Here is a 56,280-nt window from a genome sequence, read left to right as displayed (position 1 = left end):
GGTTGTTATCTTCCTTCAAGATCCCGAAGCCTTCGCTCACTGGGAGTGGGATAAGATTGCCGTGACTTATTTGTCCGTGCCAATCTTTGTCATCCCTTACTTGGGCTACAAGTGGTCAAAGAAGACCAAGGTTATCCCACTACAAGAAGTGGATTTGACTGGTAAAAAATAAGTAAATGAAAAAGTCGTTCGCATTCGCGAACGACTTTTTATGTGTCTTAATTCAACTCCGTGACCTGTTTGAAGTAGGTGCGGGAAGTGATCTTGTAAATGATGTAGTAGATGATGACCATTAAGAGGATGGTTGACACCATGACGACGTAGACGGCCGATGTGAGTGGTACTGAGAAGGCTAGCAAGAGCTTGTTAATCATTGGCATGGCAAAGCTCAAGTGAATGAGCGAAACGGCAATTGGAAGGCCAAAGAGCCAGATGATTTGCGAGCGAATGGTCTTCTTGATTTCGCCCTCTGACATTCCAACCTTCTGCAGGATTTCGAACTGGGCCTGGTCGGCCTTTCCTTCAGAAATCTGCTTGTAGTAGATCATCAGGCCGGTGGCCAGGATGAAGGAGATGGAGAAGAGAATGCCGATGAAGAAGAATCCACCGTAGATACCGTTCATGACTTTTTCAGTCATCGACTTCACTTGGAAGGTCATGTAGTTGCCTTGGTAGTTGTCCAAGGCCTTGTAGAAGTCTTCCTCATGCTTAGCTGAACCGCTGAGGTTGAAGTAGTAGTTGGTCTGCATGAGAGTGTCTGGTAGGGACGCTGGGAAGAAGTTCTTCGCAACGGACTTCAAGCTGTCTTCCGTTGGCAAAACGAAGACGAAGGAAGCTGTCATATCCGGCATGGCCGATGGCATACCCTTAATGTTCTTGAGGTTCTGCTTGACCGTGTAGTGGTCCTTGCCAAAGTAAACAGAAGACTTGGTTAACTTGGCACCGTTCAGGCCGTAAGCCAGAACTTCGTTTGCGTTAAGGGTCTGCTTGCTGCCAGTAATGGCTTGATACTCGTCCAAGGTCATAAATTGCACGTTACGTTCGTTGGGCTTGTTTTCAAAATCCGTGCTAGTGAAGTGCTGGTCCTTTGACATGGAGGTACGGGCGACTTCGGTTGTCGTTTGGGTATAGCTATCCGTTGCCTTGAGGTCGTACTTGGCTAGCATGTCATTAATCTGTTCTTTTGAGATGCCGTCTTTGTTATCGAGGTTAGTTGATATCTGGACATCCCGTGGAAAAGTCTTTTGAATCAAGTCCGCTTTTCCAAAGTACATCGAAGCAGTCGTTACCGTCACAACCAAAGTCATCGTAGTCAGCAAGGCGATGGACGCCAGCCCAACGGCATTCTGCTTCATTCGGAAGAGCATGTTGGAAACGGTGATGAAGTGCTTGCTTTGGTAGTAGTAGCTTTCTTTCTTTTGGAGGGTTTTTAAAATCAAAGTCGAAGCCGCAATAAAGAGCAGGTAGGTGGCTACAGCCACGAGTAGAACCGCCACGAAGAATTGGTTGACCGCCTTGATTGGGGATGGCACGGTCAATGACAGACCGTAACCCCAAACAAGGGCGATGGTACCAAGTAAGAAGAAAATCCAACGGTTCTTAGGAGCCGAAGCCCCTTTCTTTTCGGACTTCATTAAGTCCAAGGTGTTGGTGCGAGCCACTGCAATGGCATCAATGATGGTTAGTACCGCATAGATGCCAAAGAAGAAGGCAATGGTGCAGACCAAAGCGGGGAGGGAAAGTTCCATCCCGAAGGTCTTACCACCCACCATGCGAACGAGTAAAAGAATCATCAGCTTGGCAAAAACGAAGCCGGTGATGAGTCCGGTTACGATGGTGATGGCAAAGGACATGGCCTGCTGAATCAAAGAAATCTTGACCAAGTCCGACTTTTTCATCCCGAGGATGCTATAAAGGCCGAACTCCTTTTCCTTGCCCTTCTTTAGGAAGGAGTAGGTGTAGATCATGATGACCAGGGAAAGTAGGCCGATAATAACTTGTCCGAGTACTAGTAGCAGGCGGACGATGTCGGAGGCGAACTGCAGGTTTTTAACCCCCGATGAGTAAATGAGTAGCTGAACTAAGAAGTTCAAGGCGACCGCTGCCGTTCCGGCTAGAAGGAAGGGGAGGTAGCTTTCCTTATTCTTGCGGAGCGAGTCGAAGGCGAGTTTCACGTAAAACATGTTAAGATTGCCCTCCTAGCAAGTTCGTCATGGCATCGTTGATGGCCACGAGCATTTCCTGTTCGGTCTTTTCACCGCGGTAGAGCTGGTGGAAGACGGTTCCGTCCTTAATGAAGAGTACGCGCCCGGCGTGGGAGGCTGAAAAAGAGGAGTGGGTGACCATCAAGATGGTCTGTCCGTTCTCGTGGCATTCGTCAAAGAGGTTCAAAATGTCAGCGGCGTTCTTGGAATCCAAAGCACCGGTTGGTTCGTCACAGAGCAACAATTCTGGCTTGGTAATCAAAGCACGGCCGATGGCCACACGCTGTTGCTGCCCACCAGACAATTCGTAGGGGTATTTATTCAACAAATCCTCGATGCCGAGTTGCTTGGCCAATGTGGCTAACTTTTCTTCCTTGCCCTTGGTCTTCTTAGCAAGAACCAATGGTAGGTAGATGTTGTCCTTCACTGATAGGGTGTCCAGCAAATTGAAGTCTTGGAAAACGAATCCGAGGTGGTCACGGCGGTAGGCGGCCAAGTCCTTGTCCTTCAAGGATGCTAATTCTTCATCTTTCAAAAAGATGTGGCCAGCCGTTGGCTTGTCCAAGGTGGCGATACAGTTTAGCAGGGTCGACTTTCCAGAACCGGACTCACCCATGATGGCAATGAACTCGCCTTCGTCAACCTTGAAGTCGACGTCTTTTAAGGCTTGAACCTTCTGCGTTGAGCGCTTTGATTTGTATTCTTTCTTGAGGTGGTTAACCGATAAAATTGTCATGATTTGCTCCTTGTTTTTTAATATGCACTTAGCTTAACGCAAAAAGGATGACCGCCGTGCTTACAGGCAGGGCTGCCATCCTTACAGTCTTGTAAGATTAGGATAAAGTCTGCTGTGAGCAGTCAATTGTCACCGTTGTACCAACCCCAATGCTTGATTCAATCGATACCTGATGGCCCAGTTTGTCTAAGATTTCTTTGACAAGGTAGAGACCCAGACCTGACGCGTTATCGGATACCCGACCGTTAAAGCCGGTATAGCCCTGGTTGAAAACCTGGGGAAGGTCGGCTGCATCAATGCCGATACCAGAATCTTGGATGATAATCTTTTGATCATCGGTACAAGCAATCCGAATGCCACCATCCCGGGTGTACTTAATCGCGTTATAGATAATTTGTTCGAGAGCAAAGCGCAGCCACTTACTATCGGTAATCAGGGTAAAGTCGCCCTCATCAACCGTCAGTGATAGGTCCTTTTGAATAAAGAAGAATTTGTACTGCTTTAATACCTGCATGACCAGCGAACGAGCCGAGCTTTTCTTCAAGTTCAAATCCCCGTTAAAGTTTTGAAGACGGATGAAGGAAAGGAGCATTTCGAGATACTGATTAATCAAGAAAAGCTGTTCTTTGGTTTGCGCCTGGTCAACCGTTCCCGTTTGGTTCATTAAATCCAAAACAGACAGGGGGACTTTAATCTGGTGGGCCCAGAGGGCGTAGTAGTCCTTGAGCTTTTGACTCTCCAAATTCTTCTCTTCGACCAGCGCCGCCTTTTGGCTTAGCACTTTTTCAAGCAGTTCTTGCAGCGACTTTTCCTGACTAGTCGCACCTAAGTCCTCATCAATTGTGGATAAGTCCTGTTCTTCCAGTAAATTACGAACAGCTCGCCGCTTCTTGTACCAGTGAATAGATAAAAAGACGGTGATAATTACCAACAAGTAGGTTAGTGGCCAGAAGACATCAGAAAAAATTGCTGAATTGCTGGAACGGAGAACCGTCGACCAAGCTAAGAAAAGAATCGTGCAGGCATAGAGGAGGTAGAGCAGCCAATAATCTTTTAGAAAGGTCAGCCAACTTTTAAGCATGAAGGGTCAACCCCTTTCCCTTAACCGTTTGCAGTACTGTATCAAAACCAATCTTCTTCGTCTTCGTCCGAATTCGGTTGACCATCACCGACAAAGTATTCCGGTCGATAAAGAGCTCGTCATCCCAAAGGGCTTCCATAATCTCTTCCTTTGATACCACCTGACCGGTCTTTTCAAAGAGGGGATAAAGCAGCTTGGTTTCGTTCTTGCTCAAGGAAACGACCTGTCCATCCTTGCTCAAGCTATTATCCAGGATGTTCAGCTCAAATCCGGCAAAGTCCTTCACGGCCGTTGACGTTGACTCAGCCACACTTTCCGTCCGGCGCAAAAGCGCCTGAATCTTAACAATCAACAAATCCAAGTTAAAGGGTTTGGTCATGTAATCATCAGCACCCAGATTCATGGCCATAATCTGATCCGCGTCTTCTGCACGAGAAGAGAGGAAGATAATAGGTAGTTGCGACTGCTTGCGAATCGCCTGCGTCCAGTAAAAACCATTAAAGAAGGGCAAGTTCACATCCATCAAGACCAGGTTGGGCTTGGCTGCCAGCACCTCTTGATCAACTGCGTGAAAGTCCTGGCAGGAAGAGACAGTAAAGCCCCAGCCAGCAAGGCCCTTTTCCAAAAGGTCCACGATTTCTTGATTGTCTTCCACGATAAAGATGTGTGCGGTCATGGGGATGTCTGTCTTTCTATCTATTAGTAATTGAATAAGCTGACTTTATATTAACATAGCTTAGAACTGACGCGTTCGGTAGCTTCCAGCAGTGCTATACTTTAGTTGTTAATTAGAATTATTCTTTTCTGTTAGGAGGAGAGCTAATGACTTCCGTTTTATATTTGATTGTAATGTCTTTGATTGCCGGTGTTTTGAACGGCATTGTGGGGATGGCTGCGCTGACCCTTTATCCGGTATTGCTGTCGCTTGGCGTTCCGCCGGTTTCCGCCAACGCCACGATTACAATTTCACAGATGGCTTCGGGGGCAGGAACGCTCCTTTCTTCCTTAAAAGAGCTGAAGAACCACTGGAAGCAAACGTTACTGATTACAATCATTAACGCAACTGCGGGTGTGGTAGGGGCCTTGTTGCTCATTCATAGTTCCGATTCAAACTTCAAAAAAGTCGTGCCTTTCTTCATATTACTAGCGGCCATTTTAATTTTGATGCCAAAGAAGCAAGCAACAAACCAACCTGCTAAGAAGTGGGTCAAGGTTGTTTCCTGGATTAGTATCTTTTTGGTTGGGGGCTACATTGGCTACTTTGGTGCTGGATCGGGCTTGCTGATGATTGCCGTCCTTTCCCGTGCGCTAAACGAGAAATATGCCACCTATAACGCCGTTCGAAACTTTGCCACCTTCATTAACAACCTGATTGCGGCGGGGATGTTCTGCTTCTCGCTGCCAGTGAAGTGGACGGTTGTGCCAGTCTTGATGATTGGCCTCTTTGCCGGCGGTTTCCTCGGACCCATCGTGGTTCGCCACGTACCGGAGGATAAAATTAAGACCTATGTTGGTATCTTTGCCCTGATTTTGTCAGTTGTACTCTTTTATCAGGCATACTGCTAATTTTAAATTAATAAATTACATCTGGAAAAGTCGCGCAAGTGCGCGACTTTTTAAATTGAATTAGCTAAAGCAGTTTTCTGAATTTTTGTCAAGTACCGCCCTTGTTTTTCCTATTAAAAACCCGTATAATAGTCTTCAGTAACACTGTAAATAAATATGGCGACTGGTGATCTATTGTCCATCAGAGCCCTTATAGCAGGCAAGGTCCGCGACTTTTTAAGGCGCGAGACTTGCTTTTTTTGTGCCTTACGGCGCTAAAATAAGGACTTTTTTGCTAAATTTTTATGAAATTGTAATATTTATTTTGCATGAACAGTGAATTTTAGATGAGGTGATAAGTGTGGCAGGACATTTAGTAAAATATGGTAAATACCGTACTCGTCGTTCATATTCAAAGATCAAAGAAGTTCTTGATCTTCCGAACTTGATCGAAGTGCAAACGGCATCTTACCAATGGTTCCTTGATGAAGGAATCAAGGAGATGTTTAACGACATCATGCCAATCGAGGACTTCCAGGGTAACTTGTCTTTGGAGTACGTTGACTACCAGTTGATGGAGCCAAAGTACACCATGGACGAAGCTCGCGAGCACGATGCGAACTACTCAGCACCTTTGCACGTGACTCTTCGCTTGACTAACAAGGAAACTGGCGAAATTAAGTCACAAGATGTCTTCTTTGGTGATTTCCCATTGATGACGAAGCAAGGTACTTTCATTATTAACGGTGCCGAACGAGTTATCGTTTCTCAGCTTGTCCGCTCACCTGGTATTTACTACAACCAGGAAGCTGATAAGAACGGTCGTCCACACTTTGGTACAACGGTTATCCCTAACCGTGGTGCATGGTTGGAATACGAAACGGATGCCAAGGGTATCGCTAACGTTCGTATCGATCGTACACGTAAGTTGTTGATGACGGAATTGGTACGTGCCCTTGGGTTCGGATCAGATTCTGACATCATCGACATCTTCTCTGATGGCTACGATGCTTTGAACATGACTTTGGAAAAGGACGTTCACAAGAACATGTCCGATTCACGTGTTGAAGAATCATTGAAGGACATCTACGAACGTTTGCGTCCAGGCGAACCTAAGACGGCCGACTCATCTCGTGCCCTTTTGGTTGCTCGTTTCTTCGATCCAAAGCGTTACGATTTGGCTCCTGTTGGTCGTTACAAGATCAACAAGAAGTTGTCATTGAAGAACCGTTTGTTGAACCAGACTTTGGCCGAAACTTTGGCTGACCCTGAATCTGGTGAAATCATTGCGGAAAAGGGAACGGTTGTGGACAAGGCTGTGATGGCTAAGTTGGCACCATTCTTGGACAACCCAGACTTCAAGACGGTTACTTATACACCATCTGGTGATGCTGTCTTGCAAGACCCTGTTGTATTGCAAAAGATTAAGATTGAATCACCTGAAAACCCAGACAAGACCCTACTATTGATTGGTAACGGTCACTTGCCTGAAAACGAACACAACGTTCGCCCAGCTGATATCATCGCCGGTATGAACTACTTCTTGAACTTGCAAGAAGGCGTTGGTCAAGTTGATGACATCGATCACTTGGGTAACCGTCGTATCCGTTCTGTTGGTGAATTGTTGCAAAACCAGTTCCGTATTGGTTTGACTCGTATGGAACGTGTCGTTCGCGAACGTATGTCCATCCAAGACGCCGCAACGGTTACACCACAACAATTGATCAACATCCGTCCGGTTGTTGCTTCAATTAAGGAATTCTTCGGTTCATCACAGTTGTCACAGTTCATGGATCAGACCAACCCACTTGGCGAAATGAACCACAAGCGTCGTTTGTCAGCCTTGGGTCCTGGTGGTTTGACTCGTGACCGTGCCGGTGTTGAAGTTCGAGATGTTCACTACACCCACTATGGCCGTATTGACCCTATCGAAACGCCCGAAGGTCCTAACATCGGTTTGATTAACTCCTTGGCCACTTATGGTCGTATCAACAAGTATGGTTTCATCGAAACTCCATACCGTCGTGTTGATTGGGGTACTCACAAGGTTACCGACAAGATCGATTACCTAACTGCCGATGAAGAAGATAACTACATCGTTGCCCAGGCCAACACGGAGTTGGAAGATGACGGTTCATTCGTTCATCAAACAGCCATGGCCCGTTACGGTGAAGAAAACATCGAAACGCCAATCGAAAAGATTGACTATGTCGATGTTTCCCCAAAGCAGGTTGTTTCAATTGGAACATCAGCTATTCCTTTCTTGGAAAACGATGATTCTAACCGTGCTTTGATGGGTGCCAACATGCAGAAGCAGGCCGTGCCTTTGCTCGACCCACACGCACCACTTGTTGGTACTGGTGTTGAATACAAGGCTGCCCACGATTCAGGTGCTGCTTTGATTTCAACGGCCGCCGGTGAAGTTGAATACGTTGATGCTAAGCAGATTCGTGTTCGTCGCGAAGACGGTCAATTAGATACTTACGAATTGATGAAGTTCCGCCGTTCAAACGGTGGTAAGAACTACAACCAAAAGCCAATCGTCAAAGTCGGTGAAAAGATCGATGATGACCAAGTGTTGGCCGATGGACCATCAATGGAAAAGGGTGAATTAGCCCTTGGACAAAACCCTGTCATTGCCTTCATGACTTGGCACGGTTACAACTTCGAAGATGCCATCGTTTTGAACGAACGTTTGGTCCGTGAAGATGTTTATACATCAATTCACATCGAAGAATACGATTCAGAGGCTCGTGATACAAAACTTGGCCCTGAAGAAATTACACGCGAAATTCCTAACACTGGTGAAGAACAGTTGCGTGATTTGGACGAAAACGGAATCATCCGTGTCGGTGCCGAAGTTAAGGATGGCGACATCCTAGTTGGTAAGGTTACGCCTAAGGGTGTTACTGATTTGTCAGCTGAAGAACGACTTTTGCACGCGATCTTCGGTGAAAAGGCTCGCGAAGTTCGCGATACTTCATTGAAGGTGCCACACGGTGGTGGTGGAGTTGTTCAATCTGTTCGCGTCTTCACTCCTGAAAACGGTGACGAATTGGCTCCTGGTGTTAACCAGATGGTTCGTGTTTACATCGCTCAGAAGCGTAAGATTCAAGTCGGTGACAAGATGGCCGGTCGTCACGGAAACAAGGGTACTGTTTCAGTCGTTGTTCCTGAAGAAGACATGCCATACTTGCCAGATGGAACACCAATTGACATCTGTTTGTCACCCATGGGTGTGCCATCTCGTATGAACATCGGACAGGTTTTGGAATTGCACTTGGGATACGCTGCTAAGAAGCTTGGTATCCACGTTGCTTCCCCTGTTTTCGATGGTGCAACCGATGATGAAATCGAAGAGACTTTGGCCGAAGCTGGTTTGCCAGCCGATGGTAAGACAGTTGTCTATGATGGACAAACTGGTGAAGCCTTCGATAAGCGTGTTGCCGTTGGTGTTATGCACTACTTGAAGTTGGCCCACATGGTCGATGACAAGATTCACGCCCGTTCAATCGGTCCTTACTCTCTTGTTACGCAACAGCCACTTGGTGGAAAAGCCCAGTTCGGTGGACAGCGTTTCGGAGAAATGGAAGTTTGGGCTTTGGAAGCCTATGGTGCTGCCTACACCTTGCAAGAAATCTTGACTTACAAGTCAGATGACGTTGCTGGTCGTGTTAAGGTTTACGAATCAATCATCAAGGGTGAAGCTATTCCTAAGCCAGGTGTGCCTGAATCATTCCGAGTTTTGGTCAAGGAATTGCAAGCCCTCGGTTTGGACATGCGTGTCTTGAACCAAGAAGGTGAAGCAGTTCAATTGAAGCAAATGGACGAAGACGACTCAGTCTTGCCTGTTGATGCTTTGGAAAAGTTGGCTCGTACCAACCCTGACTTGTTGAACCGTGATGATGAAGAAGTTAAGGTTGCCTTTGATAAGGTAGATGGTCAAAAAGAGACCCAAGAACAAAGCACCTTTACTGACGAAGAACAATAATTTAAGAAAGGTGACCGAATAGATGGCAATCGATGTTAACAAGTTCGAATCTATGCAAATCGGTCTTGCTTCTCCTGATCAAATCCATGACTGGTCTCATGGTGAGGTTAAGAAGCCAGAAACGATTAACTATCGAACACTCAAGCCAGAAAAAGACGGCTTGTTTGATGAACGTATCTTTGGTCCTACCAAGGATTACGAGTGTGCCTGTGGAAAGTACAAGCGAATCCGTTATAAGGGAATCGTTTGTGACCGCTGTGGTGTTGAAGTAACTTCAGCTAAGGTCCGCCGTGAACGGATGGGTCACATTGAGTTGGCCGCACCCGTTACCCACATCTGGTACTTCAAGGGAATTCCATCACGTATGGGATTGGTCTTGGACATGTCACCACGTTCATTGGAAGAAGTAATTTACTTTGCTTCTTACGTTGTGGTTGACCCAGGTGATGCCCCTGTTGAAAAGAAGCGCCTTTTGACAGAACGCGAATACCGCGACTTGAAGAAGGAGTACGGGGCAAACTTTAAGGCAGGAATGGGAGCCGAAGCCATCAAGGAATTGTTGGCCGACGTTGATTTGGCTGGTGAAGCCGCTGCCTTGAAGGCTGAATTGCAAGAAGCAACTGGTCAAAAGCGTGTCCGTGCGGTTCGCCGTTTGGATATCATTGAGGCCTTCTTGCAATCAGACAACAAGCCAGAATGGATGGTAATGGATGTTATTCCTGTTATCCCACCTGACTTGCGTCCAATGGTCCAATTGGAAGGTGGCCGTTTTGCCACTTCTGATTTGAACGACTTGTACCGTCGTGTGATTAACCGTAACAACCGTTTGAAGCGTTTGTTCGATTTGCACGCTCCTGGTATCATCGTTCAAAACGAAAAGCGAATGCTCCAAGAAGCTGTCGATGCTTTGATGGATAACGGTCGTCGTGGCCGTCCTGTTGCCGGTCCTGGTAACCGCCCATTGAAGTCCCTTTCACACATGTTGAAGGGTAAGCAAGGACGTTTCCGTCAAAACTTGCTTGGTAAGCGTGTCGACTACTCTGGTCGTTCCGTTATCGATGTTGGTCCATTCTTGAAGATGAACCAAATGGGATTGCCACGTCCAATGGCAATCGAATTGTTCCGTCCATTCATCATGAAGGAATTGACGGCCCGTGGTCTTGCCGGCAACATTAAGTCTGCTAAGCGTAAGATTGATAAGGCTGACGAAGACGTTATGGATGTTTTGGAAGACGTTATCAAGGAACACCCAGTTCTTTTGAACCGAGCACCTACCTTGCACCGTCTAGGAATTCAGGCCTTCGAACCAATCTTGGTTTCAGGTAAGGCCATGCGTCTGCACCCATTGATCTGTGAAGCTTATAACGCCGATTTCGATGGTGACCAGATGGCCATTCACGTTCCTTTGTCAGATGAAGCACAGGCGGAAGCCCGTTTGCTTATGTTGGCCGCCGGCCACATCTTGGCTCCTAAGGATGGAAAGCCAATCGTTACGCCTTCTCAGGATATGGTTATCGGTAACTACTACCTAACTACTGAAGAAGCCGGACGTGAAGGCGAAGGCATGATCTTCTCATCAGTTGATGAAGCTCGTTTGGCCTTTGAAAACAAGTTGGTTCACTACCACACTCGTGTGGGTATCCAAACTTCTTCATTCCCAGAAGGTAAGCCATTCACTGATGAACAACGTTCAAAGATTATGGTAACGTCAGTTGGTAAGCTCTTCTTTAACGAAATCTTGCCAGTTGAATTCCCATACATCAACGAACCTTCAGATGAAAACTTTGAAGCAATCTCTGATGACTTCTTCCTTGAACCAGGACAAGACATCAAGGATTACCTTGATGGTAAAGACATCATCAAACCTTTCAAGAAGGGCTTCTTGGCCGACATTATCGCCGCTGTTTACAAGCGTTATAAGGTTACAGAAACTTCTTTGCTTTTGGACCGTATGAAGGACCTTGGTTACGATATTTCAACCAAGTCTGGATTGACGGTTGCCATGACCGATGTTACGGAATTGGACAACAAGCAAGAAATCTTGGAAAACGCGCATAAGGATGTTGCCACGGTTACAAAGCAGTTCCGTCGTGGTTTGATTACTGATGCCGAACGTTACCAACGTGTTATCGAAATCTGGTCAAAGGCCAAGGATGTTATCCAAGACGAATTGATTCAGACTTTCGACCTCCGAAACCCAATCTTTATGATGCAGGATTCTGGAGCTCGTGGTAACATTTCGAACTTCGTTCAGCTTGCTGGAATGCGTGGTTTGATGGCCGGACCTGGTGGAAAGATCATCGAATTGCCTGTTACATCAAACTTCCGTGACGGTTTGACTGTTATGGAAATGTTTATCTCAACCCACGGTGCCCGTAAGGGAATGTCTGATACGGCCTTGAAGACGGCCAACTCAGGTTACTTGACTCGTCGTTTGGTTGATGTTGCCCAGGATGTTATCGTTCGTGAATACGACAACGGCTCAGACCGTGGTGTGAAGGTTGCGGCCATCACCGACGGAAAGTCAGTTGTTGAACCACTTTACGACCGAATCCTCGGACGTTACGCGATGAAGACTGTCTTTGATCCTGAAACTGGTGAAAAGATTGTTCCTCGTAACGAAATGATTGATGAAATCGCAGCCAAGAAGATTGTTGCTGCCGGTATCGAAGAAGTGACTATCCGTTCTGTCTTTACTTCAACGACTGAACACGGTGTTTCTGTTCTCGATTACGGACGTAACTTGGCTACTGGTGAAGAGGTTGAAGTTGGGGAAGCCGTTGGTACGGTTGCCGCACAGTCAATCGGTGAACCAGGTACTCAGTTGACCATGCGTAACTTCCACACGGGTGGAGTTGCCGGTGGAAACGATATCACGCAAGGTTTGCCTCGTGTGCAGGAAATTGTTGAAGCACGTATCCCTAAGGGACGCGCTGAAATTTCTGAAGTTACGGGTAAGATTACTTCAATCGAAGAAAACCCTGCCGAACGTACAAAGGATGTCACAATCGAAGGTGAGACGGATACTCGTACTTACACTTTGCCATTGACAGCCCGCATGCGTTTCGGTGAAGGTGATGCCATCAAGCGTGGTGAAGCGATTAACCAAGGACCTATCGATCCTAAGGAATTGCTTGCCGTTACGGATACTTTGACGACTGAATCATACATGTTGTCAGAAATCCAAAAGGTTTACCGTTTGCAGGGTATCGAAGTTTCCGACAAGCACATCGAAGTTATGATTCGTCAGATGCTTCGTAAGGTGCGCGTCATGGATCCAGGTCAGACTGACTTGCTTCCAGGAACTTTGTTGGACATCGCTGACTTCAAGCGAGCTAACGAACCAGCACTCTTTGCTGGTAAGGTACCTGCCACAGCACGTCCTGTCTTGCTTGGAATTACGAAGGCTGCCTTGGAGACAAACTCATTCTTGTCAGCCGCCTCATTCCAGGAGACGACTCGTGTCTTGACGGATGCAGCTATCCGCGGAAAGAACGACCCATTGGTCGGACTTAAGGAAAATGTTATCATTGGTAAGATTATTCCTGCCGGAACGGGTATGTCTGAATACCGTAAGATTAAGCCAGAAGTTGTTGGAGAAGTGGTTGCAAAGCCAGAAGATTCAGCAGAAGACATCCAATCATTGGATGACGTGGCCCAAAAGATGGACCAAGAAGACTAATGACTTAAATAAAAGCCAGTTGGCTAAGCGAAAGAAGCTTAGTCAGCTGGCTTTTTTAATTGAGTGAGCCCGCAAAATGGGGTAGACTAGAGTTAGTGAACGAATGGAGGCTACTATGGCAAAAGTAACAATCGAATGGGTAGGATGGGTAAAGAAGCTGTCTAAGAAGCAACTCTGGCTCATCGCGATTGTGCCAGTTATTGTTATCTTGGCATTGTTAGTTTGGCGCGTGAAGTCTGGTAATTCAGAATACGAAGTGAATTGGTTTGCCTACGGACTGTGCGCTTACTATGCCTTAGCCTTTAGCCCCGCCGGAGAACAAATTCAATACATTCTCTTTCCAAAGTCCGTTCCGCACAATCAATACCAGGTAACGAACTGGACACAGTGGACGCAGGCTTTGATGGCAACCGCCGTTTTGTTGATTGCGGCCTTACTATTTTGGCCACCCCAAAACCAGGGCGAGATTGCCGTACATGTTATTGCATCTGTTGTGCTTGGTTTCATGGTGATGTGGACTTGGCGTTGGTACAATGGTATTCGCGCACAGCACCAATCGAAATAATATAAAAGAAGGCCCTGACTGGTGTACTTTTCCAGGAATGGGTTCTTTTTATCGGATTGAAACAGATAGAATACTTCGAACTGTATAAAAAAGGCCTTTTTGGCCAAATTGAAGGAGTTTGCGGGCGACTTTTGACGAATTGTTCCAATATGGAATTAAGATAGGGTTGCTCGGGGGATTCTTTTATTAGTAAGGAAAATATGGAAAAACTCGACTACGAACAAATGAATGGGTTGTCTCTTGCTTATATTGGCGATGCAATTTATGAGATTAAGGTGCGGACACATTTGGTTGCTACGGGCCTGACAAAGGTTAACGACCTTCAGAAGAAGTCAAGGCACTACGTATCGGCCAAGGCACACGCTGCCTTGTTTGATATCATGCGGGATGAGGACTACTTGACCGAAACGGAGATGCACTACTTCAAGCGGGGCCGTAACGCTAAGTCCTACACGAAGGCGAAGAACACCAACGTAGTGGCATACCGAATTTCAACGGGTGTTGAAGCGATGGTGGGCTATCTTTACCTATCCGGTCAAGAAGAACGTTTGGACCAGATGATGAATTGGATCTATGAACAGGTTGAACAGGGGAGAACAGACGATGCCAAAACAAGATAATCAAGCCTTTATTTATGGGCACCATGCCGTTATTGAGACATTGAAGGGTGACCAGTCCTTGAACAAGTTGTGGATTCAAACCGGTTTGAACCCACGTGTTGCCCAAGAAGCTAGCAAGTTGGCAAAGGACCGTGGCCTAGTTGTGACGCAGGGGCCAAAGGGAAAGTTGGACGAACTAGCTGACCGTGGTAACCACCAGGGATTGGTTCTTTCAGTGGCAGCCTATGATTATGCTGACCTCGATCAACTTTTTGAAAAGGCTGAGCAGGCTGGTGAAGAACCCTTCTTCTTGATTCTGGATGAAATTGAAGATCCTCATAATCTGGGTTCTATCATGCGTACCGCCGACGCTGCTGGTGTGCACGGGATCATTATTCCTAAGCGCCGTTCGGTTCAATTGACGGGAACGGTGGCGAAGGCGTCGACTGGCGCAATCGAACACGTTCCTGTTTGCCGAGTGACAAACTTGGTCCAAACTGTCAAGACTTTGAAGGACCGTGGCCTCTGGGTCTTTGGCACCGATATGAATGGTCAAGACTATCGGACATGGGATGCCAAGGGTGCAACGGCCTTAATCATTGGAAACGAAGGAAAGGGTATTTCACCTTTGCTTAAAAAGCAGGTCGATGCCATGTTAACCATTCCGATGATTGGTCACGTTCAATCTTTGAATGCTTCCGTCGCCGCATCACTCTTAATTTACCAAGCCTTTGGCACGAGACACCCAAAGAACTAGGTGGGTGTTAGAGCCTGCCAGAATTTGGGAGGCTTGGATGAAGAAGGATATCCTGTTGCCAGTAGTGATTGCCGCACAACGCGGTCACGAACGGGCTTATTATGTATTAAGGAGTAGAACGAGGGGCTTGGTTTACAAAGTTTATGAGGACCATTTGTCTGGCTATTATCGAATCGATGATTGGGAAGCAGACGCCTTGGAAGTTTTACTTAATTCCGTGCGTTGCTTCAGCTCATCCGATTCCAAAGCGCGTTTCTCGACCTATTACATGCAGTCCTTAATCAATAAGTCGGTTGACCTAAAACGGATTTATAAGAGTCATAAGGGATACTTTCAAAAGAATATGCTTTCCTTGGATGAGACGCCTGGCGTCGGGCACTTTGTTGCGACAAATACTTTTAATCCGGAACAAATCATCATACTGAGAGAATCGCTGGCTCAAACGCATTTGCGAAATGGTGCTGTTTACAGGCGGAGTTTACTTGCTTTGATTGGTGTGGAACCCTTATTGAAAAAGATATCTGCTCGCGAAAAGCGGCAGGTGCAGCAGGTTCAGTATCAACTGAAGCTGTCGATAGAACGAGCACTAGGTTAAGGGGCGTCAACTTGTTCTCGGCCTAAAATCGTGCTATTATAACAGGAAGTGAGGATTAATATGCCTAGTCAAAAAGCATCGTTAGCCTGTGACGTTTGTGGTTCAAGAAACTACACGGTAACCCTTTCAAAGGGCCGTACAGAACGTCTGGGTGTTAAAAAGTTTTGTCCACATTGTGGCAAGCACACCTTCCATCGAGAAACTAAGTGAGGTTTTTTCATGATTACTTATTTTAAGAATGTAGCTTCAGAAATGAAGAAAGTGACCTGGTTGTCATGGAAGCAAACAAATCGTGAAACGATTGCGGTTATTGCTATGTCAATTATCTTTGGTGTCCTGATTGGGGCCTTTGATTGGGTCTTGAAGCAAGGTGTTAATTTCTTGGTAGCGCACTAAGAAAAGCTGTAGTATACTAGATGCAGCGAGAAAAAGAGTCGATTGACTCTTTTTTATTTACAAAAAAACAAAGGAGGGCGAGCCTAGCTCGCAGGAATATGACCGATTCAATCGAAAAAGCATGGTTTGTTGTGCACACTTACTCAGGATACGAACACAAGGTGAAGACTAACCTTGAATCACGTACGCAAACAATGGGGATGGCTGACCAAATCTTCCGTGTTTTGGTGCCTGAACAAGAAGTTTCAACAGTGCAAGACGGTGAAGTAAAGACATCGATTGAAAACGACTTTCCTGGTTATGTTTTGGTCGAAATGGCGACGCCACAAGATGGCAACATGACGGATGAAGCTTGGTACGTCGTTCGTAACACGCCAGGTGTTACTGGATTCCTTGGCTCTCACGGTGCCGGGTCAAAGCCTAACTCACTTTTGCCAGAAGAAGTTGATTTGTTGATGAAGCGAATGGGCATGACTGGTGAAAAGGTTGTGGACTTGGATGTTGAAGTTGGTCAAACAATCAAGATTGTTGCCGGACCATTTAATGGGATGGAAGGAATCATCCGTTCGATCGATCCAGAAAAGCAAGAAGTTGAAGCAACTGTTGAAGTCTTCGGACGTGAAACACCAACTGAACTTGGATTCAACGATATCGATACAAACATTTAATGAGAAGCTCCCTTTACGAAGGGGGCTTTTTTTGTTATGATAATAGGGCATGTCAAAGACATGTGTGGAAGCAGCACTTAAGCTGCGCTCTACCACAACACGAGGAGGAAAATATCGTGGCTAAAAAAGTCGTAAATGTAGTTAAGCTACAGATCGCTGCCGCTAAGGCAACACCAGCCCCTCCAGTAGGTCCTGCATTGGGACAAGCTGGAATTAACATTGCACAGTTTACTAAGGAATTCAACGCCCGGACTGCTGACCAAGCTGGTTCAACTATCCCTGTTGAAATCTCAGTTTTCGATGATCGTTCATTCGAATTCGTAACTAAGACTCCACCAGCAGCTGACCAATTGCGTAAGATTGTTGGTAAGGGTTCTGGTGAACCTAACCGCACTAAGTGTGGAAACGTTACCCTTGACCAAATCCGTGCCATTGCGGAAAACAAGATGGCCGATTTGAACGCCAATGACATCACAGCTGCCATGAAGATGATCGAAGGTACTGCCCGTTCAATGGGTGTTACTGTCGACGGTGTGGACTTGACTGTTGATGGAACAGCAATCAAGGAGGACGCAGAATAATGACTCAAAAGCATGGAAAGAAGTATTTAGAAGCCGCAGCCAAGGTTGAAGCCGAAAAGGCCTACAACTTGACTGAAGGTGTTTCATTGTTGAAGGAAGTTTCATACGCAAACTTCGACGCTTCTGTTGAATTGACTTTCAAGTTGAACGTTGATACTCGTCAAGCTGACCAACAACTCCGTGGTGCCGTAGTTTTGCCTAACGGTTCTGGTAAGGACAAGAAGGTTGTTGTCTTCGCGCAAGGTGACAAGGCTAAGGAAGCCGAAGCTGCTGGTGCTGACGTTGTCGGCGCTGCTGACTTGGTTCAAAAGATCCAAGGCGGATGGCTTGACTTTGACGTTGCTATCGCAACGCCTGACATGATGGCACAAGTTGGTCGTGTGGGTCGTGCATTGGGTCCTAAGGGATTGATGCCTAACCCTAAGACTGGTACTGTTACCATGGACGTTAAGAAGGCCGTTTCTGACGCCAAGGGTGGTCAAGTTACCTACCGTACTGACCGTGACGGAAACGTTGCTGTTACTGTTGGCCGTGTATCATTTGATGATGCTAAGTTGGCAGAAAACATCAAGGCAATTGCTGCTGTTATCTTGAAGGCTCGTCCAGCCGCTGTTAAGGGAACTTACGTTTCTAACGTGGCTTTGGCTTCAACGATGTCACCAGCCGTTACTTTGGATGTAACGTCTCTTTAATTGACAGTCGTCAATTAAGCTGTTAGAATTACTAAGTAAATTAAATCAATTTTGCCTAAGACTCAGGTGGTGCTTGCACCTTAATCTCCTGCCGAGGAAGTTATGAAAACTAACTGACCCGTCTGTCTTCTGGCAGGCGGGTTTCTTTTGCAAAAAAATCTTTAGGAAGGAGAATTTCACATGAGTGAACAAGCTATTGCTTTGAAAGCGCAAAAGGTTGCTGAAGTGACTGAACAATTCAAGAACGCTTCATCTGCTGTTCTTGTTAATCCTATTGGTTTGACAGTTGCAGAATCAACTGATTTGCGTCACCAATTACGTCAAGAAGGTGTCGTTTTGGAAGTCATCAAGAACAAGGTTCTTGTACGTGCTGCCAAGGATGCTGGCTTTGAAGAATTGAACGATTTGTTTGCTGGACCTACTGCCGTTGCCTTCTCAGAAGATGACGCTGTTGCCCCAGCCCGCATTTTGAAGAAGTACTCTGATGCCAACGAAAAGTTGACTATCAAGGGTGGTGTTATTGATGGTTCTGTCGTTGATATCGACGAAATCAACAAGTACGCTTCATTGCCTTCTCGCGAAGGTTTGCTTGGTCAGTTGATGGCCGAGTTCCAGTTCCCAATCCGGAGCTTTGCTTATGCTGTTAAGGCATTGCAAGAAAAGAAGGAAGCTGAAGGCGAAACTGCCGAAGCTGCCGAATAAGTTTGACTTATACTTATTACTAAACATTTATAAATTGGAGGAAATTAATCATGGCTTTTGATAAAGACGCGATTATCGCATCATTGAAGGATGCAACGATTTTGGACTTGGCTGACTTGGTTTCAGCTATCGAAGAAGAATTTGACGTTTCAGCTGCTGCCCCTGTTGCCGCTGCTGGTGCTGCTGGCGAAGGTGCCGCTGCAAAGTCAGAATTCGATGTCGAATTGACTTCTGCAGGTACTGCAAAGGTTAAGGTTATCAAGGCAGTTCGCGAAGCAACTGGTCTTGGTTTGAAGGATGCTAAGGACTTGGTTGACAACGCACCTTCAATCATCAAGGAAGGCGTTGCTGAAGCTGATGCCAACGCAATGAAGGAAGCTTTGGAAGAAACTGGTGCCTCAGTTACTTTGAAGTAATTCTTAAAAGAAGAGAGCACTTCGTGCTCTTTTTTTGTACATAAATTTGATAAAGAGAACATAGGAGAAAATCGATGGCAGAAAAAGTGAGTGGACAACAGTATTTCACGGCTGATCCAACGGCAGAACACGATTATCAGAACTTCGACTTTGAATTACTAGGCCATAACTTACACTTTAAGACCGATGCTGGTGTTTTTTCCAAGAAGACGATTGATTTCGGTACGCGGGTGATGTTAGACGCTGCTGCAGAAGAGAACTTTGTTCCCGGAAAAGTCTTGGATTTGGGCTGTGGATACGGCCCCGTTGGGAATGCGGTAGCGAAGGCCTGGGACCGTGAGGTCGACATGGTGGACGTGAACGATCGCGCTTTGGACTTGGCCAAGGTTAACTGCCAAAAGAACGGGGTGGATAATTTGACCCACGTCTTCCAATCCTCAATTTACGATAACGTGCAGGATCAGTATGCAGCTATTTTGGTGAACCCACCAATCCGTGCCGGAAAGCCAGTTGTAACCGCCATGCTCCAGGGTGCTGCGAAGCACCTTGTTCCAGGTGGGGCAATCGTTGCTGTTCTGCAAAAGAAGCAGGGGGCCCCTTCAGCTCAAAAGAATTTGGAAGCAGTCTTCGAAGATGTTTCGATTATTGGTAAGAAGAAGGGCTACTTTGTCTTGATGGCAAAGAATCCTAAGGAGAACTAAGTATGGCAGTTATTCCGCAACTGGAGTCGAGCCAGATTAAGACCTTCATGGAAGCGGCCCTAGCGGAGGCAAAAGCCGCAGGGGACCGTGGGGAAGTGCCAATCGGGGCTGTGATTGTTAAAAATGGTCAAATTATTGCCTCAGCGGGAAACCGACGAGAGGAAGATCAGAAGACCGATGCCCACGCTGAAATGCATGCTATTTTAGAGGCAAATGCCAAGCTCGGCACCTGGCGTTTGGAAGAAACCGCACTTTTTGTTACCTTGGAACCTTGCTTAATGTGTGCAGGAGCCATCTTGAACGCTCGAATCCCTTTGGTGTACTTCGGGGCTCAAGACAAAAAGGCGGGGGCAGTGACTTCGCTATACTCTGTCTTTGATGATGAACGCTTGAACCACCAAGTCAAAGTTGTCCCTGGTGTCTTACAGGCGGAATCGTCAGCGATGCTGAAGGACTTTTTTCAGAGCCTACGGGCCAATCAAAAGGCCAAGAAGAAGTTGCTAAAAGCTGCTAAAAGCTGCTCGGGATACTGAACAGAATTAGTGCTACTTTCCCTATAAAAATGACTGCTTTTGTTTGCGCCCCTTTCGAATTTTCGATATAATAAAAGAGCAGGCAAGGGTCTACTTTCGAACCGAGTCAGGACAGAGATGTAGCAGCTCTAAGATTGCTTGACCTTGTGCTTGTGTACATAGCAAAACCGCCTTCCGGCGGCTTTTTTTGTAAGGGAGAAAAGATGGCGTATCAAGCATTGTACCGGGTTTACCGGCCAAAGACTTTTTCAGAAATGGTTGGCCAAGAGGTCATTACCAAAACACTGCAAAACGCCATCGAAAAGAAGCAAACTGGGCACGCCTACTTGTTTGCTGGACCACGTGGAACCGGTAAAACTTCAGCGGCAAAGATTTTTGCCCGCGAGGTCAACGGCATTGGACCAGACCAAGCTGGACAGTCACAACCAGATATCATCGAAATCGATGCGGCCTCCAATAACGGGGTCGATGAAATTCGTTCCATTCGTGACTCTGCCAACTACGCGCCCATCGAGGCACCTTACAAGATTTACATCATTGATGAAGCACATATGCTCTCAAACGGTGCCTTTAACGCCCTGTTGAAGACTTTGGAAGAGCCGCCCGCCCAGGTAAAGTTCATCCTCGCCACAACGGAAATTCAAAAGATGCCGGCGACGATTCTCTCCCGTACCCAGCGCTTTGAGTTCAAACGTTTGTCCAATCAAACTATCAAGGGACGTTTGGAAGAGATTCTGAACAAAGAGAATCAGCCATACGAAGAGGCAGCTTTGGACGTCGTTGCCACGGCTGCTGAAGGGGGAATGCGTGATGCCTTGTCCATTATGGATCAGGTCATCGCCTTTGGCCCCGAGAAAGTCACTGTGGAGAACGCCTTGACGGTAACCGGGTCAGTTGATATTGACCAGGTTTTGGCTTACCTACACCAGGTTTTGGCTGGTGATACCGCACAGGCCTTGGAAACATTGTCTCAAATCTTGCTATCGGGTAAGGATGCCAACCGTTTCTTATCAGATTTGATTGCTACACTTCGTGATGTCATGTTGGTCGACTTGGCACCAGATTTGGTGAAGGCCAAGTCCAAGGAAGATGAGTTGAAGGCTTTTCTAGCTGAAAGCTCACAAGCACAAATCCAAGAGATGTTGCAGGTCATTGATCAAATCAAAACGGCTTTGGCCCAGTCCTTGCAATCCGATATTTACTTGGAGATTCTGACGGTGCAGTTGGCGCAAAAGGCAGTTGGAAAGAAGAACCAAACGATGGCTTCGGTGCAGCCGCAGAAGGCGGCGCAGGTAACTCCTGTAGCTGATGCAAAGCCGGCAGAAGAAGCAGTGCAGTCGCCAGCACAACCTGTTGTTGAGCAACCAGTCCAAGAGACTGCACCAGAACAGTCACAAGTTCAACCAGTCGAAAAGGCGGTAGAAGAGGCTGCTCCTTCACAGCCAGCAGCTCCGGTGGAAGAAACGCCTACTGTAGAAGCACCTCACTTGGATACTGATACAGGTGAGACTCCCGTTCAGGAAGAGTTAGTTGATTCTGTAAGCGAAGTAGCTCGGGCTGAATCGACTGTCAGTCCCGTAGTTGAAGAGAAGTCTTCAGTTGTTACTGAAGAGCAGCAACCTGAATCCCAGATGGGAAAGGGCAGCCAATCATTGACCATTTACACTGGGAACGAGCCCGTTCAAGCGGTCTTGGCCCAGGCTAAGCGTGATCAGTTGAATAAGGCTCAGTCAGAATGGGCAAACATTGTTAGTCAATTACCCGTTAAGGACCAGGCAGTTTTGCAAACGGCAGAACCAATGGCCGCTTCAATGGATGCCATCGTCTTGGCCTTTGATTACCCAGCTCTTCAGGATAAGGCGCAGAAAGACGCTGCCTTGCAGGCTGAACTGGCTCAGGCACTGACAGAAGAAAACCTTCCAAGAACTTTGGTCATGCGTAGTAAGGACCAGTGGCAAAACGACCGTTCCGATTACGTGAAGGCCCTGAAGGCGGGTCAGACGGTCAAGATTGCTTTATCTGATTTAACACCAACGGTTGTTGCTGAAGAAGCAACTGACAAGGCAGTGAAAAGCAGTCCAGCAGTTGTAAATGCAGATGAAAATAAAGATGACGAGAAAAACGATGTCGTTGCCTCTGCTAAGGCACTCTTTGGCGACGACCTGGTTGAGGTGAAGTCCGAGACCAAGTAAGGAAGAACGATGCAATACCCTGAACCAATCGCAAAATTAATTGACTCCTATTCTAAACTGCCAGGAGTCGGTGCTAAAACCGCATCTCGTTTAACCTTTTACACGCTAACGATGGATCCAGAAGACGTGAAGAACTTTGCTGAATCCTTGTCGACTGTAAAAGATTCGATTACTTTTTGTGAGATTTGCGGTAATATTACCAGTAAGGACGAAAACCCCTGTGCCATCTGCATGGATAGCTCTCGCGACCGGTCAACGGTTCTAGTGCTACAAAATCCAAAGGATGTCATGGCCATGGAACAGACTCAGGAATATCACGGTCTCTACCACGTGCTAAACGGGGTGATTTCACCTTCTGCTGGTACCGGACCAGAAGACATTAACTTACCGGCATTAATCCGTCGTTTGTCAAAGGATGATGAGATTAAGGAAGTGATTGTTGGGACGAATGCCAACACTGATGGTGAAGCAACCGCCATGTACATTGCTCGTCTAGTAAAGCCCGCCAATATCAAAGTCACGCGCTTAGCGTCTGGTTTGGCAGTCGGTTCTGACATCGACTACGCCGACCAATTGACTTTGATTAAGTCAATCGAAGGTCGAAACGAACTATGATTTTTAAGAAGAGAACGACTCGTTATAACAATTTAAAGGCTGAGTACGATCAAATCCTATTACAAGAGGTTGACCATGCTCGTAAGGACTACCATCAGGCCCAGGATTCTGAAACAGCTTTGGTGGACTCCCGTGTGAACGGCCACATGGTTCAGGCGCAAACGGCCTTGAAGAAGGCTCGCTTTACTTACCTCTACAAGGAAGCAAAGCGCCGTAAGACGGTGGCCAATGGCCCTCGTTTGTACCATCAAAGTGATGAATAAGGGGAAATGATGAACAAAAAAGCCCATTTTATATCATTTGAAGGCCCAGAGGGTGCGGGTAAGACAACGGTTATTCAGGCCGTCTTGCCCTACATTGAGGAGCTGAGCCAACGGCAGGTTTTGCTCACCCGTGAACCGGGTGGTAACCCAGTGGCGGAAGCAATTCGTAACTTGCTGAAGGCACAAACGGAACCTGAAATCGACCCCTGGACAGAGGCACTTTTGCTAGCCGCTTCCCGTCGGGAACACGTGGTTCAAACAATTTTACCAGCCCTAAAAGAGAATAAAATTGTGGTATCGGACCGCTACCTTGACTCATCGCTAGCCTATCAGGGTGGCGCTCGCCACCTTGGTATGGCGGATGTGCAAGAGATTAACGACTTTGCCGTCCGTAACCCAGAAAACGGGGAAGCGGTGTTGCCTGAACTAACGATTTACTTAGACCTACCTGTCGAAATTGGACTGGAACGAATCTTTAAGAATCGGACCGACAAGATTGACCGGTTGGATCAAGCTGGATTGGACTTTCACCAGCAGGTACGTCAAAGTTACTTGCAACTGGCAGAAGAAAACCCGGACCGGATTCGAACGGTCGATGCGACCCAGTCCCCCGAAGCAGTCTTAGCTGCTGTTAAAGCAATTATTGAAGAAAATTGGAGGTAGAACATGAAACTGATTAACGCCATTGTACAGGATAAGGATGCGACAAAGTTATCAAACGCCCTTGTGAAGAACAAGATTCAGGCAACTCGTTTGTCCACTTCCGGAGGATTCTTGCGCTCTGGAAACACGACTTTCCTAGTGGCCATTGATGATGAACGTGTCCAAGAAGTCTTGGATATCATCAAGGAAGTTTCACAAAAGCGTAAGCAGTTCATGGTGCCACCAATGGGAATTGAAGGGGAACGTGCGGCGGCATACCCTGTTGAAATTGAAGTCGGTGGGGCAACTGTCTTCACGCAAACCATTGACGACTTTTACCGCTTCTAATGGCAGCGGCGAAGAAACAATCGACTGCTGCAAAATTAAACGAGTCGGCCGTTTTTGAGATGGCCGATTTTTTAGACATTGCAAAAGCGGCCTATCCCGAAAACCTCGAACAGCTTCAACAGGCAGTCGATGAGAACCGTCGTTCTCACCTCTATTTACTTGCTGGACCAGGCGATGAGGAAAAGTTGGCTTTGGCGCTGGCTTTTTCCACAATGGTTTTGGGTCAGGATGAGGACACGGAGGCCAGAGTGGCCAAGTTGAATCATCCTGATTTGGTGACGGTGCTTCCCGAAAAGAAGGGGGCCAGCATTAAAATTGCTCAGATTCGTGCCATCGTGCCCGAACTGACAACGACCGCTTTAGAAGCCCCTGCGAAAGTCTTTATTATTGACCGAACGGAAACGTTGACGACCGCGGCGGCTAATTCCTTGTTGAAGTTCATCGAGGAACCGGCCGGACCGCAGCTAATCATTTTACTGGCCAATAAGTCGGATGATGTTTTACAGACCATCGTTTCCCGTGCTCAAGTTGTTCACCTGAAGGCTAGCCCTGAAGTGGCGGAAAAAGCCCAGGAGGGGATGGCTGGCTTTGAAAAAGAAGTGCAGCCACTGGTCTTTAAGTGGTTTGAAAAAGTCGTCGCACGCGACGTCGGCTTCATGGCTTACTTGCAGACAACTTTGATTAAAAACATTGACGAAAAGGCCAAGGAAGAAACGACCTTACTCTGGTTACAGCAACTGGCTCGCGACCTCTACATGCAGAAGAGCTTAGCTCAACCAAGACTCTATTTTCCACAGTTAGCTGGCTTCTATAAGAAGGCCGCGGCCAGGTATTCGGAACAGCAGTTGCAGGAAGTTGTCGAAGAGTTTTTATCTATCGATAAACTAAAGAATGTACAATTGGCTTTCCAATCAAAGTTAGAAAAAACAGCGCTTGAATGCGCCATTTTGTTAGGATAACGATGCAAATACAAAAGTCCTTTACAACTCATGATACCGGTACCCTTTACCTAGTTGGTACGCCAATCGGTAACCTCCAGGATATGTCGAATCGCGCCTTGGAGACTTTGCAAGAAGTCGATTTAATTGCGGCCGAAGACACTCGTCACACGCAGTTGCTCTTGAATTACTTTGATATCAAGAACAACAAGACCTCTTTGCACGAGCATAACTGGCAGGAAAAGGCTCCAGAACTAGTGGCGGAACTACTTTCTGGTAAGTCCATTGCTCAGGTCTCGGATGCTGGTTTACCATCAATTTCCGATCCTGGTAAGGAACTGGTTGCCCAGGCGATTGAAGCTGGTATTCCAGTTGTTCCCATTCCGGGTGCATCAGCTGGTATTACAGCCTTGATTGCTTCTGGTTTAGTGCCCCAGCCTTTCTACTTCCACGGTTTCTTACCACGGAAAAAGCAGGAGCAGGCAGCAGAAATTCAAAAGCTTTCCTGGCGTCCGGAAACAATTATCTTCTATGAAGCCCCCCATCGTCTAAAGAAGACTTTGGCTAACATTGTGGAAGTTTTGGGCGGCGACCGCCGAATTGTTTTGGCCCGTGAATTAACCAAGCGTTATGAAGAGTTCCTCCGTGGCACGACTGAAGAAGCGCTGGACTGGGCAAACAACAACGAAATCCGTGGGGAATTCGTTGTCCTCCTAGAGGGACAAAAGGACGGGGACGGACTACCAGAAGACGACCGTTCACTACTGGACCAAGAGGTTGAAACCAATCCCGAAGCGGCGGTTCGCACATTGGTTGATTCTGGTATGAAACCAAACGCTGCCATTAAGCAGGTAGCCAAGGAAACTGGACGAAATCGTCAGGAAATTTATAAACTTTATCATCACATCGAGGAAGAAAATGGCTGATATTTACTCCATTAACCGACCTGTTGAATACTATCAGGTCGACTTAACTCGAAAGCTCTCGCTTTCAATGATTCTAAACCTAGCAATCCTTTGCTCCCGTAAGCAAGGGGAGTACCTCCAAGTGGGCTATCAGGAAACGGACCGACGTGGACTCGGTTGGGTCATTCTCCAGTACGACGTCAACATTATTCGTCGCCCTAAACTGGGGGAGGAGCTGACAATTGAAACCAAGGCAGGCGCCTGGTCAACCTACTTTGCCATGCGTGGCTTCCTTTTTAAGGATGCCAAGGGTGAAGTGATTATCGATATTGATTCACTCTGGACCCTGATTGATTTGGAAAGTCGTCACATTCAAAAGCTGCCTTTGGATCTTGTCCAACCATACGGTGGGGAAGAGTCAAAGCGCCTTCCTAAGATGGTTAAGATTCCTAAAATCAAGGATGAACCAGTCGACTTTGATAAGCCTTACCAAGTTCGTTTCTTAGATATCGACGGGAACCGTCACGTTAACAACTCCAAATACTTGGAGTGGATGTTAGACGTTTTGCCACTAGAATTCTTAAAAGAGCATGAACCAAGTCGTTTTTCTATTCGATATGAGAATGAGGTCCACTACGGCCATCAAGTTGATTCTCAGGTCGTTATGGGGGATAATGAGACGAAGCACCGCGTCAAAGACGGTGAACAGACGGCAGCCGAGGCCATTATCCACTGGACTCCTGTCAAAGCGAAGTAAGTGAGGATAAACATGTCAGTATTAGTATTGGGTGGTGCCGGTTACATCGGTTCCCACATGGTTCGTCAGCTTTTGGCCGACGGTCAAGATGTTGTCGTTGTTGATAACTTGGTAAAGGGGCACCGTGCGGCGGTTGCGCCTGAAGCAAAGTTCTATCAAGTTGATATTCGCGATAAGAAGGCCTTGTCTGAAGTTTTCGATAAGGAAGATATTGAAGCGGTTGTTCACTTTGCAGCCTTCTCAATCGTTCCTGAGTCAGTGGCAGAACCATTGAAGTACTTCGATAACAACACGGCCGGAATGGTGACGTTGCTCGAAGTCATGAAGGAACACGATGTGAAGAAGATTGTCTTCTCATCAACGGCCGCTACTTACGGTAACCCCGTTAACATCCCAATCAAGGAAACGGATCCACAAAACCCAATCAACCCATACGGTGAATCAAAGCTGATGATGGAAAAGATGATGGGCTGGGCTGATAAGGCCTATGGTATCAAGTGGGTTGCCCTCCGTTACTTTAACGTTGCTGGGGCAATGCCTGATGGTTCAATTGGTGAAGACCACGGACCTGAAACACACTTGGTTCCAATCATTTTGCAAGCTGTTTCTGGTAAGCGTGACTACATCGAAATGTTCGGTGATGATTACAACACACCGGACGGCTTCAACGTCCGTGACTACGTTCACGTCGTTGACTTGGCCGATGCACACATCTTGGCCTTGAACTACTTGAAGGAAGGCAAGCCATCCGCTCAGTTTAACCTTGGTTCAGCCACTGGTTTCTCTGTGAAGGAAATGGTGGAAGCCGCTCGTAAGGCAACGGGTGTGGACATTAAGTCTAAGATTGGTCCTCGTCGTGCCGGGGATCCTGACATCTTGATTGCTGACTCAACGGCAGCCCGTGAAGTGCTTGGCTGGAAGCCAAAGTATGATGACGTGGAAGAAATCATCAAGACGGCCTGGAACTGGACTGAAAAGCATCCAAATGGCTACGATGATAAGAAGTAAAGTTTTATTTTAAAAGTCGACTGCGGTCGACTTTTTATTTTGTCTAAATTTCGAAGTGACTATAGACCAAAATTGTAGGAGTTGGTTTGGATATAGCTTTATCAGTGCTTATCGGACTAGACCGGTTTTGATTTTTGGTCTAAAAAGTATTGTTTGTCCTTAGAAAAGTCCTTACAATATAGAGTGCAAGTACGAGACAAGAAGGAGGCTTCAAATGGCACTCTTAGGAGCAATTGAAGCCGGCGGTACCAAGTTTATCTTGGCCGTCTGTGATGAAAACTTTAATATTATTGACCGAACGGTCGTTCCAACCGAAGACGGTCCGACAACTTTGGCCAAAGTAACGACCTATTTTGACCAATTTGAGAACATTGATGCCATTGGCGTGGCAGCCTTTGGTCCGGTTGATTTAAACCCCCAGTCCAAGACATACGGCTATGTTTTGGATACGCCTAAGCTTGGATGGGCTGGGTTTGACTTTTTAGGCTACTTAAAGAACTGGCGTGACATTCCATACTATTGGACAACCGATGTGAATGGTTCGGCCTGGGCGGAATACCGTCATGGTGCTAACTCGGAAGTGAAGTCTCTAGTCTATTTGACGGTGGGGACCGGTGTTGGGGCCGGCATTATCGTGAACGGCCAGATTCTTTCTGGATTTGGGCACCCTGAAGCGGGGCACATTATCATTTCTAAGAATCCAAAGGATAACTATTCAGGACACTGTCCATTCCATCATGACCGCTGTCTAGAGGGTGTGGCTTCTGGTCCGGCCATGGAAGACCGCTGGCAGCAGTCAGCCAAGGAATTGGCTGATGAACATTTGGCATGGGAAATCGAAGCGGACTACCTTGCGCAGGCTGCCATGACTTATACGACGATTCTTCGACCTGATAAGATTGTGTTTGGTGGCGGTGTTCCGCACCGAGAAGTGCTTTTGCCACTTATCCGAAAGCGTTTTGCTGAGTTAATGGCAGGTTACCTTGCTACTCCAGATTTGGAGGATTATTTGGTACCCGTAGCCAACGGGGATAACGCAGGTATCTTGGGTTGTTTCTACTTGGCTAAGTCGGCGATGACGAGAGCATAATAAAAAATCAATTAAAAAAAGCGACAAAACCTTTTTAGGTTTTGTCGCTTTTTTATTTTTAGTTTCTCATAAGCAATATAGGAAGAAGAGGTGATAAAAACAGATACACTAATAGCAAAAAAGGAGGGCAATTATGCAAAAGATTTTAGATGCAGTGAAATGGTTAAAGAGTGGTGGCCTAGTAATTGTACTAGATGATTTTGATCGCGAAAACGAAGGCGATTTGATTGGGCTGGGTCAATATATTAGCGAGAAGAATATTAATTTTATGATTACAAAGGCACGAGGATTACTCTGCACGCCGATTAGTGCGGCAATCGCGCAAAAATTGAAATTAAGGCAAATGACGACTCATAATACGGAATCCAATCAAACGGCTTTTACCGTTTCAATCGATGGAGAATACGTTAAAACTGGCGTGACAACTGGTATTTCCGTCAGTGACCGAACACAAACCATTCGACAGTTAGTAAAAGCAGAGGCTGCATTTGACGACTTTGTGCAACCCGGGCATGTTTTCCCATTGGTTGCAAAACCGGGTGGTGTTCTTGAACGGGCTGGCCATACAGAAGCTGCCATCGACTTAGCTAAATTAGCGGGTAGCCCGGAGGTTGGGGTTATTATTGAAATTTTAATGCCAGACGGGCAAATGGCCCGGTCAGAATATCTTCGTCAAATGGCCATTGAATGGGAGCTGCCAATGATAACCATCGCTGATTTAAGAAAGCACCTTTTGGAGGAAAAAAACCATGGTTAAGTGGATTTCAAGCTTCATTTCATGGCTGATTCGTACCTTCTATCTGAGAAGGGTAACGGGAAAAGAAAACTTGAAGGATATCGAAGGCAGTATCATTTCTGCTAACCACGCTAGTTATCTGGACCATTTCATTATCTTAGCCTTACTAGAGGGCGTGATTGATCGTAAAAAAATCTATTTTTTAACTAAAAAGGAAGCCTTTCAGACGCCATTTACTAAGTGGTGGCATGAAATGATGCAGGGAATCCCGCTAGATCGTGATGGCAATGCGACATCTTCCTTGAGAAAAATTGTTAAACACCTAAAGCAAGGGGATGTGGTTGTGATATATCCGGAGGGCACACGTACCAGAACAGGTTTAATAGGGCATGGTAGTGACGGTGCCGTTACCGTAGCGACTATAACCGGTGCTCCCGTTATTGCTTTTGGTATTAAGGGGGCTTTCGACGGTCTACCATTGACGTCACAATTGGGCCTGCCAGAAAGATTCGATTTAAAGGTAGTCAACATCGTGCACTCGAGACTCAAAAATTAATGGATGAAATTACCCAGTTGAGTGGGGAATATGCCGACAGCGATCAGTTTCAATCGGTCGTTGATGTTGCCCGTTTTTACAATACGATAGGTATCCGAAATTTTTTGAATGAGAGGCTCCCACCTAGTAGAGACTTCACTCGGGCGCGATTATTGATGACAGCATATGTGCAAACCAACCCGTTAGATGAATTAGCTTGGTTAGAGCTAGGGATTAGTAATGCCCGTCTATCATTATTAACCCCTAACACGTTAAAGCGTGGGTATTATCAGCGACGAGCCATGAAAAATTTTGGTCAAGCCCTTCATATCAACCGTTTGAATGAAGCAACATTGTTTGCGATTGGGCGACTTTATTATGAGCAAAAGAAATACGGCATAGCCTGCCTCTTTTTTGAGAGGGCGTTAGAAGTAAACGCTAATCACTTTCCGAGTCGAACTTGGCTGATTCGCGGTTATCAGAAACAAAAAGAATATGGTTTGGCTGAGGTCTTAGCAAAGGAAACCATTGCTTTACAAAGCGTGGATCAGGTGTCGCAACGTCGTAAGTTAGAGGCGCTGGCTTTCTTAATGCGCCTGAATCAAAAACAGGACTACATGATTAGGGAGGGGGGGAATTCATGACAATTGATAGAATTCACGAATTGAATCAAAAGGGAATTGAGAATGTGGAACATTCGGTTAAAAAGAAACGAATGTACCACCGTCAAGCCATTCAATTAGCTGTGCAATTAAAAAGAAAACATAAAAGTGACGTAATATATTATGAACTGGCGCACGCCTATGCACATTAAATGCTGGTTAATCGTAATTTATTAACTAAATTTTTACCGATGGTTAAGATGGTTTTTTATAATTACAAAAGTTTGAGTCTTAATCCTCAGAACGATCGAGCGCTTTACCTAGCTGGTGCGATTGCCCATTTTTTTAGGCAAAATCAGAAAGCAGAAAAATATTACCAAAAGTCGCTGGTTGCTAATCCGAATAACTTAATAGCAATCAAGTCGCTATCGTTCTATTTGTATGATGTTGGTCGAAAATTAGAGGCGGTATCAGTTATTAAACAAGGATTGCAAGTTCAAGCAAGTACGCAGGCAAATCGCCGTCGACAAGTTGAACTGGCTGTCCTGTATATGAGGATTGATTCAACGGTCAACTTTACTTTTAAAGAGTATACGAACTAATCTGTTAACTAGGGAGGTTGTAGTGAACAAGAACTTTACAGAAGTACAAAAACTGGGCCAATTAATTCGTCATATGCGGGAAATGAGGGGAATCTCTGCCGCTAAGTTAGCGCAAAAAACACAGGTATCAACAAGCGCCATTTCGAAATTCGAAAGAGGGCAAACGGACATGCAATTGAGTACAACCATTCAATTATTGGCAGCGATGGGCATGAGTATGAAGGATCTCTGTCGACAAGAAGTTTTTGAGGGCTTCCGACTACTTGATTGGGCACAGATGGCTTCAGAAAATAAACAAAATAGGGAATTTCTATCTGGTATATTAGAAAACGTACAAAAGATTGAGTACCGTTTACGACATGAAATCATTTTTTGCCGAATCTTGCGCTTACATCTGGGTTTACACGATAGCATTGATGAAGTGATTAACTATTTCGAAGACTTAGAGATTTTGTTAGAGTTTGATGATTACCTCTACCAAATTGTTTCAACTGACCTACCGGAATGGTTAATTCAACATTTGGAAAAGATTCGCTGACTAATAAAATGTATATCAAGAATCTGTCGTAAAATTAATTAAAAAAACAGCTGTAAACCCTTGTCAGTCTAGAAAATCCATGGTATGATATTTTTTGTTGATAAAGACATCATGGTTAGTTAGCTCAGTTGGTAGAGCAACGGACTCTTAATCCGTGGGTCCAGGGTTCGAGCCCCTGACTGACCATCGTAAAGGACCGGAAATTCCCGGTCCTTTTTTGTACATTGGAGGAGACTATGAAACATAAGAAAAGCATTGTCGCTCTTGCCGTTTTGATTGCTCTTGGTGCAGGGTCAGTGGCAGCCTATTCATTACACGATGGCCAACATCAACAGGAAAGTTCAAAGGTTTCAGACGATCAATCAAACTCGTCTTCGTCTTTGAAGGACTTGCCTAAGGGCGTGAAGTCTACAGACTGGGACTTGGTCCTTGTTAACAAGTGGCACCCTCTGTCTTCTGAAATGAACTTTGATAAGGTTACAGTTTCTGGTAAAGTCGTGGACGCTCGCATTAAGCAGGCGGTTCTCGACTTTCAAAACGGAGCCCGTGCCGCAGGCTATCAGACAGTCCTTGTTTCTGGCTACCGCTCAATTCAGTATCAGCAGGAAGTCTTTGATAATGTGAAGAAGAATGACATGGATGAGGGAATGACAGATGCTCAGGCTGAGAAGGCAACTAAGGCCGTTGTGCAGGAACCGGGATCATCTGAGCACCATACTGGGTTAGCGATTGATATTGCAGGTTCTGATGCCTTTGAAAAGTATCCTAGCTTAGAGGCTAAAATGGATACTTTTGATTCACAAAAGTGGTTGATTAATCATGCTGCGGATTATGGTTTTGTTCTCCGTTACCCAGAGGCGAAAAGTAAAATTAAAGAAACTGGTATCGATTATGAATCTTGGCACTTCCGCTATGTTGGCGTGAAGAATGCAAAGTACATGGTGAAGCACAACTTGACTCTCGAAGCCTATGTAAAGGCCTTGAAAGAGGCTGGACGCTAATCAATTTAATTCCAAAAAGGCATTGACTGCGGTCGATGCTTTTTTCTTTTTGAACGAATTTTTAAAAAATAAAAGGGCCTTTAGGGGATAGCAACTATACCAATTTTAGAATGCATGTTCGCTTGTTTTGGGGTAAAATCTATGCATTGACCTTTTAATGAAAAGGCCGTTCGGGTTTATCTGGACTCTTAAAACTTTTTTTAACATGTTTATGCGATTTATTGGCGGAAACGTACCGGAAAAACCGAAGTATTCTAGCCCGAACAAGTCCGAACAAATGTGCTTATCAACAGTTGTGGATAAGTCTGTGGATAAATCAGGGTAATGGGGGATAAATCGCGGTTTAATGCTCTTTCTATACTTGGATAAGTTTGCGAGTAAAAGTTGTGTAAAAAGAGAATAATTGTGGATAACTATATCAAAATGCGGTTATAAGTGCACTTTTTGTTGAATTAACGGGGGATAACTGTGGATAACCCTGTTGATAAGTGCAAAAGTCGGGGATAAGTAAATCACTTAGACCAAATCAAAAGGAGAAATTTTAAATGAAAATTAAAGTCATTACCGTGGGAAAGTTAAAAGAAAAGTACCTAAAAGATGGTATTGCGGAATACGCTAAACGACTTCAACGTTTCGCCAAGGTTGATATGATTGAACTTGCTGATGAAAAGACACCGGAAAAGGCTTCTGATGCGGAGAACCAAGAAATCATGGCCAAGGAAGGTGAACGGATTTGGGCTAAAATCGGAGAACGTGACTACGTGGTTGTCCTAGCGATTGAGGGAAAGCAATTACCATCGGAAAAGTTATCCAAGGTTTTGCAGCAAGCCAAACTGTCCGGACACGGGACCCTCACTTTCATTATTGGCGGTTCACTAGGGTTAGATCCTAAAATTAAGAAGCGGGCTGACTTGCTGCTCTCCTTTGGGTTGCTAACGCTACCACATCAATTGATGCGCTTAGTGTTAATGGAGCAAATCTACCGAGCGCAGATGATTGAAGTTGGATCGCCCTATCATAAGTAAAAAAAGAGCCTGAAGCTCACGCTTCGGACTCTTTTTTATTTTCTGCAGTTTATTTGATTGAAAAGGTGAAATCGGTTGGTGTAATGAGGCCGATGTCTTGGGTAATTACCCGGCCGGACATTTTTTTACCAGTTGAACGATTGACTCCTGCCTTTGGGTAGCCAAAGGCAACCGTAGCCTTCGCCTTCAAAGCAGCTCCGTGCATATCACCAGTGTCAGCGTTAATCCCAGTTGGAATATCCAGGGCAACAACGGTGTTATCGATGTGATTAGCCGCTTTCAACATCTTTTGCAAGCCCTCTGGAAGGTCATCGTGTAAACCGGTTCCAAAGATAGCGTCAATGATGAGGGAGGGTTCCTTAAAGTCGGATTTCTCGGCGCGCTGAACGCCACAGGCCATCGCGGCCTTTAACTGATCTTTAACCGCTTGGTTTGCTCTGTTGACGTTTCCAACAAATTGTAAGGTAACTGGAATCTTAGCTTGATGTAAAAGTCGGGCTAAGGCGACACCGTCAGCACCGTTATTTCCTAATCCGGCTAGAACTAGCACCTTTGAAAGGTCAAATCGGCCAGCAGCTAAAACGTTCATAGCGGCCATAGCTGCACGCTCTGTTAAGACGTCAGCTGACAGGCCGGCTTCGTCAATGGTGTAGGCCTCAATGACCTGCATTTCATCTCTAGTTACGAGTTGTGTCATAAGTTCCACCTTCGTGTAATCGATATAGCTATTATAGTATAGAAAAAGGAAAATTACATGGGAAAGCCAACTGTTGGTTCCTTCAATCAGTGATACCCTGTATTTCATAAAGACCGGGTAAATCTTCTTTGAAGTGTCTGCCCCAAAAGGCTACTGATTGCCGATGTTCCTTGCCGGGAGGTCGATAATCTGGTATAGTATTATCTGTTATTGGAGAAGTACTCAAGAGGCTGAAGAGGCGCCCTTGCTAAGGGTGTAGACGTGTTAAAGCGTGCGAGGGTTCGAATCCCTTCTTCTCCACTAAATTAAAAAGGCGCGGCAGAGATGTCGTGCCTTTTTTATGCGCTATGAGATTATTTGTTGTTTCTTTGTAATAGTTGAAGTAGTAATATCTTTTCTTGGTGTTAATTTAATAATGTGTAGGAGAAAGTAATGGATACGGTCATAATTATTTTATTTTTGGTTTGGATTGTTGCGGGAATAATACTGTCCAGAAAAGAGTGGAGTAATCTTAAAAATCAGGGGGATAGCTGGTATAAGAGTTGGCGCTTTTTGTTAAGTGTTTTTGGGACAATACTTGCTTTTTCTCTATATTTTCTTTTGTCATATAACACTAAACTGATTATTGTAATGTCTATTTTCAGTTTATGTATGTTGGTTGCGATTGTTACTTTACTTATTCAAGGAATTCGATATCAAAGTACAAAGAAGTGTAATAATAAAATCTGTTATTCAGCTTTTGGTTTGATTGTTGTTGCCTTTCTTTTTGTGTGTTGTGCATATCCACATAGCCCCTTTGAAAATCTTGAGTTAGGTATGAACAAACAAGAAGTAATTAAGGTTCTTGGGAAACCAAAAAAGGAAGAAAAAAACACACTATTTTATAAGGGTGATGAAGCAGGCACACTTTACTTTACAAATGGTAAGTTAGTTGATGGCCAAAGTCGGTTTATTACTGAAAAAATCGAGAACCATATGAAGAATGATATTAAGTTGGGTATGACTGAACAACAGGTGGAAGATATTTTAGGGCCTGCTGATTCAAAAGAGGAGAATGTATTAGTTTACTCAACAGATAAAAAGGGGCAGTTTTATTTTGAAGACGGTAAACTTATTGGTGGAAACAACAAGATAATCGAGGATAAAACGGCAGCCAAAATTAGTTCAGAAAAGGAAGATCGTCAAAAAACAAAGGGATACAAAGATTATTGGGGTAAAAAATTCGGAACAATGTCTGAAAATAAGTTAGCCAAGCATTCTGACGATTATCCATTTTATCAAGTAGACGATGGAACTAAATATTATATAGATGATGTTGCGGGATTTGCAAAAATCATTCGTCAAGATGACCCTTCTGGTTTAACGAAAGTTGCGATGTATGACGATAATCAGGATAACCATATGGGCGAAACTATTTTTGAAGGACAAACGGTTCATTAAAAATTAAGGATAGATTTAAATTGAATAAAAGAGTTAAGTTTAGCAATGACTGCTAAACTTAGCTCTTTTTTCTTCTCATTCGCCTTTCTTTTTCAAAACAACTACAATAGAAGCAGAATATCTTGAAAGAAGGCCGATATGAAAGTCGCAGTGTTAGTTGGATCAAACCGTCGTTATAGTGTGTCGCGCAAGGTAGCTCACTGGTTAGCACCGATTCTGAATATGAAGGGGTTGGATGCTGATGTTTTAGATTTGGCTGAGATTAATTTACCTTGGCTGGATGAACCGGAATTGCCAGCGATGGGACTTTATAAAATGGAAGCAACGAAGACCTGGTCTGAAATGGTAAAGGAGTATGATGCGCTCGTCATTGTCTTTCCACAGTATAACTGGGGCTATCCTGCGGTTTTGAAGAACGCCTTGGATACGCTTTACCAAGAGTGGCAGGGGATGCCCGTGGCCACCGTGTCCATTGGATCCCACGGTGGGTTTCAAGGCGAGTTAGCCCTTTCCATGGTCTTGCAGGGCTTGAAGATGCAACGCTTAACGGTCAATCCACGTTTGACCATTAAACCGGACGAAATTGCTCGTCAGGCTGATGAAGCCGAGACGGATGCCTTTTTGGCTAAGTACTTGGATCAAGCTGATTTGCTTGTTCAAGCTTTGAAAGAAGAAGTGAAGTAGTACGAAGTAGGAAGAAAGTATGACTAAGATTTATGGAATCGACATTGGGCCAACCGGTACCTGTCGCCACTACCATACAGAATTGGATGTGGTCGCTCTGCAGTGTCATCGCTGTAAACGTTACTATGCCTGCTATGAATGCCACGATAGCTTGGAAGACCATAACTTTGCATCCTGGCCAAGGGAGGATGCAAAGCCTGTCCTTTGTGGTGTTTGTCAAAGTAGACTGACTTTTAACGAGTACCAACTGGGCCATTGTGGACGCTGTCGGGCGCCCTTTAATCCAGGCTGTGCAAAGCATTGTGCAATATATTTTAAATAAATGAAAATAAAAAAGAGTGGATCTTAAGGTTAAGGATTCGCTCTTTTTTATTACAAGAAAGAACGAATTGCGATGTCATCGTTACAAATATTACATTTACATTAAATCTATTTTAAAATAAAATTATTGGTATTGTTAAAAAAAGTTTATAAACGCCTATATAATAAATATTACATATAAAATTATAAAAATTGGTATATTACATATGTGGTATCTTTGATTGTGAAAATCTTTGCATTTTTTAAAAAACAGGGGCAAAAGGTTGAATATGTTGCATATTTATAATATTCTGTTACCAATACATATCACTAACAGAGAGAAGATATGAAAGGAGTTAATGATATGCAAGAAGTAAATCGAGTAAAAATGTTTAAAGCTAAGAAAATGTGGTTAGTTGCTGGTGCTACTTTGGCTATGATGGTACCTGCTGCAGCACAGTCTGCAAGCGCTGACGAAACCGGGTCTGAAACAACTCCAGTAAAGGTTCAAGAATCAGGCGATCAAGCTGATGTAGACAAAAAGAATAATGAAGCAGCAGAAGCACTTGCACAACAAGATGCAAATGCAGATAACACAGCTGCTGATATTGTTGCTGGTGAAGACAGCGGCGAAAACTTTGACGAAGGAACGCCATTTGCTGACAACGATGCAAACAATGCACCATCATCAGAAAGTGCAACTGCAGAAGACGATGCAGCAGCTTCAAAGTCACAAGACGATGAAGATGTTCAAAATGATGTAGACGACTTCGACGAAGGAACACCATTTGCTGACAACGATGCAAACAACGCACCAGTTGAAGGAAACACAACGCCAGAAGAAGATGCAGATGCTTCTAAGGCACAAGATGGTGACGGAGTAGACAACGATGTAGTTGACTTTGATGATGGGGAACCATTCGCTGACACACCAGAAAACAACCAGCCAGATTCAAGTGTAACTCCTGACACCCCTGCTACCCCAGACCAACCTGTAGCACCTAAGGGAGATGATAACGGTTCAGATCAAACCCCTGCTGGTGCAGATGAAGATGCAAACGCTTCATCATCAAACAAGGATGCAGCCAAGTCAGCAACTGAAGAAACAGCTGCAGCGTCAACATCAGCTTCACAATCAGACATGCCAGAAACTGGCGTACAAGCACAATCTAACAACGCAATGGCGTTGACTGGACTCGCTCTTGTAGCTTCAGCCTTTGGATTCAAGGTTTACAAGCGCCGTCACTAAGATGACAATGTTGTAAATATTTGATATTAAATCTAAAAGATGATTATTATTCTTTTTAATAGGAAAAGTAATTGTCTTTTTTTATTGAAAAAATAATTAGTTTTTTCTCATATTCCCTTGACATTTTTTAATCTTTCTTCTATCCTTTGTTACATGAAAGCGGGGTATTAACATGCGAAAAGTTGGAATTATCGGAATGGGACACGTTGGATCAGCGGTGGCACACGCCTTGGTTCAAGAAGGAACTTTTGATGAATACGTTTTGATTGATAAGAAGGTTGAAAAAGTCCGTGCAGAAGCCTTGGACTTGGAAGACGCCTTGGCCAACCAAAACGAATCTTACAAAATCGTGATGAACGACTACGCTGCCTTAGATGATGCGGATGTTGTCATTTCAGCACTTGGAAACATTCAATTGCAGCACAACAACCCATCAAAGGACCGTTTTATTGAACTACCATATAACGTGGAGCAGGTACGAGATGTTGCGGGTCAATTGAAGAAGACTGATTTCTCAGGTGTCTTGGTTGTCATTACCAATCCTTGTGATGCCATTGCGGCGCTCTACCAGAAGGAAACGGGTTATCCAGTCGAACGAGTAATCGCAACGGGAACACTCTTGGATACTGCCCGGATGCGTCGTGCAACTGGTGCAGCATTTGATGTTTCCCCTAAGTCAGTTGCTGGTTACAACCTTGGTGAACACGGAAACACTCAGTTTACAGCCTGGTCAACCGTTTCAGTGATGGGCCAACCCGTTAAGGAAGTGGCCGCGGCCAAGGGTGTCGATTTAGCGGAAATTGAAAAGGATTCTGTTGTTGGCGGTTACACGGTCTTTGCTGGAAAGGGCTTTACTTCTTACGGAATTGCTTCAGCGGCCATTCGTTTGGCTAAGGCCATTGTATCGGATGCTCACGAAGAGCTGCCTGTATCACACTACCAAGAGGCCTTTGGCACTTACTTGTCCACACCAGCAATCGTTGGTCGACAAGGAATCGTGGCCGATTCGACTTTGACACTATCAGAAGATGAAAAAGAGAAGCTAGCAGCTTCCGCAAAATCGATTTCAGATAAGTTTGCTGAAGTGGTTAAGGGCGAATGATGTTCGACGTTAACAAACAAAACGTTTGGATTCTAATCTATATTTCTAATATTGTTAATTTTTAAAAATGTTTTGACATTGATTACCGAATATCGTAATATAATAAACATAACAGCAATGAACAGATAAGTAACTGTCGCGACTGCTTAGCGAGCCGGTGTTTGGTGAAAACCGGACAGTCTACACAGTGAATATGGTCTGGGAGCTACTTATTCTGGTAAGCAAAAGGCAAGCCGGATTCGGGAATCGCCCGTTATAGCGAATCGTTTCAGGCAAAGAGTCCTCGAACGTATGAAGGGCTGTTCCGTGAGGAATAGCCAAACACCAGGTGGTAACGCGAACATTTCGTCCCGGGCAGGTCTTTTGACCTGTCCGGGTTTTTATTTGCTTACTAAAACAAAAATGCTCAAAATGAGCCGGAGGAAGAACATGAAAGCAGCACTTGTATTGCAAACAGATTTTGGATTGAATGATGGCGCCGTTTCAACGATGTACGGTGTGGCCCGCCAGGTTGACCCTGAAGTAACGGTTGCTGATTTAACGCACGGAATTACACCATTTAACATCTTTGAAGGTTCTTTCCGACTTTCACAAACAGCTAAATACTGGCCAGCTGGAACGGTCTTTGTTTCAGTTGTCGATCCTGGTGTTGGATCAAAGCGTTTGTCATTGGTTGCCAAGTTGAAAACTGGTCACTACGTCGTAACACCAGATAACGGAACCTTGACTCACTTGGACAAGCTTTACGGAATTGAAGCCGTTCGCGTCATCGATGAAAGCATCGACCGTTTGCCAGGTTCTGAAAAGTCAGCCACATTCCACGGCCGTGACATCTACGTATACAACGGTGCTCGTTTGGCCGGTGGACAAATTACCTTCGAAGAAATTGGTAAGGAATTACCAGTGGCAGATATCGAACGTTTGGCCTTGAACCCTGCCCGTATTGAAGGAAACAAGATTGTTGGTAACGTTGATATTACTGACGTTAACTTCGGTTCATTGTGGACAAACATTGAACAAACACGCTGGGAAGAAGACTTTGGTTCCCGTTATGGGGATGTCTTCAACGTTTCTGTCTTCTACGAAGGGAAGCGCGTTTACCAGGCTAAGTTGCCTTACTACAAGACTTTTGCCGACGTGAAGAACGGCGAAACATTGATTTACATGAACTCTGTTTACACGGTTGGAATTGCCATCCGTATGGGTTCAATGGCTGCTGAAAACCACTTGTCAGCCGGTCAAAACTGGACGATTGAAATTGAAAAGGATAACTAAATGAAAAAGAAGGGCTTATCAACAAAGGATGTCGTAGCCATTGGAATTGGTGCTGCCGTCTTTTTGATTCTGTTTAAGTTTGTGGCGATTCCAACTGGAATTCCAAACACGCAGGTCAACGTGGCCCAGTCTTGGTTATCATTGATTTCAATTCTCTTCTCGCCAATGGTTGGCTTCTTCGTCGCCATTTTGGGACATAGCCTAAACGATGCCATTTCCTATGGATCTATCTGGTGGTCCTGGGTGATTGCCGATGGTTGTTACGCATTCATTTTCGCGCTGTTAGTGAAGCGGGCCCATTTGTTAAAAGGGGCTTTGAACTTCTGGAAAGTCGCCTGGTTTAACATTAGCCAGTTGATTGCTAACTTGATTGCTTGGTTGTTGATCGCACCGACTTTGGACATCGTGATTTACGCTGAACCAGCGAATAAGGTTTACCTGCAGGGTGGCCTTTCGGTGATTGTGAACGTGATTTCAACGGGAATTATTGGAACAACTCTCCTATCACTCTACTTGAAGAACAAGGGGCAGCAGACCTTGCTGCGCAAAGAAGATTAAAGAAAGGACAGCGAATGGCTGATTCCGCTTTACAATTCGATAACGTGACTTTCTGCTATGAAACGCAGGCAGAGCCAACGTTGAAAAATATTAACTTTACCATTTCAACCGGTAGCAAAACACTCGTTTTGGGACCTTCGGGATCAGGAAAATCAACGTTGATTTCCTTGATTAACGCCTTGGTAACAGAAGAAAACGGCGACCTTTCAGGACGTGTTTTGATTAACGGTGTCGACCAAACGGGGAAGGACCCCTTTGACCGTTCGCTTTTAGTTGGAACAATCTTGCAAGATACGGACCGCCAGTTCGTTGGTTTAACCGTGGCCGAAGATATCGCTTTCGTTTTGGAAAACGAGGGGGAACCACTAGCCAAGTTGCGTCAGGCGGTGAAAGACGTTGCTGAACGTTTTGGTTTGACTGAACTCTTACCGCTTGGGCCAAACGTCTTATCCGGCGGACAAAAGCAGCGAGTGGCCTTAGCGGGTGTCCTTGTCGGGGATAGTCCGATTTTGGTTTTGGACGAGCCGCTGGCTAGTTTGGATCCAAAAGCTGGGCAGTCCTTGCTTGAAACCATTGATCAACTCCATCGAGAGGGTATTACAATCATTATGGTTGAGCACCGTATTGATGAAGTGCTCCGTCATGGGGTGGACCAGGTCCTGGTGCTCGAAGACGGCGAGCTGGTCTTTGATGGCAGTGCCAATGATTTGCTAGTTCAACCGGACTTCCATGACTGGCAGTTGGCACAGCCGGCTTATGTATCTTTGATTGAAAAGTCGGGTTACGCCTTGGACGATTTGACGGATATTGCGAACATAGCAAAGGTTGACGGGCCGAAGTTAGCAGTTAAGCTGTCTGACTTTTTGGAAACACAACCGGCGGCAACGGCTGCAGAGAACTTTGGTTCAACTGCTTTGGAAGCAACTGGAATTGCCTATCAGTATGGGAACCGTCAGATTTTAACAGACGTTGACTTCTCTGTTCAAAAGAAAGAATGGTTGGCTTTAATCGGTGAAAACGGTTCGGGTAAGTCAACTTTGGCACGCTTACTAGCAGGTTTCTTGCCTTTACAAAAGGGGTTGGTGAAGGCAGATGATAAGGATGAAAAAGCCGTTGAATTGAATGACCTTCCTTTGGCGGAGCACGCTCAGTACGTCGGGTATGTTTCACAAAATCCAAACGAAATGTTAATTGGCTTGTCGGTCTTTGAGGAAGTGGCTGCTGGCTTACGCCTGCGAGATGTATCGGAAGAAGTGATTGACGAAAAGGTGTTGGCTGCCTTGAAGGAGGCCAACCTTTATCCTTACCGTAACTGGCCTAGTCAGGCTTTGTCCTTTGGACAGAAGCGCCGCTTGTCAGTGCTAGCTGTTGCCATTTTGGAACCCTCTGTTTTGATTTTGGATGAACCAACGGCCGGGCAGGATGACATCTCAGCGAAGGGACTCTTAACTTACTTGCAGTCCTTGCGTGATAAGGGGTTGGCTCTTGTAACCGTCACCCATGACATGGCTTTGATTGAAAATTGGGCGGATCGAGTGGCCTCATTAGTGAATGGCCAATTGACGCGTCAAATAAGTCCAAAAACACTTTTTGAAAGTGCAGACTTATTGTCTGAAACGTCTTTGATTCAACCATCTGATCAGGTTCTGTTAGAACGGCTAGGGCTAAAGGGAAAGGAGCGAGGCCATGAATGATTTTCTTGGTTACCAGGAACGTGATTCCTTCATTCATAAGATGAATGGGACGAGTAAGTTGATTGTTTTCATCTTATTGACAGTTGCTGGCATTCTTTCTTTTGATATGCGCTTTTTGATTGGCTTGACCGTTTTTTCAGCTTTGGTACTTTATTTTTCAAAGATTTCTTGGAAGTCAATCCGCGTGCTAGTTTATTTGACCGTTATCTTTGCGGTTTTGAACCTACTTCTGATTTACGTCTTTGCCCCACACTACGGGGTGGAACTCTACCATAGTAAGACGGTATTGCTCGGTTCAGGCTATTATGCCCTAACTTCTCAGCAAATCTTTTATGAGCTACTTGTACTCTTAAAGTACTGTTTCTCAGTTCCTCTTTCGCTGGCTTTCTTGCTGACAACGCAGCCATCACAGTTGGCGGCTGGTTTGAACAAGGTTGGGGTGTCTTATAAAGTCGCTTACGCCTTTTCGCTAACGTTACGTTATCTGCCAACGATTCAAGATGAATTTCAAACGACCCGTAAGGTTCAGGAAGCTCGTGGCTTTGCTTTGGGTAAGAAGGCTTCGTTGGGCAAGAAACTGGTTGCTTCAACGCGTTTGCTTCTAGCCTTGGCCTTTTCAACTCTTGAAAAAGTCGAGACAATTTCAGAAGCCATGGCGCTCCGTCGCTTTGGGAAAAAGAAGAAGCGTACTTGGTATTATGCCCAGTCATGGCACTTGGCTGATTGGATTGGATTATTGTTCGGCATTGCTTTGTTAGCCTTAGCAATTCTCCTTGTTTCAGTTGATGGCGGTCGATTCTGGAATCCATTTGCTTAATTTTACTTTTAAAATTGTAATAAAAGCGAACACGGTGAGTGTTTTATCATAATTTTGTTATTTGATTAAAAATAATTTCATAAAAGTGTTGTCAAACACATAGTAGCGTGATATATTTATATCACGCTATTTGATTGTCTTGTAGTTCAGTTGGTAGAACACCGCACTGTTAATGCGAAGGTCGCTGGTTCGAGCCCAGCCGGGACAGTAGGAAAGATAACTTTCCAATAAGTAATAAAAAATAGCATTGTCTTGTAGTTCAGTTGGTAGAACACCGCACTGTTAATGCGAAGGTCGCTGGTTCGAGCCCAGCCGGGACAGTTGGAAAAATAGCTTTTCCAATAAGTAATAAAAGAATAATCATTGTCTTGTAGTTCAGTTGGTAGAACACCGTACTGTTAATGCGAAGGTCGCTGGTTCGAGCCCAGCCGGGACAGTTAAGAAAAAACACCAATCCCTAGCGGAGGTGTTTTTTTCTTGAAATGAGGGCTTGTGATATAAGCTCACGCGAATAGTTCTAAATAATTAATCCTGAAATATAATGAAAATTAGGACTATAATCGAGATGGAATGAAAAAAGGGGAGGAAGTTGCACAATGTCGATGATTGAATTCAAAGACGTGGAAAAGTACTACGGTCACTTTCACGCACTAAAAGACATCAACTTGAAGATTGATGCGGGTGAAACGGTTGTTTTGATTGGACCTTCAGGTTCAGGAAAGTCAACCTTGATTCGAACGGTTAACGGTTTGGAAGAAATCCAAGAGGGACAGTTAATCGTTGATGGTTATGATCTCCACGATCCTAAGACGGATATGAATAAGATTCGCAAGAACGTGGGAATGGTTTTCCAGCACTTCAACCTTTATAACAACAAGTCGGTTTTGGAAAACATTATGCTAGCACCACGCTTGGTTTTGAAGCGTGACGAAGCTGAAAACAAGAAAATTGCCATGGAGCTTTTGGAACGGGTTGGATTGGCTGATAAGGCTGACAACATGCCATCCGCATTGTCAGGTGGACAGAAGCAACGTGTGGCTATCGCCCGTTCATTGGCGATGAAGCCTAAGTGCCTTCTTTTTGACGAACCAACTTCTGCTTTGGATCCCGAAATGGTTGGTGGTGTTTTGAAAGTCATGCGTGAAATCGCTCAAGATAGTGACATGACCATGTTGGTCGTGACCCACGAAATGGACTTTGCCAAGGCGGTCGCTGACCGTGTTATCTTCATGGCTGATGGTGCCATCTTGGAAGATGCTTCAACCGAAGAATTCTTCAAGGCACCAAAGAACGAGCGTGCAAAGCAGTTCTTGAGCCAAGTGGATAGTCACTAAAAAGGAGGATGAGATGGAAAAGAACAAAAAACGTCTTTTTGGTATCATTGCTTCCATTCTTCTAGTTGCATTTTTGATTATTGCTGGTGTTTGGGCTGCCAATGCTGCTCAAAAGAACCAGACTCACCAAGATACTTTGGAACGAGTGAAGACAACCAAGCAAATTTCTTGGGGTGTCAAAACGGATACCAAACTGTTCGGTTTGGTCAATACGAAGACCGGTAAGTCCGAAGGGTTCGATGTGGATTTGGCGAAGGCTTTGACCAAGCAAATTGGGAAGCAGTTGAACTTGAACCTGACACCAACCTTTACACCGGTGAACGCCTCATCAAAGGTTCAGCTATTAAAGAACACGAACATTGATGGTGTTTTGGCCGTTATGACCATCACCAAGGAACGTGCCAAAGTCGTGGACTTCTCTGATTCTTACTTCCCAGCTGGTAACTCATTGTTGGTTAAGAAAGATTCAGGAATCAACTCAATTAAAGATTTGAACGATTCTTCTAAGACGGTTTTGGTTGCCTTGGGAACAACGGCTGCTGATACGGTGAAAAAGGAAGCACCTAATGCCAAGATTTTGGCATTGCAGGACTACGCTTCCGCTATGCAGGCCTTAAAGGCCGGACAGGGACAGGCCATCGTAACCGATAACGCCATCTTGTATGGTTTGGCTACTGAAAACCCTGACTACAAGGTTGTTGGTGGTACTTTGAGTTATGGACCTTACGGTGTGGCCTTCGATCATAACCAAAAGGGAATGGTTGAAGAAACCAATAAGGCCTTGGCTACTTTGAAGAAGAATGGTACTTACAACGCTTTGATTAAGAAGTGGTTTGGACAAGTACCTGGTTTGGACATTAGTCAGTTGGAGGTGAAGTAATGACTTTATTTGATAAATATTCTTCACTATTCTTATCTGGATTTGGCTACACAATCATGGCCTCTTTACTTGCCTTGGTTGCTTCCCTTGTCTTGGGAACGGTTTTCGCACTGTTGCAGCTTTCTAAGAAGAAGGGCTGGGCAATGGTTGGAAACGGCTACGTCCAGTTTTTCCGAAACGTGCCACTTTTGATTATCACGCTCTTCTTTTACTTAGCAGTTGCCAAAGTCATTAAGATGACTGGATTTGCAGCTGGAACGATTGCTTTGTCGCTCTATACTTCAGCCTTTATTGCTGAATGTGTTCGTGCCGGAATTCTTTCAGTCGATACCGGCCAAATGGAAGGGGCTCTAGCAAACGGTCTTTCCTACGGACAGGCGATGCGCAAGATTATCCTGCCACAGGCCTTCCGAATTGCCATTCCTTCTTTAGGGAACCAGTTCATTAACTTAGTAAAGAATTCATCCATTCTCGCCTTCGTTGGTGGTTTGGACTTGATGTATCAAGGAAACATCGTTGCGGCGAACTCCTTTGATACCTTTACGGCATACATGATTGTCGGTGCTTTCTACCTCGTTTTGACGTTGCCTTTGAGCTACTTCATGCAGTATCTAGAAGCCCGCACTCAGGGAAATCAATAATGGGGGATGAGCAATGAATGACTTTTTTGCAGCTTTATCAGCTGATAATCTGAGCTACCTCTTGCAGGGATTAGGTGTAACCGTCGGGGTTTCAATCTTTTCGATTATTATTTCGTTAATTGTTGGATCCTTTGTCGGCATCGCCATGTTTGAAAAGATTCCATACTTTTCATCATTAATTGGTACTTTGAACAACATTGTTCGAAACCTACCTTTGCTGTTGATTATCTTCTTTACTTACTTCTCACTACCACAGGTTGGTATTCGCTTGCCAATCTTTTGGTCAACGGTTGTGGCCATGTCCTTCTTTGAAGCGGCCATGTTGTCCGAAATTATTCGTGGTGGTTTGGAGTCAATCGATAAGGGACAGTTTGAGGGCGCACGTTCAACGGGAATGTCGAACAAGCAAACGATGCTGTACGTTATCATGCCTCAGGCTTATAAGAAGATGATTCCACCTTTGATTTCACAGTTGATTTCATTGGTTAAGGATACGTCATTGGCATCTGGAATTGTTTTGGCCGATTTGACTTACCGCGGTCAGGTTGTTTACGCCCAGAACAGTCACTACATCGTGCCAATCTTAATCTTTATGACCTTTGCCTACTTCGTAGTGAACTACTTGTTATCATTATTGGCTAAGTATTTCGATCGTAAGTTGGCTTAAAGGATTACAAAATTGAAAAGTCGTGCTTTCCAGCTGAAAAGCACGACTTTTTTAGTAAATTAATTTGAATGTTTGTACCAGTACCAGGCGCCGTATAGGGCGTTGATTAGCATGACAATTTGTAGCACCAGCATGGAGATGGCGTAAGAGCCGTCCAGAACGAAGACGTTCTGAGCCCAAACGGTCACTTGGACGATGTCGACTAAAATCCAGGCGAACCACTGGGAGCGGTAGCCATAAGTCAACAGCACCTGGCCGATGATGTTTAGTGGCAAGACGGCTGAGTCCAGGTAAACCTGAAGACCATGCAAGTGCTTGGAAATCGTCAAGACGATGAGGTAAGTAATGATGGTGATGATTAGTACGGCCCAGGCTAGTTGCTTGGATAACTTCTTCGGCTTGATTTCACCAGCGTCTTCATCTCGGACTTTGGCCCAGAGGTAAATACCAAAGAACTGCATGATGAAGGCAAATCCCTGTGCGAAGACGTCACCAAAAGTTCTTGAGTTAAAGGCGACGATTAGCCAGGCTGAGGTACAAAGAAGCCCCCAAAAGAAGTTCGACTGTTTTCCCTGATCAACTAGTGCTAGGTTGATAACTGCAGCAAATCCGGTCCAAAGGGTTAGCCATGCCAACCCAGAACGGTCGGATGAGAGGGCGAAGGTCAAGACCTGTGCACCAATCATGACAGCCAGTAGCCACTTCGTTGTGGCTTTGAGCTTTCTTAGGTCCGACCAAATGGCCCGTGGGCTGAAGGTCAGTGCCAAGGTCGACTGTGTGTGATTCATATGTGTTCTCCTATTGTTTTTAAGGTGCCGTCATCGGAAGCAACGCACCGTGTGTTCGGTGTTTATCACGATTGATAAACGTTTTGATTATAGCAGAAAAATTGAAACGGTTAGGAGGCGCTTATTTTAAAATAGTAAAAGTTTTGGGGATTAAACGAATGAGATTTAAAACGTTAAAAACGAACAATTAGAAAAAATTAACCAAATTATTCGGTGAAATGCTTGCTATTCCTTAATCGGCCACCTAATTTTTAAATAATAAAATGCTATAATTGATTTGTTTATGCATTGTTGTACAAAAACAGGGGGAACGACATGTACTTATTAGTGAATGCCTTAGGACTGCTCGTTTTTATTGCGATTGCCGTTCTGTTTTCTAAAAACCGTTCCAAGATTAATTGGCGCTCCATTGCCACAATGGTAGTTGTCAACTTAGTCTTGGCCTGGTTCTTTACTTCATTCTCAGTTGGACGAGATATGATTGACGGAGCTGCAACTGGCTTTAACGAGTTGGTTTCAGTGGCCCAAGAAGGGATCGATTTTGCATTGAAGCCAACTGGTGCCAAGTTGCAGGGGAACTTCTTTACTAGTGTCTTGCTACCAATCTTGTTGGTCGTACCACTGTTCGATATCTTGACTTACTTTGGTATTTTGCCATTCGTCATCAAGTGGTTGGGAAAGGGCTTGTCAAAGCTTTTCGGACAACCAAAGTTCGAATCATTCTTCTCAATTGAAATGATGTTTCTTGGAAACACGGAAGCCTTGGCGGTTTCTGCCTTGCAATTAAAGAAGATGAAGGCGGACCGGATGTTGACCTTAGCCATGATGTCCATGTCCTGTGTGACGGCTTCAGTTATTGGTTCTTACACAATGATGATGCCCGGTCGTTACATTCTGACCGCTGTGCCAATCAACGTGATTAACGCTTTGATTGTGACCGCCATTTTGAACCCAGTTGAAGTAACGCCTGAGGAAGACACCATCGCGAAGATTGGGGCAGCACCAGCTGCGGCAGAAGACATTGATTCAGGTTCAGAAAAGCTTGCGGAAGCTGAAGTGAAGGAAGCAACTAAGGTTGAACGCGAACCATTCTTCTCCTTCCTTGGAGATTCTATCTTGGGTGCTGGAAAGTTGATCTTGATCATCGCCGCGAACGTTATCGCCTTTGTTGCTTTGGCGGCCATGGTTGATAAGTTGCTTGGTTTGGTTAATCCATGGCTTTCCCTTGAACACATCTTGGGAATCATCATGTATCCATTTGCTTGGTTGCTTGGTGTTGGCTCACAAGCCTTTGACTTGGCCCAGTTGATGGGAACGAAGTTGATTACCAACGAATTCGTTGTTATGGGTTCTGTGACAAACAAGATTAGTCACTTCTCAGACCACTACGCAGCGGTCTTAACGGTCTTCTTAACATCCTTTGCCAACTTCTCGACGGTCGGTATGATTGTTGGTTGCTTTAAGGGGATGGTTTCAGAGGACAAGAGCCGTGTTGTTGCCAAAAACGTTGGTTACTTGCTCTTGTCTGGTATCTTGGTATCGCTCTTCTCAGCGGCCATGGTCGGACTCTTCGTTTGGTAAAAGTAAATTAAAAAGGCGGGCCCTGCTCGCTTTTTTCCTTTTTAAAAGTCGGCTGTCCCCCAGCCGACTTTTTGATTGCCATTGGCCCTTTTATGACATTCCTGCTAAAATGGATTGTGATATCAACTTGTTTTGAAAGGATTTTGCCGATGGCGAAGAAAAATAAAAAGCCAGTTACGAATGATGGTGTGCAAACAGAAGAAAGTAAAAAAGTTTCTGAAGACCAAGCACAAACGTCTTCTTCGGCTGATCAAATGCAAGAAGCAGTCAGTGCTGCCCAAAGGGGTGCACAGGCTGCAGCTGATTCAACAAAGCAAGTTTTTGATAAAGTAAAAGAACGGTCAGAATGGTCCAACCCGGTGGTTGTTGTGATTGCTGCCGTCTTTCTGTTGGTTGTCCTGCGGGTGCTTTTTGCTAGCTTATTGACGGATTTATTTAATTATGTCGGTAAACTATTAATGGCGATTGTAACCCAGGATGCCTGGCCAATTGTCTTTGCTGGCTTTATCATTTACTATCGTAAAGAAATTCGCGGTCTGCTCAACCGTTTAGGTCGCTGATTTATTTATTCTCGAAAGGATTTAAATTATGTTATCACGTGCAAAACGACGCCAAACATCTAAGCGAGGCGTGACTTTTTATAAGAAGTGGTGGTTCTGGCTAATCATCGTTATTATTGCTGGAGGGGTTGCCTTCTACATGGTCGGATCTGCATCATCAAAGTCTGATGATGATGATTCACCAACACCTGATATTTCTTACTCATCTAAGAAGCACCACACTTCTTCTGAAACATCTAGTTCTTCTGATAATAAGGAACAAGAAGAGGCGGCTGCCGATGCTGCTTCAGCAAACGCTGCCGCTGCTGCAAAGGCAAGTTCTCAAGCTGCTGCGGAACGGGCTGCTGCCAATGCCGCTCAGTCATCACGTGCTGCCGCAGAAGCTGCCGCTAAGTCGAGCTCTGATGCTGCGGCAAAGGCTGCTGCTGAATCTTCAAGTAAGGCGGCTGCTCAAAGTCAATCATCATCTTCTACTTCATCGTCACAACCACAACAGCAACAACACGAACAGAAACAACAATAAATTTTATGAAAGACCAACGAATTACGTTGGTCTTTTTATTATGTTCAAAAAGAGGAGTATAATTATTCCTGTTAATAATAAAAGTAGGAATGAAAAATGAAACGGAAAAAGTGGCTTTGGATTTGGGCGATTGTGATTCTTCTTGTCGCGATTGCCGGTACAGTAACCCTTGTATGTACCAAGCAAGAATCATCTAAGAATAAGGTTGAGAAAATCAATACATCACAATCCACCTCCGGATTGCGAACAAATGCGACAACAAAGATGATTAACATGAAATCTGGCCAAGAAAAGGTTGTGAACGGCCTTCAAATTGACGTGAAATCGATTTCCAAAACGGACTACAAGGCTTATAGCAAGCGAAACGTGGTAAAGGTGAAAATGTCGGTCAAAAACACCACGAAGAAAGACTTGTACGTTGTTGCCTCTGCACCGCACGGTGCTTTTGATACCGGCTTTGCTAAGTCAGATAGTTGGAACTTGGCCGGTCTTGCCACGGATAGCATCACAGATTCCCATTGGACGTCTAGTGTTGCTTCCATTGCTAACGATAAGGGAAAACTTTCTGACGATCATTTGATTAGTAACCAACTTCAAAAGAAGTCAGGGGTTATTCTTGGAATTGGCGCCAATTATAAGTACATGTGCTGGAAATTAACGCCTGGTCAAAGTGTTTCTGGAACGGCCTACGGTGCTTACGATCAAGACTCAAACAATCCGGATCAGCTACCAGTTTTGAAGGTTAACCCTGATCAGATTGGGGTTGCTAAGTCGACGGTTGATATCTATAAGGATGAGTACCAACGACAAGCTACAGCGGATACGAACACGGATAGTGAATAAAGATCGGTGTTATAAAAATATAGGGAGAGAAAAATGAAAAAGAAACAATGGATTTGGATAGTTATTGCTATTATTGTTGTTGTTTTAGGTGTTGTATTTATTAAGAATAATCAATCAAAATCATCTAATAATAACAGTGCTACACAAAAAAGTTCTACTACGAAGTCGAAGGCCGAGTCTTCTTCATCTTCCGACGAGGAAGATGATAGTAAACCAATTAGCATTGCTAGTGGTAAGAGCAAGACGGTCAACGGATTAAAAATTAACGTTAAGTCTATTACAGCTACTGATTACAAAACGGCAAATAGCCGTCCTTTAGCTAAGGTTGAGATGGAGGTTAAGAATACAACCAAAAAAGATATGTATATTATTGCAGCTGCCCCAAAAGGTGCTTTTAATACAGGACTGGCTAAATCGAATACTGGTGGCAGCTTTTCTGGCCTGCTTACTGATGACATCAGTGAAGAGCGTTGGACTTCAAGTATTAGCCAGTTCAGTGATGACCAGGGAAAGTTGCAGGATAATAATATGATTAGTAATCAACTGCAAAAGTCAGGTGGAGCTATCCTTGGGGAAAGTGCTAATTTTCAGTGGATGTGTTGGAAATTAACACCAGGACAGGTTGTCTCCGGGGATGCATATGGTATTTATGATCAAAATCCGGAAAATTCATCTGAATTACCGGTTTTGAAAGTGAATTCTTCAGCTATTAATGTTTCAAAGTCCAACGTTGACGCTGTAAAGAAGGAGTATGATGATCAATTCAAGGCATCAGATACCCTAAGCAGCGCATTTAAGTGATTGACCTTGACTATTTGAGCAAGTCTTTGTAAACTAAGTACAACCTAGAGGAGTACGCAAGCGCTACTGAAAGAGACCTACTGGAAGCTGTGAAGTAGGAGAGTTAATGCGGAAGGTTGCTAGGGGTTAATAATTGATTTAAATGAAGTGGTGTTTTCTAACGATAAGTTAGTGAACACAATTTAGGTGGTACCACGTGTAAGCGTCCTAATCGAAAGATTAGGGCGCTTTTTTTTATATAGAAAGCCTAAAATACTCTTCAAAAAAATAGAAGTGAGGACAGACTATGCGCGATGTAAACATGTCGACCAAGTACGACCCAACAGCGGTTGAAGCTGGTCGCTACGAAGATTGGTTAAAGAACGATCTCTTTTCTCCTGAAGCCAACAAGGCTATCCAGGGAAACGAACCAGAACCTTATTCAGTGGTTATCCCACCACCAAACGTTACTGGAAAGTTGCACTTGGGACACGCCTGGGACACGACTTTGCAAGACATGTTGATTCGTCAAAAGCGGATGCAAGGTTTTGATACGCTCTGGTTGCCAGGAATGGACCACGCCGGAATTGCTACACAGGCGAAGGTTGAACAACGTTTGCGTAAGGAAGGTATCTCCCGTTACGACCTTGGACGCGAAAAGTTCGTGGAACAAGTGTGGGACTGGAAGAACGAATACGCTTCGACTATCAAGCAGCAGTGGGGAAAGATGGGCTTGGCTTTGGATTATAGCCGCGAACGCTTTACCCTTGATTCTGGTTTGAACGAAGCGGTTAACAAAGTCTTCATCGACCTTTACAACAAGGGCTTGATTTACCGTGGTGAATACATCATCAACTGGGACCCACAGGCTCGTACTGCTTTGTCTGATATCGAAGTTATCTACCAAGATGACGAAGGCGCCTTCTACCACGTTAAGTATCCATTTACGGATGGTACGACTTTGAACGGTAAGGATTACATCGAAATTGCCACGACTCGTCCAGAAACGATGTTTGGGGATGTTGCCGTTGCCGTTAACCCAACTGATGAACGATACAAGGACATCGTTGGTAAGACGGTCCGTGTGCCATTGCTTGGTCGCGAGATTCCAATCATTGCCGACGAATACGTTGAAAAGGACTTTGGAACTGGGATGGTGAAGATTACACCAGCCCACGATCCAAACGATTTCCAAGTTGGTAACCGTCATAACTTGGAACGCATCAACACGATGACTGAAGATGCCCACATGAACGCCAACGCTGGTAAGTACGAAGGCTTGGACCGTTTCGAAGCCCGTAAGGCCATGGTTGCTGACATGGAAGAAGCAGGCGACATGCTTCGTATCGAACCATACACCCACTCGGTTGGTCACTCAGAACGTACTGGTGTTGCCATTGAATCACGTTTGTCAACGCAGTGGTTCGTTAAGATGGAGCCATTGGCTAAGCAAATCCTGGCCATGCAACAAAACCCTGATGAAAAGGTTAACTTTGTGCCTGGTCGTTTCGAAGATACCTTCACCCGTTGGATGGAAAACATCCGTGACTGGGTTATCTCTCGTCAGCTTTGGTGGGGACACCAAATCCCAGCTTGGTACAAGAACAAGGGAACTGATCAAGAAGAAATCTACGTTGGAGAAAAGGCGCCTGGGGATGACTGGGAACGCGATCCAGACGTTTTGGACACTTGGTTCTCATCTGCTCTTTGGCCATTTTCAACGATGGGCTGGCCTAACAAGTTGGACGGCGACTTTGCCAAGTACTACCCAACCAACACATTGGTAACTGGTTACGACATCATCTTCTTCTGGGTTGCTCGTATGATGTTCCAAGGTAAGGAATTTACCGGCGAACGACCATTTAAGAACGTCTTGATTCACGGTTTGATTCGTGACGGTGAGGGCCGCAAGATGTCAAAGTCATTGGGTAACGGTGTTGACCCAATGGACGTGATTGAAAAGTACGGTGCCGATGCTTTACGTTGGTTCTTGGCTACTGGTTCAACACCGGGTCAAGACGTCCGCTTTACTTATGAAAAGATGGACTCAGCTTGGAACTTCATCAACAAGATTTGGAACGCTTCCCGTTATGTAATCATGAACTTGGATGACGATACAGTTGCCCGTATTCCAGATGCTTCTAAGTTGTCATTGGCCGACAAGTGGATTTTGGAACGTTTGAACAAGACGGTTAAGAAGGTGACGGATAACTTTGAGAAGTTTGAATTCGGTGAAGCTGGCCGTGACTTGTACAACTTCATCTGGTCTGACTTTGCCGACTGGTACATCGAAATGACCAAGGAATCCTTGAACGGGGACGGCGACAAGACTGCCGTTCAAGAAACGTTGGCCTACGTCTTGGATCAGACTTTGCGTTTGCTCCAACCAATCATGCCATTCATGTCAGAAGCCATCTGGCAAGAAATGCCAACTCAGGTTGGTAAGGATGCACACTTGGGTATCCAGGCTTATCCTACTTATAAGAAAGAATTGGAAAATGAAGAAGCTGCCAAGGCCTTTAAGTCTTTGCAGGATTTGATTGTTGCGGTTCGTACTATTCGTGCCGAAGCTAAGGCGCCAATGTCTAAGGAAATTGACGTGATGATTAAGGTGAAGGACGAAAGCTTGGTTAAGGTCTTCAACGATAACGCGGATTATATCCAACGTTTCGTAAAGCCAAAGTCATTGACGATTGCAGCTGACGTCGATGTTCCTGATTTGGCCATGTCACAGGTCATCACTGGTGCTGAAGTCTACGTACCATTGGCTGGTTTGATTGATATCGATGCTGAAATTGAACGTTTGCAAGGCGAATTATCTAAGTTCCAAAAGGAAGTTAAACGTGCTGAAGGTAAGTTATCAAACGAAAAGTTTGTATCTTCTGCCCCTGAAGCCGTTGTTGCCAAGGAAAAGGCTAAGTTAGTCGACTGGCAAGAAAAAGCCCAATCAACCGAGAAGCGTCTTGCTGATTTGAAGAAGGCTTAAGATATCGCTATAATGAATATCGGATAAAATCCTCACCCTTTGGTGGGGTTTTTATGTTAATTTAGTATAGATTCGTTAATCTCTTAGTGAGCACTTTCGTCTTTTAGTAGACATTTGCTCCAATTCAATATAGGAATGATTATGATTGGAAGTAAGATACTGGCCAGCGGCCACTATGTGCCAAAAGATATAGTAACTAACGACGATCTTGCCAAAGTCGTTGATACTAGTGATGAGTGGATTGTTTCACACACTGGAATTGAGTCTCGCCATGTTTCACTTCAAGGGGAGAACACCTCTGATTTAGCAACCAAGGCGGCTGAACAGGCTTTGGAACGGGCGGGTGTAGCGGCCGATGAAGTTGACTTTATTATCGTCACGACTTTTACACCGGATGGATTGGCACCTTCTACAGCTGCTTTAGTTCAACGAAACCTTGGGGCCAATAATGCTTGGGGTTATGACTTATCAACAGCCTGTGCTGGATTTGTTTTTGGTCTGTCGACAGCTGATAAATTTATGCGTACGGGTGATTACCGATATGGTTTGGTTATTTCTGCGGAAGTAAATTCTAAGATGATGGATTTCAAAGACCGAACATCGACTGTCTTCTTTGGAGACGGGGCGGGTGCTGTCCTTT

The 56,280-nt window shown here is 45.0% G+C and carries 61 protein-coding genes, 5 tRNA genes, 1 other RNA gene and 2 other annotated features (2 of these 69 only partly in view); of the genes, 61 read left to right on the top strand and 6 right to left on the bottom strand.

Annotated elements, in window-relative coordinates; genetic code table 11:
- Positions 1–172, top strand: the 3' end of a protein-coding gene (locus H7198_RS00630; protein ID WP_274457801.1) for an amino acid permease. It extends 1,274 nt beyond the left edge of the window; the window shows 172 of its 1,446 coding nt (coding positions 1,275–1,446); its start codon lies beyond the left edge, outside the window; it ends in the stop codon at positions 170–172.
- Positions 173–218: 46 nt separating this feature from the next.
- Here H7198_RS00630 and H7198_RS00625 read toward each other — a convergent pair whose 3' ends face one another.
- The 4 genes from H7198_RS00625 to H7198_RS00610 form a co-directional block, all read right to left on the bottom strand.
- The gene (locus tag H7198_RS00625; RefSeq protein WP_274457800.1) at positions 219–2,183 is read right to left on the bottom strand and encodes an FtsX-like permease family protein; all 1,965 of its coding nucleotides are present in this window, start codon (positions 2,181–2,183) and stop codon (positions 219–221) included.
- 1 nt (position 2,184) lies between these two features.
- On the bottom strand, positions 2,185–2,940 hold the full coding sequence (locus H7198_RS00620; protein ID WP_274457798.1) for an ABC transporter ATP-binding protein: 756 nt from the start codon (positions 2,938–2,940) through the stop codon (positions 2,185–2,187).
- Between the two features lie 97 nt (positions 2,941–3,037).
- On the bottom strand, positions 3,038–4,021 hold the full coding sequence (locus H7198_RS00615) for a sensor histidine kinase (RefSeq protein ID WP_274457794.1): 984 nt from the start codon (positions 4,019–4,021) through the stop codon (positions 3,038–3,040).
- A complete protein-coding gene (locus H7198_RS00610; protein WP_274457791.1) occupies positions 4,014–4,697 on the bottom strand; it encodes a response regulator transcription factor in 684 nt (227 codons plus the stop codon). Before H7198_RS00610 ends, H7198_RS00615 begins: the two co-directional genes overlap by 8 nt.
- A 146-nt stretch (positions 4,698–4,843) precedes the next feature.
- Between H7198_RS00610 and H7198_RS00605 the strand changes: the two genes are divergently transcribed.
- The 36 genes from H7198_RS00605 to rlmH all read left to right on the top strand — a co-directional run bounded on the left by H7198_RS00605 (position 4,844) and on the right by rlmH (position 34,241).
- Positions 4,844–5,587 (top strand): sulfite exporter TauE/SafE family protein, encoded by a 744-nt coding sequence (locus tag H7198_RS00605; protein WP_274457789.1) that lies wholly within the window; start codon positions 4,844–4,846, stop codon positions 5,585–5,587.
- Between the two features lie 340 nt (positions 5,588–5,927).
- On the top strand, positions 5,928–9,557 hold the full coding sequence (rpoB, locus tag H7198_RS00600) for a DNA-directed RNA polymerase subunit beta (RefSeq protein ID WP_274457787.1): 3,630 nt from the start codon (positions 5,928–5,930) through the stop codon (positions 9,555–9,557).
- A gap of 22 nt (positions 9,558–9,579) precedes the next feature.
- Positions 9,580–13,239, top strand: coding sequence for a DNA-directed RNA polymerase subunit beta' (gene rpoC, locus H7198_RS00595; RefSeq protein ID WP_274457785.1), 3,660 nt, complete (start codon positions 9,580–9,582; stop codon positions 13,237–13,239).
- Positions 13,240–13,354: 115 nt separating this feature from the next.
- A complete protein-coding gene (locus tag H7198_RS00590) occupies positions 13,355–13,804 on the top strand; it encodes a hypothetical protein (RefSeq protein ID WP_274457782.1) in 450 nt (149 codons plus the stop codon).
- Between the two features lie 200 nt (positions 13,805–14,004).
- Entirely contained in the window at positions 14,005–14,424 is a 420-nt protein-coding gene (locus H7198_RS00585) for a Mini-ribonuclease 3 (RefSeq protein ID WP_274457780.1), read from the top strand.
- Positions 14,408–15,160 (top strand): 23S rRNA (guanosine(2251)-2'-O)-methyltransferase RlmB, encoded by a 753-nt coding sequence (rlmB, locus tag H7198_RS00580; RefSeq protein ID WP_274457777.1) that lies wholly within the window; start codon positions 14,408–14,410, stop codon positions 15,158–15,160. The genes H7198_RS00585 and rlmB overlap by 17 nt, the downstream gene beginning before the upstream one ends.
- Before the next feature lie 37 nt (positions 15,161–15,197).
- Entirely contained in the window at positions 15,198–15,755 is a 558-nt protein-coding gene (locus H7198_RS00575) for a hypothetical protein (RefSeq protein WP_274457775.1), read from the top strand.
- Between the two features lie 60 nt (positions 15,756–15,815).
- Positions 15,816–15,965, top strand: coding sequence for a 50S ribosomal protein L33 (gene rpmG / locus H7198_RS00570; protein ID WP_091503101.1), 150 nt, complete (start codon positions 15,816–15,818; stop codon positions 15,963–15,965).
- 9 nt (positions 15,966–15,974) lie between these two features.
- Positions 15,975–16,151 (top strand): preprotein translocase subunit SecE, encoded by a 177-nt coding sequence (gene secE / locus H7198_RS00565; protein WP_274457773.1) that lies wholly within the window; start codon positions 15,975–15,977, stop codon positions 16,149–16,151.
- Positions 16,152–16,249: 98 nt separating this feature from the next.
- Positions 16,250–16,819: a transcription termination/antitermination protein NusG gene (nusG, locus tag H7198_RS00560; RefSeq protein ID WP_274457771.1), complete on the top strand. Its 570-nt coding sequence runs from the start codon at positions 16,250–16,252 to the stop codon at positions 16,817–16,819.
- Between the two features lie 116 nt (positions 16,820–16,935).
- Complete coding sequence (gene rplK / locus H7198_RS00555) at positions 16,936–17,400, top strand: 50S ribosomal protein L11 (protein ID WP_091503096.1); 465 nt, start codon at positions 16,936–16,938, stop codon at positions 17,398–17,400.
- The gene (gene rplA, locus H7198_RS00550) at positions 17,400–18,092 is read left to right on the top strand and encodes a 50S ribosomal protein L1 (protein WP_274457767.1); all 693 of its coding nucleotides are present in this window, start codon (positions 17,400–17,402) and stop codon (positions 18,090–18,092) included. Before rplK ends, rplA begins: the two co-directional genes overlap by 1 nt.
- 36 nt (positions 18,093–18,128) lie before the next feature.
- Positions 18,129–18,248, top strand: a sequence feature (ribosomal protein L10 leader region).
- Positions 18,249–18,272: 24 nt separating this feature from the next.
- Positions 18,273–18,794, top strand: coding sequence for a 50S ribosomal protein L10 (gene rplJ / locus H7198_RS00545; RefSeq protein WP_091503092.1), 522 nt, complete (start codon positions 18,273–18,275; stop codon positions 18,792–18,794).
- A gap of 50 nt (positions 18,795–18,844) precedes the next feature.
- Positions 18,845–19,210 (top strand): 50S ribosomal protein L7/L12, encoded by a 366-nt coding sequence (rplL, locus tag H7198_RS00540; RefSeq protein ID WP_091503090.1) that lies wholly within the window; start codon positions 18,845–18,847, stop codon positions 19,208–19,210.
- 74 nt (positions 19,211–19,284) lie between these two features.
- Complete coding sequence (locus H7198_RS00535) at positions 19,285–19,911, top strand: class I SAM-dependent methyltransferase (RefSeq protein ID WP_274457764.1); 627 nt, start codon at positions 19,285–19,287, stop codon at positions 19,909–19,911.
- A 2-nt stretch (positions 19,912–19,913) separates the two neighbouring features.
- A complete protein-coding gene (tadA, locus tag H7198_RS00530; RefSeq protein ID WP_274457761.1) occupies positions 19,914–20,444 on the top strand; it encodes a tRNA adenosine(34) deaminase TadA in 531 nt (176 codons plus the stop codon).
- Between the two features lie 74 nt (positions 20,445–20,518).
- Positions 20,519–20,605, top strand: an RNA gene (ffs, locus tag H7198_RS00525) — signal recognition particle sRNA small type.
- A 42-nt stretch (positions 20,606–20,647) separates the two neighbouring features.
- Entirely contained in the window at positions 20,648–22,636 is a 1,989-nt protein-coding gene (gene dnaX / locus H7198_RS00520) for a DNA polymerase III subunit gamma/tau (protein ID WP_274457759.1), read from the top strand.
- Positions 22,637–22,645: 9 nt separating this feature from the next.
- Entirely contained in the window at positions 22,646–23,251 is a 606-nt protein-coding gene (gene recR / locus H7198_RS00515; RefSeq protein ID WP_274457757.1) for a recombination mediator RecR, read from the top strand.
- Complete coding sequence (locus H7198_RS00510) at positions 23,248–23,514, top strand: DUF2508 family protein (protein WP_274457755.1); 267 nt, start codon at positions 23,248–23,250, stop codon at positions 23,512–23,514. The genes recR and H7198_RS00510 overlap by 4 nt, the downstream gene beginning before the upstream one ends.
- Before the next feature lie 9 nt (positions 23,515–23,523).
- Positions 23,524–24,177 carry a dTMP kinase gene (gene tmk, locus H7198_RS00505; RefSeq protein WP_274457753.1) on the top strand — a complete coding sequence of 218 codons (654 nt, stop codon included), beginning with the start codon at positions 23,524–23,526 and terminating at the stop codon, positions 24,175–24,177.
- A gap of 3 nt (positions 24,178–24,180) precedes the next feature.
- Positions 24,181–24,504 carry a cyclic-di-AMP receptor gene (locus H7198_RS00500; protein WP_274457751.1) on the top strand — a complete coding sequence of 108 codons (324 nt, stop codon included), beginning with the start codon at positions 24,181–24,183 and terminating at the stop codon, positions 24,502–24,504.
- A complete protein-coding gene (locus tag H7198_RS00495; RefSeq protein WP_274457749.1) occupies positions 24,504–25,463 on the top strand; it encodes a DNA polymerase III subunit delta in 960 nt (319 codons plus the stop codon). Before H7198_RS00500 ends, H7198_RS00495 begins: the two co-directional genes overlap by 1 nt.
- A 2-nt stretch (positions 25,464–25,465) precedes the next feature.
- Positions 25,466–26,368 (top strand): 16S rRNA (cytidine(1402)-2'-O)-methyltransferase, encoded by a 903-nt coding sequence (rsmI, locus tag H7198_RS00490; RefSeq protein WP_274457747.1) that lies wholly within the window; start codon positions 25,466–25,468, stop codon positions 26,366–26,368.
- Positions 26,361–27,104: an acyl-[acyl-carrier-protein] thioesterase gene (locus tag H7198_RS00485; RefSeq protein ID WP_274457745.1), complete on the top strand. Its 744-nt coding sequence runs from the start codon at positions 26,361–26,363 to the stop codon at positions 27,102–27,104. Before rsmI ends, H7198_RS00485 begins: the two co-directional genes overlap by 8 nt.
- Before the next feature lie 12 nt (positions 27,105–27,116).
- Complete coding sequence (gene galE / locus H7198_RS00480) at positions 27,117–28,112, top strand: UDP-glucose 4-epimerase GalE (protein WP_274457743.1); 996 nt, start codon at positions 27,117–27,119, stop codon at positions 28,110–28,112.
- Positions 28,113–28,326: 214 nt separating this feature from the next.
- Positions 28,327–29,202, top strand: coding sequence for an ROK family protein (locus H7198_RS00475; protein WP_274457741.1), 876 nt, complete (start codon positions 28,327–28,329; stop codon positions 29,200–29,202).
- Between the two features lie 133 nt (positions 29,203–29,335).
- Positions 29,336–29,959, top strand: coding sequence for a 3,4-dihydroxy-2-butanone-4-phosphate synthase (gene ribB / locus H7198_RS00470; RefSeq protein WP_274457739.1), 624 nt, complete (start codon positions 29,336–29,338; stop codon positions 29,957–29,959).
- Complete coding sequence (locus tag H7198_RS00465; protein WP_274457737.1) at positions 29,952–30,494, top strand: lysophospholipid acyltransferase family protein; 543 nt, start codon at positions 29,952–29,954, stop codon at positions 30,492–30,494. Before ribB ends, H7198_RS00465 begins: the two co-directional genes overlap by 8 nt.
- Positions 30,494–31,117, top strand: a complete 624-nt coding sequence (locus H7198_RS00460) for a tetratricopeptide repeat protein (protein WP_274457735.1) — start codon at positions 30,494–30,496, stop codon at positions 31,115–31,117. Before H7198_RS00465 ends, H7198_RS00460 begins: the two co-directional genes overlap by 1 nt.
- On the top strand, positions 31,114–31,287 hold the full coding sequence (locus H7198_RS00455; RefSeq protein WP_274457733.1) for a hypothetical protein: 174 nt from the start codon (positions 31,114–31,116) through the stop codon (positions 31,285–31,287). Before H7198_RS00460 ends, H7198_RS00455 begins: the two co-directional genes overlap by 4 nt.
- Positions 31,288–31,677, top strand: coding sequence for a tetratricopeptide repeat protein (locus tag H7198_RS00450; RefSeq protein ID WP_274457731.1), 390 nt, complete (start codon positions 31,288–31,290; stop codon positions 31,675–31,677). It begins immediately after the preceding gene.
- A gap of 22 nt (positions 31,678–31,699) precedes the next feature.
- A complete protein-coding gene (locus H7198_RS00445) occupies positions 31,700–32,215 on the top strand; it encodes a helix-turn-helix domain-containing protein (protein WP_274457729.1) in 516 nt (171 codons plus the stop codon).
- 113 nt (positions 32,216–32,328) lie between these two features.
- Positions 32,329–32,401 (top strand) — tRNA-Lys (locus H7198_RS00440).
- Between the two features lie 50 nt (positions 32,402–32,451).
- Positions 32,452–33,216 carry a M15 family metallopeptidase gene (locus H7198_RS00435; RefSeq protein WP_274457727.1) on the top strand — a complete coding sequence of 255 codons (765 nt, stop codon included), beginning with the start codon at positions 32,452–32,454 and terminating at the stop codon, positions 33,214–33,216.
- Between the two features lie 545 nt (positions 33,217–33,761).
- The gene (gene rlmH, locus H7198_RS00430) at positions 33,762–34,241 is read left to right on the top strand and encodes a 23S rRNA (pseudouridine(1915)-N(3))-methyltransferase RlmH (RefSeq protein ID WP_274457724.1); all 480 of its coding nucleotides are present in this window, start codon (positions 33,762–33,764) and stop codon (positions 34,239–34,241) included.
- Between the two features lie 49 nt (positions 34,242–34,290).
- On the opposite strand, the gene H7198_RS00425 is transcribed toward rlmH, so the two are convergent.
- Positions 34,291–34,938 carry an NAD(P)H-hydrate epimerase gene (locus H7198_RS00425; RefSeq protein WP_274457722.1) on the bottom strand — a complete coding sequence of 216 codons (648 nt, stop codon included), beginning with the start codon at positions 34,936–34,938 and terminating at the stop codon, positions 34,291–34,293.
- A gap of 212 nt (positions 34,939–35,150) precedes the next feature.
- Here H7198_RS00425 and H7198_RS00420 point away from each other — a divergent pair.
- The 17 genes from H7198_RS00420 to H7198_RS00340 all read left to right on the top strand — a co-directional run bounded on the left by H7198_RS00420 (position 35,151) and on the right by H7198_RS00340 (position 47,579).
- A tRNA-Ser gene (locus H7198_RS00420) sits at positions 35,151–35,238 on the top strand.
- A 132-nt stretch (positions 35,239–35,370) separates the two neighbouring features.
- Positions 35,371–36,378: an MARVEL domain-containing protein gene (locus tag H7198_RS00415; RefSeq protein WP_274457720.1), complete on the top strand. Its 1,008-nt coding sequence runs from the start codon at positions 35,371–35,373 to the stop codon at positions 36,376–36,378.
- Positions 36,379–36,516: 138 nt separating this feature from the next.
- A complete protein-coding gene (locus tag H7198_RS00410) occupies positions 36,517–37,062 on the top strand; it encodes an NADPH-dependent FMN reductase (protein ID WP_274457718.1) in 546 nt (181 codons plus the stop codon).
- Between the two features lie 19 nt (positions 37,063–37,081).
- Positions 37,082–37,384, top strand: a complete 303-nt coding sequence (locus tag H7198_RS00405) for a CHY zinc finger protein (RefSeq protein ID WP_274457715.1) — start codon at positions 37,082–37,084, stop codon at positions 37,382–37,384.
- Positions 37,385–37,726: 342 nt separating this feature from the next.
- On the top strand, positions 37,727–38,611 hold the full coding sequence (locus H7198_RS00400; protein WP_274457713.1) for a KxYKxGKxW signal peptide domain-containing protein: 885 nt from the start codon (positions 37,727–37,729) through the stop codon (positions 38,609–38,611).
- Between the two features lie 172 nt (positions 38,612–38,783).
- The gene (locus H7198_RS00395) at positions 38,784–39,713 is read left to right on the top strand and encodes an L-lactate dehydrogenase (protein ID WP_274457711.1); all 930 of its coding nucleotides are present in this window, start codon (positions 38,784–38,786) and stop codon (positions 39,711–39,713) included.
- A 108-nt stretch (positions 39,714–39,821) separates the two neighbouring features.
- Positions 39,822–40,069, top strand: a binding site (T-box leader).
- A gap of 73 nt (positions 40,070–40,142) precedes the next feature.
- Positions 40,143–40,988 (top strand): SAM hydrolase/SAM-dependent halogenase family protein, encoded by an 846-nt coding sequence (locus tag H7198_RS00390; protein WP_274457709.1) that lies wholly within the window; start codon positions 40,143–40,145, stop codon positions 40,986–40,988.
- Complete coding sequence (locus tag H7198_RS00385; RefSeq protein ID WP_274457707.1) at positions 40,989–41,546, top strand: ECF-type riboflavin transporter substrate-binding protein; 558 nt, start codon at positions 40,989–40,991, stop codon at positions 41,544–41,546. It abuts the gene before it with no gap.
- A gap of 14 nt (positions 41,547–41,560) precedes the next feature.
- Positions 41,561–43,240 (top strand): ABC transporter ATP-binding protein, encoded by a 1,680-nt coding sequence (locus tag H7198_RS00380; RefSeq protein ID WP_274457705.1) that lies wholly within the window; start codon positions 41,561–41,563, stop codon positions 43,238–43,240.
- A complete protein-coding gene (locus tag H7198_RS00375) occupies positions 43,233–44,057 on the top strand; it encodes an energy-coupling factor transporter transmembrane component T family protein (RefSeq protein WP_274457702.1) in 825 nt (274 codons plus the stop codon). Before H7198_RS00380 ends, H7198_RS00375 begins: the two co-directional genes overlap by 8 nt.
- Before the next feature lie 135 nt (positions 44,058–44,192).
- A tRNA-Asn gene (locus H7198_RS00370) sits at positions 44,193–44,265 on the top strand.
- Positions 44,266–44,305: 40 nt separating this feature from the next.
- A tRNA-Asn gene (locus H7198_RS00365) sits at positions 44,306–44,378 on the top strand.
- 43 nt (positions 44,379–44,421) lie between these two features.
- Positions 44,422–44,494 (top strand) — tRNA-Asn (locus H7198_RS00360).
- 159 nt (positions 44,495–44,653) lie between these two features.
- Positions 44,654–45,391, top strand: a complete 738-nt coding sequence (locus H7198_RS00355; protein ID WP_274457700.1) for an amino acid ABC transporter ATP-binding protein — start codon at positions 44,654–44,656, stop codon at positions 45,389–45,391.
- Positions 45,392–45,404: 13 nt separating this feature from the next.
- Positions 45,405–46,271, top strand: a complete 867-nt coding sequence (locus tag H7198_RS00350) for a transporter substrate-binding domain-containing protein (RefSeq protein ID WP_274457698.1) — start codon at positions 45,405–45,407, stop codon at positions 46,269–46,271.
- Positions 46,271–46,912, top strand: a complete 642-nt coding sequence (locus H7198_RS00345; protein ID WP_274457696.1) for an amino acid ABC transporter permease — start codon at positions 46,271–46,273, stop codon at positions 46,910–46,912. Before H7198_RS00350 ends, H7198_RS00345 begins: the two co-directional genes overlap by 1 nt.
- Before the next feature lie 13 nt (positions 46,913–46,925).
- Positions 46,926–47,579, top strand: a complete 654-nt coding sequence (locus H7198_RS00340; RefSeq protein ID WP_274457693.1) for an amino acid ABC transporter permease — start codon at positions 46,926–46,928, stop codon at positions 47,577–47,579.
- Between the two features lie 59 nt (positions 47,580–47,638).
- Here the strand turns inward: H7198_RS00340 and pnuC are convergent, their stop codons facing one another.
- Positions 47,639–48,367 carry a nicotinamide riboside transporter PnuC gene (gene pnuC / locus H7198_RS00335; RefSeq protein WP_274457691.1) on the bottom strand — a complete coding sequence of 243 codons (729 nt, stop codon included), beginning with the start codon at positions 48,365–48,367 and terminating at the stop codon, positions 47,639–47,641.
- Positions 48,368–48,682: 315 nt separating this feature from the next.
- On the opposite strand from pnuC, the gene H7198_RS00330 reads away from it, so the two are divergent.
- From H7198_RS00330 to H7198_RS00300, 7 genes are all read left to right on the top strand, one after another.
- The gene (locus H7198_RS00330) at positions 48,683–49,948 is read left to right on the top strand and encodes a NupC/NupG family nucleoside CNT transporter (RefSeq protein WP_274457689.1); all 1,266 of its coding nucleotides are present in this window, start codon (positions 48,683–48,685) and stop codon (positions 49,946–49,948) included.
- Between the two features lie 149 nt (positions 49,949–50,097).
- Positions 50,098–50,508, top strand: coding sequence for a hypothetical protein (locus H7198_RS00325; protein WP_274457687.1), 411 nt, complete (start codon positions 50,098–50,100; stop codon positions 50,506–50,508).
- A 28-nt stretch (positions 50,509–50,536) separates the two neighbouring features.
- Complete coding sequence (locus tag H7198_RS00320; RefSeq protein WP_274457685.1) at positions 50,537–51,031, top strand: hypothetical protein; 495 nt, start codon at positions 50,537–50,539, stop codon at positions 51,029–51,031.
- Positions 51,032–51,127: 96 nt separating this feature from the next.
- A complete protein-coding gene (locus H7198_RS00315; protein ID WP_274457683.1) occupies positions 51,128–51,874 on the top strand; it encodes a hypothetical protein in 747 nt (248 codons plus the stop codon).
- 33 nt (positions 51,875–51,907) lie between these two features.
- Complete coding sequence (locus H7198_RS00310) at positions 51,908–52,675, top strand: hypothetical protein (RefSeq protein ID WP_274457681.1); 768 nt, start codon at positions 51,908–51,910, stop codon at positions 52,673–52,675.
- 286 nt (positions 52,676–52,961) lie between these two features.
- Positions 52,962–55,640 carry a valine--tRNA ligase gene (locus H7198_RS00305; RefSeq protein ID WP_274457679.1) on the top strand — a complete coding sequence of 893 codons (2,679 nt, stop codon included), beginning with the start codon at positions 52,962–52,964 and terminating at the stop codon, positions 55,638–55,640.
- A gap of 141 nt (positions 55,641–55,781) precedes the next feature.
- Positions 55,782–56,280: the 5' portion of a beta-ketoacyl-ACP synthase III gene (locus H7198_RS00300; protein ID WP_274457677.1), read on the top strand. It continues 470 nt past the right edge of the window; the window shows 499 of its 969 coding nt (coding positions 1–499); it begins with the start codon at positions 55,782–55,784; its stop codon lies off the right edge, out of view.

The sequence above is a fragment of the Fructobacillus sp. CRL 2054 genome, assembly GCF_028764065.1.
Classification (GTDB): Bacteria; Bacillota; Bacilli; order Lactobacillales; family Lactobacillaceae; genus Fructobacillus.
This window is presented reverse-complemented; position numbering and strand designations above follow the sequence as displayed.

What these genes read in the sequence shown, in the direction of transcription:
- rpoC (WP_274457785.1), top strand. Translation starts at nt 9,580, where the DNA reads ATGGCAATCGATGTTAACAAGTTCGAATCTATGCAAATCGGTCTTGCT.
- H7198_RS00325 (WP_274457687.1), top strand. Translation starts at nt 50,098, where the DNA reads ATGGCGAAGAAAAATAAAAAGCCAGTTACGAATGATGGTGTGCAAACA.
- H7198_RS00405 (WP_274457715.1), top strand. Translation starts at nt 37,082, where the DNA reads ATGACTAAGATTTATGGAATCGACATTGGGCCAACCGGTACCTGTCGC.
- H7198_RS00495 (WP_274457749.1), top strand. Translation starts at nt 24,504, where the DNA reads ATGGCAGCGGCGAAGAAACAATCGACTGCTGCAAAATTAAACGAGTCG.
- H7198_RS00535 (WP_274457764.1), top strand. Translation starts at nt 19,285, where the DNA reads ATGGCAGAAAAAGTGAGTGGACAACAGTATTTCACGGCTGATCCAACG.
- H7198_RS00590 (WP_274457782.1), top strand. Translation starts at nt 13,355, where the DNA reads ATGGCAAAAGTAACAATCGAATGGGTAGGATGGGTAAAGAAGCTGTCT.
- H7198_RS00385 (WP_274457707.1), top strand. Translation starts at nt 40,989, where the DNA reads ATGAAAAAGAAGGGCTTATCAACAAAGGATGTCGTAGCCATTGGAATT.
- galE (WP_274457743.1), top strand. Translation starts at nt 27,117, where the DNA reads ATGTCAGTATTAGTATTGGGTGGTGCCGGTTACATCGGTTCCCACATG.
- H7198_RS00340 (WP_274457693.1), top strand. Translation starts at nt 46,926, where the DNA reads ATGAATGACTTTTTTGCAGCTTTATCAGCTGATAATCTGAGCTACCTC.
- H7198_RS00500 (WP_274457751.1), top strand. Translation starts at nt 24,181, where the DNA reads ATGAAACTGATTAACGCCATTGTACAGGATAAGGATGCGACAAAGTTA.
- H7198_RS00355 (WP_274457700.1), top strand. Translation starts at nt 44,654, where the DNA reads ATGTCGATGATTGAATTCAAAGACGTGGAAAAGTACTACGGTCACTTT.
- H7198_RS00465 (WP_274457737.1), top strand. Translation starts at nt 29,952, where the DNA reads ATGGTTAAGTGGATTTCAAGCTTCATTTCATGGCTGATTCGTACCTTC.
- rlmB (WP_274457777.1), top strand. Translation starts at nt 14,408, where the DNA reads ATGCCAAAACAAGATAATCAAGCCTTTATTTATGGGCACCATGCCGTT.
- nusG (WP_274457771.1), top strand. Translation starts at nt 16,250, where the DNA reads ATGACCGATTCAATCGAAAAAGCATGGTTTGTTGTGCACACTTACTCA.
- H7198_RS00415 (WP_274457720.1), top strand. Translation starts at nt 35,371, where the DNA reads ATGGATACGGTCATAATTATTTTATTTTTGGTTTGGATTGTTGCGGGA.
- H7198_RS00380 (WP_274457705.1), top strand. Translation starts at nt 41,561, where the DNA reads ATGGCTGATTCCGCTTTACAATTCGATAACGTGACTTTCTGCTATGAA.
- rplA (WP_274457767.1), top strand. Translation starts at nt 17,400, where the DNA reads ATGACTCAAAAGCATGGAAAGAAGTATTTAGAAGCCGCAGCCAAGGTT.
- dnaX (WP_274457759.1), top strand. Translation starts at nt 20,648, where the DNA reads ATGGCGTATCAAGCATTGTACCGGGTTTACCGGCCAAAGACTTTTTCA.
- H7198_RS00425 (WP_274457722.1), bottom strand. Translation starts at nt 34,938, where the DNA reads ATGACACAACTCGTAACTAGAGATGAAATGCAGGTCATTGAGGCCTAC.
- H7198_RS00330 (WP_274457689.1), top strand. Translation starts at nt 48,683, where the DNA reads ATGTACTTATTAGTGAATGCCTTAGGACTGCTCGTTTTTATTGCGATT.
- H7198_RS00310 (WP_274457681.1), top strand. Translation starts at nt 51,908, where the DNA reads ATGAAAAAGAAACAATGGATTTGGATAGTTATTGCTATTATTGTTGTT.
- ribB (WP_274457739.1), top strand. Translation starts at nt 29,336, where the DNA reads ATGCAAAAGATTTTAGATGCAGTGAAATGGTTAAAGAGTGGTGGCCTA.
- H7198_RS00400 (WP_274457713.1), top strand. Translation starts at nt 37,727, where the DNA reads ATGCAAGAAGTAAATCGAGTAAAAATGTTTAAAGCTAAGAAAATGTGG.
- H7198_RS00305 (WP_274457679.1), top strand. Translation starts at nt 52,962, where the DNA reads ATGCGCGATGTAAACATGTCGACCAAGTACGACCCAACAGCGGTTGAA.
- H7198_RS00475 (WP_274457741.1), top strand. Translation starts at nt 28,327, where the DNA reads ATGGCACTCTTAGGAGCAATTGAAGCCGGCGGTACCAAGTTTATCTTG.
- H7198_RS00390 (WP_274457709.1), top strand. Translation starts at nt 40,143, where the DNA reads ATGAAAGCAGCACTTGTATTGCAAACAGATTTTGGATTGAATGATGGC.
- H7198_RS00620 (WP_274457798.1), bottom strand. Translation starts at nt 2,940, where the DNA reads ATGACAATTTTATCGGTTAACCACCTCAAGAAAGAATACAAATCAAAG.
- H7198_RS00610 (WP_274457791.1), bottom strand. Translation starts at nt 4,697, where the DNA reads ATGACCGCACACATCTTTATCGTGGAAGACAATCAAGAAATCGTGGAC.
- H7198_RS00435 (WP_274457727.1), top strand. Translation starts at nt 32,452, where the DNA reads ATGAAACATAAGAAAAGCATTGTCGCTCTTGCCGTTTTGATTGCTCTT.
- rsmI (WP_274457747.1), top strand. Translation starts at nt 25,466, where the DNA reads ATGCAAATACAAAAGTCCTTTACAACTCATGATACCGGTACCCTTTAC.
- H7198_RS00510 (WP_274457755.1), top strand. Translation starts at nt 23,248, where the DNA reads ATGATTTTTAAGAAGAGAACGACTCGTTATAACAATTTAAAGGCTGAG.
- H7198_RS00575 (WP_274457775.1), top strand. Translation starts at nt 15,198, where the DNA reads ATGAAGAAGGATATCCTGTTGCCAGTAGTGATTGCCGCACAACGCGGT.
- H7198_RS00485 (WP_274457745.1), top strand. Translation starts at nt 26,361, where the DNA reads ATGGCTGATATTTACTCCATTAACCGACCTGTTGAATACTATCAGGTC.
- H7198_RS00615 (WP_274457794.1), bottom strand. Translation starts at nt 4,021, where the DNA reads ATGCTTAAAAGTTGGCTGACCTTTCTAAAAGATTATTGGCTGCTCTAC.
- H7198_RS00605 (WP_274457789.1), top strand. Translation starts at nt 4,844, where the DNA reads ATGACTTCCGTTTTATATTTGATTGTAATGTCTTTGATTGCCGGTGTT.
- H7198_RS00350 (WP_274457698.1), top strand. Translation starts at nt 45,405, where the DNA reads ATGGAAAAGAACAAAAAACGTCTTTTTGGTATCATTGCTTCCATTCTT.
- H7198_RS00410 (WP_274457718.1), top strand. Translation starts at nt 36,517, where the DNA reads ATGAAAGTCGCAGTGTTAGTTGGATCAAACCGTCGTTATAGTGTGTCG.
- pnuC (WP_274457691.1), bottom strand. Translation starts at nt 48,367, where the DNA reads ATGAATCACACACAGTCGACCTTGGCACTGACCTTCAGCCCACGGGCC.
- rlmH (WP_274457724.1), top strand. Translation starts at nt 33,762, where the DNA reads ATGAAAATTAAAGTCATTACCGTGGGAAAGTTAAAAGAAAAGTACCTA.
- H7198_RS00315 (WP_274457683.1), top strand. Translation starts at nt 51,128, where the DNA reads ATGAAACGGAAAAAGTGGCTTTGGATTTGGGCGATTGTGATTCTTCTT.
- rplJ (WP_091503092.1), top strand. Translation starts at nt 18,273, where the DNA reads ATGAGTGAACAAGCTATTGCTTTGAAAGCGCAAAAGGTTGCTGAAGTG.
- H7198_RS00625 (WP_274457800.1), bottom strand. Translation starts at nt 2,183, where the DNA reads ATGTTTTACGTGAAACTCGCCTTCGACTCGCTCCGCAAGAATAAGGAA.
- tadA (WP_274457761.1), top strand. Translation starts at nt 19,914, where the DNA reads ATGGCAGTTATTCCGCAACTGGAGTCGAGCCAGATTAAGACCTTCATG.
- rplL (WP_091503090.1), top strand. Translation starts at nt 18,845, where the DNA reads ATGGCTTTTGATAAAGACGCGATTATCGCATCATTGAAGGATGCAACG.
- tmk (WP_274457753.1), top strand. Translation starts at nt 23,524, where the DNA reads ATGAACAAAAAAGCCCATTTTATATCATTTGAAGGCCCAGAGGGTGCG.
- H7198_RS00375 (WP_274457702.1), top strand. Translation starts at nt 43,233, where the DNA reads ATGAATGATTTTCTTGGTTACCAGGAACGTGATTCCTTCATTCATAAG.
- H7198_RS00585 (WP_274457780.1), top strand. Translation starts at nt 14,005, where the DNA reads ATGGAAAAACTCGACTACGAACAAATGAATGGGTTGTCTCTTGCTTAT.
- H7198_RS00455 (WP_274457733.1), top strand. Translation starts at nt 31,114, where the DNA reads ATGACAATTGATAGAATTCACGAATTGAATCAAAAGGGAATTGAGAAT.
- H7198_RS00450 (WP_274457731.1), top strand. Translation starts at nt 31,288, where the DNA reads ATGCTGGTTAATCGTAATTTATTAACTAAATTTTTACCGATGGTTAAG.
- rpmG (WP_091503101.1), top strand. Translation starts at nt 15,816, where the DNA reads ATGCCTAGTCAAAAAGCATCGTTAGCCTGTGACGTTTGTGGTTCAAGA.
- H7198_RS00320 (WP_274457685.1), top strand. Translation starts at nt 50,537, where the DNA reads ATGTTATCACGTGCAAAACGACGCCAAACATCTAAGCGAGGCGTGACT.
- H7198_RS00345 (WP_274457696.1), top strand. Translation starts at nt 46,271, where the DNA reads ATGACTTTATTTGATAAATATTCTTCACTATTCTTATCTGGATTTGGC.
- H7198_RS00395 (WP_274457711.1), top strand. Translation starts at nt 38,784, where the DNA reads ATGCGAAAAGTTGGAATTATCGGAATGGGACACGTTGGATCAGCGGTG.
- secE (WP_274457773.1), top strand. Translation starts at nt 15,975, where the DNA reads ATGATTACTTATTTTAAGAATGTAGCTTCAGAAATGAAGAAAGTGACC.
- recR (WP_274457757.1), top strand. Translation starts at nt 22,646, where the DNA reads ATGCAATACCCTGAACCAATCGCAAAATTAATTGACTCCTATTCTAAA.
- H7198_RS00460 (WP_274457735.1), top strand. Translation starts at nt 30,494, where the DNA reads ATGGATGAAATTACCCAGTTGAGTGGGGAATATGCCGACAGCGATCAG.